Here is a 57,671-nt window from a genome sequence, read left to right on the forward strand (position 1 = left end):
CCACATCGCCTCATAGCCACTATCAATATCAATTTTCCGTTCCGCTTCGCGGAAAATCAGCGTCAGATTAAGGACCCCTTCATCTAGCACGACCGCCAAGCCGCCTGAGTTCCGCACAATATATTGATAGCCTTGCCCCTCCAGGTAGTCGAGCCCTTTCTGTAAAAAAGGTAGCTTCGTATCTTGAATTCCGAGCACAATCGTTTTCGGATGTACCCACGAACGCGCTGTGGACGGAGCGGTACCGCCGCCAACCGATTCGCATAACGCATCATCGGTGCCGAACGATTGCAGCGCGTGAAAATACGGCCCTAGGCTCGATTGGTCAATAATCCGCCACTCGGCTTGTTGTAATAGATCCATTTCGTTGGTTCCCTTCATTTCGTTTTTTTTTAGTATAACAAATTTTGCGTTTTCCTAGAGATGGGTGGGGCAAATTGTGGCGGAATGGTGAAAAAAGTAAATATGTGCTTAGGAAAGGTAAATATCCTGTCGGAGGAGGTAAATATACGTTTGGAAGAGGTAAATATCTTCCCCAAAAAGGTAAATATCTGTTCGAAGAGTCTGGCCAATTGTGACAGTTCTGTGAAAAAGTTTGATATCTAGCTGAAATCGTTTGATATCTCCTTAAAAGCGTTTGATATATAACTAAAAAAGTTTGATATCTAGTCCAATTAGTTTGATATCCTCCCAATTTAGTTCGATATCCACCCCATTCGGTTCGATAACCTTCTTTAATTTGCTCTTTTGGGTAAAAACCCGGCAAAAAAGGCCAGCCCGACATCAGTCGAGATGGCCTTTACCCTTTTTTAGCGAGCTTTTTCCTTTTTAAACGGCCTTCCTTCGAACGAGCTTTGCCCTTCTCAACGCAGCCATGCCCCTTCCAGATGAGTTCCTCACCCAAAAAAAGCAATTATAATGCTTGCCCAGCGGTGATTAAGGCTAGTTTGTAGACGTCTTCTTCGTTGCAGCCGCGCGATAGGTCGTTGACCGGTTTGTTCAGGCCCTGCAAAATGGGGCCAACTGCCTCGAAGCCGCCAAGGCGTTGGGCAATTTTATAACCGATATTACCTGCTTCTAAGCTCGGGAAAATAAATACATTGGCATCGCCTTGGATCACAGAGCCAGGTGCTTTTGACTTCGCCACCGATGGCACAAATGCCGCATCAAATTGGAATTCGCCGTCCAACACAAGCTGTGGATTGCGGCGTTTTGCCTCCTCCACTGCAGCCTCAACCCTTTCCGTTTCCGGTGATTTCGCCGAGCCTTTTGTTGAAAAGCTTAACATCGCCACACGCGGCTCGAGGTCAAACATTTCCGCCGTTTTCGCGCTTTCAATCGCAATCTCCGCTAAATCCTGGCTGTCTGGTGAAATATTGATCGCGCAATCGGCAAAGACATATTTCTCCTCACCGCGAACCATGATAAACACACCCGACGTCTTTTTAACGCCTTCTTTTGTTTTAATAATTTGCAGGGCCGGGCGCACCGTATCGGCGGTAGAGTGGGTCGCACCGCTCACCAAACCATGTGCATGCTCCGTATGTACAAGCATCGTGCCAAAATAATTTTCATCGACTAAAATTTTACGCGCTTCATCTTCTGTTGCCTTGCCCTTGCGTCTTTCAATGAACGAAGTGACGAGTTCATTAAAGGCCTCATAAGAATACGGGTCGTAAATTTCCACTCCGGCCAGACTAATGCCGAGCTCAGCAGCTTTATCTTTAATTTCGGTCTCATTTCCTATTAAAATCGGTATTAAAATATTTTCTGACGCCAAACGGCTTGTTGCCCGCAATATACGCTCATCGGTGCCTTCCGGAAAGACAATCTTCATCCCTTTTCCCGACACCTTTGTTTTTAACGCTGCAAATAAATCACTCATCTAAATAACCTCCTAAATACCTCTCACTATAAGGATAATCTTTCCACCCGTTTTTTCAAAGTTTCCACTATAAAATTCACTATTTTGTAAAAATTCCTCACCTAGCTTATTCTACCCCAAATGCGAATAAACTATTTTCGGGTGTTTATAAACGTGCCTTCTGGTGAAACTATGATATAGTTAGATAGTGGCTATTTTCGCATACAATGTTGCATGTACGTAAGGAACAAAGGTTACGAAAAGAGCCTGCTAGAAAAGATTTATAGGAGTGATACATATGTCTGAAGCAGCACAAACCCTTGACGGCTGGTATTGCCTGCATGATTTCCGCTCTGTTGATTGGACTTCTTGGAAGATGCTTTCCGACGATGAGCGCCAAAGTGCGATTCACGAGTTTTTAAATCTAGTGGAAAAATGGAATAGCACACAAACGAAGAAGGAAGGCAGCCATGCCCTCTATTCGATCGTTGGTCAAAAAGCGGATTTAATGATGATGATCTTGCGCCCAACGATGGAAGAATTAAATGAAATCGAAACTGAATTTAATAAATCGAAGCTAGCAGAATACCTCATTCCAGCGCATTCCTACGTGTCTGTTGTCGAGCTAAGCAATTACTTGCCAGCTGGCCAAGACCCGTATCAAAGCCCGGAAATTCTGGCACGCTTGTATCCCATTTTACCAAAAGCCAAGTACGTCTGCTTCTATCCAATGGATAAAAAGCGTCAAGGCGAAGATAACTGGTACATGCTACCGATGGATGAGCGCAAACGGATGATGCGCAGCCATGGCATGATCGGCCGCGGCTATGCTGGAAAAGTAAAGCAAATCATTACCGGCTCTGTTGGTTTTGACGATTACGAATGGGGCGTTACCCTTTTCGCAGACGATGTTCTTCAGTTTAAAAAGCTTGTTTATGAAATGCGCTTTGATGAAGTAAGCGCACGCTATGGCGAGTTTGGCGCCTTCTTTGTTGGTCATATTTTAGGCGAAGATGGAGTCGGAAAATTTTTAGAAATTTAATATTTAATTTTAAAAGAGTCCATCGTACATGGACTCTTTTTTGTCATAACTTTCTTCCTAGGCTCATACATATCAGTTAGTGGGTTTAAGCAGGCTATATCCATTTGGTTTAAGCCCAAATGGTTAAAATGAATACATTCCTAGGAGGGAAAGCTATGTACAATCCTAACCAATTTCCTGGTTATCAGCCCTATCAAGGCGGGCAATTTCCGCAGCAGCAACAGCAGCAGCAGCCGGGGCAATTTTATGGGCAGCAGCCTCAATTCAATTTTCCACCGACGCAAACTGGAGGAACTATGGGGTTTGGCCAAAAAACAACAACTGCCTCACCAGCCACAGGTGAATTTATGCCGGGAATGCTACCTATTGAGGAATCGTATATCGAGAACATACTCCGCCTCAACAAAGGTAAGCTTGTCACCGTGTATGCTACATTTGAAAACAACTCGCAGTGGAATGCCAAAATATTCAAAGGCCTCATCGAAGCAGCTGGGCGCGACCACCTCATCCTAAGCGATCCACAAACCGGCCAACGCATCCTTCTGCCGATGATTTACTTAGATTACGTTACCTTTGACGAAGAAATCGAATACGAATATCCATATGCCACAGGTGGACCTAGCTTGAGCAACTTTCCACCACGGTAATGAGAGATTGGCCCGGTCAGCCCCGATCGACAACAAAAAAGCGGAATCGCTCCGAAATGGAGTGCTTCCGCTTTTTTTTACAAATACTTCACCGCAACCACGATCAATAATAACCACGCTGCTAAAAATGCTAGCCCACCCAACGGGGTAATGGCTCCTAAAATACTAATTTTCGTCAAACTTAACACATACAAGCTACCGGAGAATAGTAGAATTCCAATAAACATCAACCAGCCTGACCAAGTAAGCAGTGCATTGGCCGGCAACTTTCCTAAAAGGACACCAACAATCAACAAGCCAGTCGCGTGAAACATCTGGTACGTAACACCCGTTTTCCACGTTTCCAAATACTTCGGCTCTAGCTTCCCTTCTAATCCATGCGCCCCAAACGCACCCAACGCAACCGAAAGAAACGCATTCAATGCTCCTAAAATAATAAACAGCTTCATATTCTCACAATCTCCCTTCTAAAAATCAAACAATGACTCCCCGTTGGCATCTTCTTCATTGAGCTTTTTCGTCGTCAGTGAAGAAACCGGTGCAACCTGAGGCATTGGTGCGGAAACCACAATCGTTTCGCCACCACTCTTTTCTTCTAAAATGAGTTCCGTCAATATTTTAATCGAGTGAACATGTTCGCGCAATTTCGCCGAACCCTGTGCCTGCTTGGCCTTATGTAATTCACTCTCCATCTTCTGTAAAAGCTGCTCTACCGAAATCGCCATCCATCTCATCCTTCATCATTTCTCATTTCCTATTTAACCATAATCACCTCAATTTAACCAACGTTACATCTGATGATAAAAAAGAAAAATGGGAGCGAATCCGTTCCCATTTGTTCAGCCTTTGTTGAGCAAAGGACGTTCTTGTAAATATAGAGCTAAATCCGGACAATTTCCTTCAACAATCTCCTGTACAATGATCTTTGATAACATTTGACTATAAACCGTTCCATTATCACCAAAGGCAAAAAGAAAATAGCAATTAGGATATTCTTCATATTTACCAATAATCGGAATGCCGTCCACTATTCCTCCATAAAACGCAGATAAGTAATATTCTGGTTGTACATTAATATTGGGAAACATGTTGTTAAATTCTTCCATTAGTTGATTCTTTTTGTGAATCAGTTTACTATCACGATCTTCAGGGTATGTCGTATTATCATCTAGTCCGCCTATGATGATCCGGTTATCTCTAGTTGTACGCATAAATAAATAGGGGCGAGCCGTTTCCCAAATAAGTGTCCTGTTATACCATTCGGAGAGGTCTTCGACTGGATTGGTCGTTACCGTATAGGTGCTTACATAGGAGGCCTTTTTCTCTTTTTTGATTTCAAGTCCTTCATAACCTGCTGCAAAAATAATATAGCGTGCTTGGATCGAGCACCCATTCTTGGTAGAAACCATCATCTTTCCTCGTTGTTTATCATAATAACGACCGTTCATCTCCGTATTTTCATAGACACGGACTCCTTTACTTACAGCGTAATCCAATAGGGCATGGGTGAATCGGAATGGGTTGATTTCAGCATCATTGTACGAATAAATAGCAGCGTCCCTGCTAAAAGGATATTTTGCTTCAATCTCTTCCTTTGTTAAAAAAGCAAGTTCACAATCATGCTGCTTTAAAAATTCATATTCCTTTTTTAGGCGTTCAACATCCTCTGCACAGCTAGCAGAATATAGAGTATCTCTCCTGTTAAATTCACATTCTATCGTGACAGTTTTTGAAGCTACTTCAATCTCATTAATGGCTTCCTTTAGTAATTGTAAATGCCTATTTATGTAATCTGTGCCAAATGTATGGATCATATCTGTAAACATTTTTTCGCCGGAGTATTGAAGGAGAGCTGTATTCGCACTAGTACTCCCACTGCCAATGGTTGATTTTTCAATGACAGCTACATCTAAATTAGCATTAGCAAGATAATAAGCACACTGTGCCCCAGAGCTCCCACCCCCAATGATTAAGACATCACAAGACAGGTCTTCTTCCAAAGTTGGGTATGATGGAGCATCAGGAAAAGTAGTGGGCCAATAATAGGTCCCTGATTGTAAATTCATTTCAATCCCCCAGTTATTAAAAAGTATATCGTTAATATAACCAACCACCTATTGGGACATACAAACTGTACTTCAGGGAGAAGTCCGGGATTAAATTTACCTAGCAAAACCCATTTTCCTAAATAAAATTAAAATGACCGGGAAAGTGATACCTGGTCATTTTTTAAATCGGCTATTAAATTGGTTAAACGGATTCATTTAAAAAACCTCAATCTCTATTCGTTTTTACTAATTCTAACTCTCCTAATTCTCCCTTACAGCCACTAAGCATATATTTCGTTTCTTTTTCATCTGTTACTAATCTTATATTTTTGCAGTCAAATTCCTCAATGAATTTACCATCAACACGGAAAGATACATTGATTTCTTTTCCATTAAACGTTAATGTCTTTACTCCTTTTTGACCCTCTATACCATACTGAACATAGTTTATTTTATCTGATTTATGATTTTTTACATTTTCCACAAAACTATTCAATGCCTCTATGTTTTGAATATCATTGTGTTTATTCACAACTTCTTTTATATTTGATTGGGATTGGCAACCTGCCATAATTAGAAGTAATATTACTGAGATAAATACTGGTCTCATATCTTCACCTCCTTATAATTAGACGAATAGTAAATGAACAAATTGCAAATCTTGGTCACTATAATTTTAATGTATAGCTGTTTGAAGGTTTGTTTGGTGTACGTGGAGAATCTATAAATTGAGGTGAAATCTGTATGAAAGACTTTCATTGTTGTGCGACCTGCCAGCATTTTAAGGTAGAGAAAAAGGCCAAAAAAATGAGTTATTTTTGCAGCCGATTGGGTTATGAAACAAAGACTAATTATAAATTTAATTGCTGGAGCCCAAAGGAGCATGTGATAAAGTTAATGAAATCGTAGGAAACAGGGGTTGGCTCCCTACTTACTCTGAGAACCAAGCGTCATATATCTCTGCGGTAAAAAAAATGAGGCAACTAAACAGTTACCTCATCTTTTACCCCAATATCCTCTGATAGATCGTCTTCGCCTGCGTCATATCCTTCGTCCCATGGATCAACGCGCGCCCATCTTTAAACACAACTAATCGCTGCTCATCCCATTCAACCGACAATAAATAAGGATTGCCCTTCACTTCATAGCCAAGCCGCTTTAGCTGTTCGGCAAGCTCACTTAACACTAGATCCTGTTCTTTCGGCGGGCGGATTTGCACGGTATCGCGGCCGCAGAGGACCGTTGTTTTTGTAAAACTTTCAACATCTAAATAGGGATAGCTAGGCGCTTCACCGCAGGATAAACAGTGAGCCTTCTTCGCCCGACCCATTTTGACCGAAGAGTACTGGTTGCGCCATAAATCAAAGCTAACAAAAGCAGGTCGGACCGCATCCCAATCCTCTACTAATATCTTTAACGCCTCGGCCGATTGATGGGCAATCACCATTTGCACCGTTGGACCAATGATGCCAACCGTATCACAGGTCATTCCTTGAATGGGAATCGTTGAAAGAAGGCAGTTTAAGCATGGCGTCACACCTGGAATAATCGTAAAACTCATCCCAAAGCTACCGACGCAGGCACCGTAAATCCACGGCACCTGATGCTTTTGCGAAATATCATTGATCAGCATCCGCGTCTCAAAGTTATCGGTCGCATCAATGATTAAATCGACATCACCGACCAACTCCTCAAGCATTTCAACTGTAGCATCGCCAATAATTGGACGCACCTCAACTGCCAGATCGATCGCTTGTAATCTTTTAAAAGCGGCTGCCGCTTTTGGTAGCTTTTCGTGGACATCTTCTTCGGTATAGAGCTGTTGACGTTGAAGATTACTAGCTTCGACATAATCGCGGTCAACAATTGTCAAGCGACCCACTCCGGCCCTCGTTAACACCTCAGCGTTCCCAGAGCCCAGTGCTCCGGCTCCGATTAACAGCACATGCTTGGCACGGATTTTTGCCTGCCCCTCTTTGCCAATTGGCGAGAATAGCTCCTGTCTTGAATGTCGATCTTGCATGCTAAAAAGCCTCCCTTACAATCAGCCGCCACTCACCGGTGGAATAAATGCAATGGTGTCGCCCTCTTGAATCACTTCTTCATCAGAAGCAAACTCTTCGTTGATCGCCGTCATAACGGAATCGAGCATACGAAGATTAAACTGTTCACTGATGAGTTGCTTTACATCGGCAACCGTTTTCCCAGCCGCTTCGATTTCGGCAGACTCCTGACCAGCCGCATCACGCAAATGGGCAAAAAATAACACTTTATTCATTTAAATCTGCCTCCTCCGGTTTGCCGCTTGGGTAAGCAACCTTTTCCTTCTGATCGCCAATCCATTCAGTGCCATCTTCCCAATGCTCTTTTTTCCAAATTGGCACGATTTCCTTGATTCGCTCAATCGCATAACGGTTCGCCTCATACGAATCAGCGCGATGAGGCGTGGAAACGGCAATGACGACCGCCACATCAGTAATATCAAGCTTGCCGACACGGTGGGTAATCGCCACCTTCGCCCCCGGCCAGCGCTCTTCAATTTCTGCACCGATTTGGGCCAGCTTTTTCACCGCCATCGATTCATACGCTTCATATATCAAATACAGCGTCTTCTTCCCATGGGTCAACTCACGAACCGTCCCAATAAATGTCGTAATCGCCCCAGCCTCGCGCTGCACAACCTTATCAATCACCGACTGAATTTCAATCGGATCCTTCGCTATTTCGAAAAAATTCATATTGCCACCTCACGTTTGGTTACCCTATCGGCACATATTGGTTATACGGGTTTATTTTCGATTATACGGGTTTAAACCCACTTATACGGGTTTATTTCCAATTATACGGGTTTAAATCCAGTTATACGGGTTTATTTCCGATTATTCGGGTTTAAACCCACTTATACGGGTTTATTTCCAGTTATACGGGTTTAAATCCAGTTATACGGGTTTATTTCCGATTATACGGGTTTAATTTCGATTATACGGGTTTAACTCCGATTATACGGGAGCAAATCCTACACCCCCGCAATCACATCCCCATCACCCAACAAATAGCGGCTCCGGCCGTTCCACCACTACATATCCGCCAATCTTAGCGACCTCAGCCTTAAACTCTGCCGATTGAATGACGGCAACTAACTCCTGACCTTGTTCACTTTCAAAAAACGCCCTCGTCATTACTAAATCATATTCCTCATCGGCAACTGGGATAAACTCCAAGTCCATCGCCTTCGCAGCCGGATAGATTCCCAAGCCGACGCCCCGCTCATTCGTCTTCACCTCAGCGGCGACACTCAAATGGGAGAACATCTCGCGCTGATAGCCCACGATGTCAGCTGGCATCAACCCAGCCTCACGCAACATTTTATCAAACAGCACGCGGGTCCCGGCGCCCTTCTGCCGGTTGACAAATTCAGCCTTACGCTCGGCAATATCAGCCACATCCGCAATCCCCAAAGGATTCCCCGCCGGTAAAAACCATCCCTGCATTCGCTTCAAAAACGGATAAACGACGACGGACTGCCCCGCCAACAATCGTTTCACATAAGTTATATTATATTCGCCCGTTTCCGGGTCCAATAAATGTGTCCCTGCGACATGGGCTTCGCCTTTTTTAATCGCCATCAAGCCGGCCATACTGCCGACATGCGAGGAGATAATTTTGCGGTTTGGGTCCAATTTTCGCAACTGAACCGACAACAAATCAATCGTCAAATCGTGACTGCCATTAAAAACAATCGCCGACGATATCTCTTTCAAAGGTTTCAATAACTCAATCTCTACCTCTTCACCCTGCTCCAAACCACTCACATCGGTTGGGATTACTAGCAAGCCGTCAGCGCGCACAAGCGACATCGTCACACCCGCAGCTCGAGTTAACGGGTTCGCTACATAAGCTCCATCGACAAAACCAATATTCATGCGGATAAAATCCTCCGCCCCCATCGTGGAAACGATTCGTCTACCGAGTTTCACCTTCAACCTCGGCCGCTCCGGAACAGCCACATGGTAATATTCGCAAATCAATGGCCGTACAAACCACTCCAGCGCCAAGTAGGCCGACACGGGGTATCCCGGGACACCGACGACGATGGTGCCATTAATTTTACCAAGAATCACTGGTTTCCCCGGACGTGTCGCCACCCCGTGGGTAAACACTTCGCCCAACTCTTCCATGATATGGACTGTATAATCTTTGGAGCCTGCCGAGGACCCTGCATTAATCACGACGATATCAGACGTAGACGTCGCTGCCAACAGCGCTTCACGAATCCGCGCCGGCTCATCGGCAACGATTTCCGTCAAATGAGGTTCGCCGCCCCAATCGACCACATAATTGGCAAACACGCTGCCATTGAACTCAATTAAGCGACCCGGTGCCAGCTGTTCATGAGGCTGGACCAACTCATTGCCAGTCGGAATAATCGTTACGACAGGCTTTTTGCAAACGGGTACTTGTAATACTTTCGCCGCCAACAGCGCCCCGATATCCACTGGGCGAACCGTGTGTCCAGGCGGAAACAGCATTTCCTCTTGAACAATGTCCTCGCCAATTGGGCGGATATGCTGCCAAGGTGAAGCCGGCTCAATAATTTCTAATGTATCGTCATCGATTTCCTCGACATTTTCAATCATTATCACAGCGTTAAATGGACTCGGCACAGCATGGCCGGTGTCCACATAAATAAAATCTTCATTTCGTTTTAGCTGAATCGGATTTTTTTCATGCGCGGCATAGGTTTTTTCCGCGACTACGGCAATGCCGTCCATGGCCGAAGCATGGTAATGCGGCATGGATACATGCGCGAAAATCGGCACAGCGGTAATTCGCCCTAATGCCTGCGTGGTATCGACCATTTCGACTTGGCGTTCAGGTTCAAAATGGGTCAGAATTTCTGCTAGTGCCTCCTGTCGAGGTACATCTTGTAAGTAAATTTTCCGTCGATAGGCTGGTCTTCCCATCCTTTTCACCCCTTATCGAAAAAGTAGTACCGAAACGGTTTCGCCTTTTAGCACACCTTCAGCCGGCGCCGTGACTTCAATCAAGCCCTCACTTTTCACAAAGGTGGAAATCAAGCTTGATTTTCCGAAAATCGGCTCGGCATACCATTCGCCTGCTTCTTCGAACAGACGAACGCGATGATAATCCGTTCTTCCAGGTGCCGATGGAATATTTTTCGTCACCTTGGCTTTGGTTATTTTTTTATTAACAGCTTGATAGCCTTGAAGTCTTTCTAAAATCGGTCGGCCAAACAGTTGAAAAATCACCATCGCCGAGGCCGGATGTCCTGGCAGTCCGATGACCGGTTTCCCGCCATCCGCCACCGATAAAATCGTCGGTTTCCCGGGCTTAATCGAAATTCCATGAACAAACACGCCAGGTTCCCCTAGTGATTCAATCACATCCACCGAATAATCCTTCGTCCCGACTGAACTGCCACCAGAAAGAATCAAACAGTCTACTTTCGCTAGCAGCTCCTTCGTTCGGCGGGCCAATTCTGCTTCATTATCATGGACAATCCCGCCGTAGATAAATTCGTAGCCCCATTCCGCGACCATCGCGCCAATCGTGACTCCGTTCATATCACGGATTTCCCCTAAAGCTGGCTCACGCGTTTCAATCGATACAATTTCGTCTCCCGTTGAGATATAACCGATTACTGGCTTCGCGTAAACGGCCACCTCAAGAATACCTTGCGATGCGAGAGCACCGAGCTCTTGCGGGCGCAATCTTGTGCCTTTTGTTAATAAAATCTCGCCCTTCAACAAGTCCTCGCCGATGGATATCACGTTTTCCCCTGGAGCAATTTGTTTAAACACATTCAGAAGTCCACTTAAATCCTCGCAATGCTCGATCATGACGATGGCATCAGCACCTTCCGGGACCATTCCCCCAGTCGGTACATACATCGCTTCTCCGTGGAAAAGTGCCCGTGGCGGCGTCTGGCCCATTTTTACCTCACCTGCTACCTGTAAAAACCCCGGCATACTTTCTGAGGCGCCAAACGTGTCGCTCGCCATAACCGCATAGCCGTCGACGGCCGAGCGACGGAAATTCGGGACATTTTCCAACACAACAATATCTTCAGCTAAAACGAAATGAAGCGCACTCAAAAGCGGCTTCGTCACAACTGGTAAATGAGGCTTAATCTGCTCATTGATTAACCTATACGTCTCTTCAACCGTTTTGACTTTAAAAAATTCCATCCAGCTTACTTCCTTTCAGTCCTACGAAGGAGAACAGCTTCCGTTTCAGCTTTCATCAAGCCGATTCCGTTTCTCCAGTACCCACTCCTTCGCCTTTTCGTATTCCTCCGGATGATTCATATTAAAGAAAATCTGTGCGAGACTTTCATCATTAAATTCTGCGAAGTCGTGTTCCGTAAGGTAACGAACGTTTATTTTTTCAAACAAATGAATCATCCGGAGGCTATCTGTTTTTAAGCAACTCTCAATTTCAGAAATGATTTTTTTACGATAAACCGCAAATAGCGGATGCATTTTTCCGGCAATCACAGGGACAACCGCGTCATGCTCCTTTATTCTTTCGACAAGCATGTTCGCTAATCCTGCCGAAACAAATGGCATATCACAGGCGACCACAAGATTTACCTCATGAGTTGCCGCCTTTAAGCCGGCATGAATTCCCGCGAGCGGACCCTTCCCTGGGTAAATGTCGCTCGTCATTTTCATATTAAGAAATTGATAGGCTTCTAGGTGATTGGTTACGAGAATCATTTCCGCAAATTGATCCTCTAACTCATCCTTAATCCGCTCCACAGTTGGTTTCTCCGGAATTGGCAGCAGCGCCTTATTCGTGCCCATCCGTCGCGATTGTCCGCCCGATAAAATAATCGCCCCAGCCTTCATTTGAATCCCTCAATTCTTTACGTTAGTCAAGACTATGACTCACTTTTTTTCGCACCCATCACATGATAGCCATTTTCCTGCGCGATGTAATCAAGGTGTATTGTTTTCAAGTCTAACAGGGCAGGTGATGGCTTGGTAATAAATTGTCTTGTGTCAATAATTTTAGTATACCCTTTACAGTCTTCGCAAACATGTATTTGTTCACTGCCGCTGCCTTCAATCGTGATATATTTCATTTTCTCGTAATCTTCATTGCCGCAATGCGAGCAGCTGAGTTTCTTTTCCGGCCAGTTTGTTTGGCAGCGCGGACAATAAAGAACCTTTTTCCCTTGCCCTTCCAGCTGACCTAAGCGAACAGGCTCACCGCAAACTGGGCAACCGCAGCCAGGTGCAGAATGGCTAATATTCTTTTGCGATAAATCAGAAAGCAAATGTAGATATGGGCGGAACACCATTTCGGAAAAATAAGGCGGCAGCCACTCGTCAAGGTTATGTTCTTCGGCAAATCTCTCGAAGTATGGCTGATTAAAGGCTAATGCAGATTCAAACCAAGCATTGGCAGTCGTTTCATCTAGAAGGTCGGATATCCGATCAAGCTGCCCCTGCAATTCTGGTTGATATTCAATTAATGCTGCTTTTGCCTCATCTACCCACTGTAAAAATAGTGAAAAATCAAGATGAAAAGTTGTCATCGCGACAATTGGTACCCCTGCTTCATTGGCCGCTTTATCAACGTTAATCGTTAGCTGGTTTGGGTTTAAACTATTTTTCCATTGCTCCTGCAGTTTCACAAACTGTTCATGTAAGGCAAGGTATTCTTTTGATACAACCGATGTTTTCCCCATTCATGACACCTCATTTCATTTTGAAGAGGAATGGCTGCCTTACATTCAGACAGCCATCCTCTTATTATTTATCTTTTGGCTGTGTTAAATTAGACTGTCGATTGTAGCTCCAGGCACTCGCTTTCCGCGGGGCGTCAGGTGAGCCTCCTCGTCGCTTTGCTCCTGCGGTGTCTCACCTTTGCCGCTAATCCCGCAGGAGTCGAGTGCCTTCCGCTACAATCAACAGGTGCGATATCAATTATTGTCTATTAACACAGCCGATCTTTTAAGCACCTTTATGTTTCTTCGGTTTTACGTTTTCGTCTTCGATTTCGCCTTTGGCGACTAGTTCATCGTACCAATCGCGGTAGTGGCCTTTGGCGAATTCGGCATCGACATCGCCTTTGATGACGCCGCGGAAGGCTGGTGTTGAACCTGGATGAAGAACGCTCAAGTAAATATGTCCAACGACAACGGCAATCGCTAAGCCAAATCCGATGTTATGCATTAAATAGCCCCACTGTACAAGTGTAGCTGGGAAGTACTGGGGTAACCAAATCGTAAAGCCGGAGAAGATGATCATCACTGCCGTAATAATTTGAATCCATGAGTTGATTTTTTCCCCTGCGTTAAAGAAGCCTTGGCGTGGCATCTTGGCTTTCATTCCGAAAAACTCCTTCGGAAACTCTTGGAAAAATTGGGCATCGCGCTTTTTCCAAGTCACAAGCTCTTTCATCCAGAATAAGAATCCTTTAGGATCAAAAATCAAGTAAATTAAGGTTGGCATGATGAAAATGACGGCAAAGATGCGGTGTAAAAGCCGTGCGCCTTCTGGGCCGCCGAATACCGGATATAACCAGTCAAAAAACTCGGTGTACATTGGTAAAGCCGTAATATATAGGGCAAAGAACGAGATGGCATTGATGGCATGTGCCCAAATGAACGCTTTAGAGAAACGTTTAACATAACGTTTTGGTTTCTGTTGCTTACTCATTGCTTTCGCCTCCCTCTTCTTCATGCCCGTGATCATGGCCACCCTTATTAAATAGTTTATTAGAAACAAAACCTGCTACGACCGCCATCGTTGTGGCTCCAAGCATTAATTTTCCGAGTGGCTGAGCATAGTCCTTCCAAATCACCGCTGAAGTTGGCACTTTTGGTTTTTCCGGCAAGCCGTAGACACTTGGCTTTTCCGCTAATACATAAATGGTATGTGTACCGCCAACTCCTTCTGGATTGTAAATGTTCGCATTTGGGAACTTTTCCTTTACTTCGCTTAAGCGCTTTTCCGCTTTTGCCAACATTTCTTCTTTCGTACCGAATTGCATGGCGCCTGGGTGACATGTCGTGACGCAAGCCGGTTGTAAACCTTCTTCAAGACGGTCGGTACACATTGTACATTTTGAAGCCTTACGGTACTCGTGGCCGTTTTTATCCTTGTAGGTTGCTAACGAAATCACATCAAATGGACAGTTTTGCACGCAATATCCGCAGCCAACGCATTTGTCATGATTCACGACCACCGTACCGAAGTCTGTATAGCTAATCGCATCCTCTGGGCAAACCTTTTCACAAGCTGCATCCGTACAATGGAAACAGGAAGAATGACGGAATAAGAATTCCAGATTTCCATCACCGTTTTCATGTTCGATAAAACTTAACACATTCCACGTGTGAGCGGTTGTTTTCGCATGAGATTGTAAGCTACCATGGAATTCCTCCGGCTCCGCTGGCAGGTCATTCCAGTTTTTACAAGCCACCATACAAGCACGGCAACCGTCACATTTCGTTACATCGACAAATTTAATATATTCCTGCGCCATCATTTAGCCCTCCTAACATCGCATAAGAATGCTTTATATTCAGGGATGTTCGTATTGGCGTCCCCAATATGCGGTGTTAAGTGGTTTGCCGTTGCACCTGTTGCAATCCCCTTATAACCGAAGTGCCAAGGCATACCGACTTGGTGAACAATTTGGCCTTTCACTTTGAACGGCTTAAAGCGTTTTGTGATCATCGCGTATGCTTCAATATCACCACGTGCCGATGCAATGATGACTTTATCTTTATTCTTAATACCCTTTTCTTTCGCAAGCTCTTCGCTGATTTCAACAAACATATGGGCGACTAACTCTGATAACCATGGAAGATTCCGCGTCATTGCTCCTGCCTGCCAATGTTCAGACACACGATAGGTCGTGGCGACAATCGGATACTTCTTCGCATTTCCTTGGGTCATAAATTCCTCGACACCAAATTTGGTCGCTGGATTTAACTGAACATTTGAGAACGGGTTCTTAGCTGGGCTTTCATAAGGCTCATAATGTTCCGGGAACGGCCCTTCATTCATCGCCGCAAAAAGTCCGCCAACACCCGTTGGTAACATGAAGAATGCACTTAGACCGCCTTCATCACTTGGTGCACGATCCTTTGTAAAGTCAGGTACGTCATTACCAACCCATAACTTTTGCGCCTCATCCCAATAAATTCCGACTCTGTCTTTTGACCATGGTTTTCCATCAGGTGTAGCTGATGCCCGGTTCCCAAGGATCCGACGGTTTGCCGGCCATGAAAAGGACCAATTCAAGTAGTTGTTCATGCCGGTATCCTTATTATCACGGCGTTTGGAGAGGTTTTTATCGTCCTCCGGATAAAATCCGCAATAAATCCAGTTACCACTTGTTGTAGAACCATCATCCGCCAAATCCGCAAATTTAGGTACCTGCTTTTTCGTCTTCCAGTCATAACCATTGATTTCGCGGCAAACTAGGTCGATATCAGGATGATCTCCATGTCCATATTCCCAGAACAATGCATTTACCTGTGCTGCAGCCGGATGACTACTATTTTTGTAAAGTTGCTTTTGACGTAGGGCTAATAGATGAATAATTTCTAAGTCAGCCTTCGATTTGCCCTTCGGTTTAATGGCCTGCCAACGATACTGCATCCAGCGACCACTATTCGAAACGGAACCTTCTTTTTCATAGGAAGAACAAGCCGGTAAGAAAAATACTTCTGTATCAATATCAGCTGGATTTGCGCCAGCCTCCTTTTGCCAGAATGCAGATGATTCTGTTTCCCAAAGGTCCACAGCCACAAGCCATTTTAACTTGCTCATCGCTTCTTTTTCCTTGCCTGCATTTGGTCCGCCGACAACCGGATTCGTACCGAACATGAATAATCCTTCGATTTCACCTTTGTACATCGCATCAAAAATTCTCATATGAGAGTAATCTTTTTTCGGCGTTAATTTCGGCATCCATTGGTACCCAAATTCGTTAGAGGCTGTTGCTTTATCACCGTAGTATGCCTTCAGCATGCTCGTATAGAATTTCGGTTTATTGGTCCAATACCCTGCCTTTGGCGTTACTTTTTCTAAAAAGCCTTTATAAGTTGCTTCTTCCGGTGTCGATGTTGGTGTTTCCATGTAGCCGGTTACGTTCGCAAATAATAATCCGAAATCTGTCGATCCTTGTACGTTGGACTCACCGCGCATCGCATTGATTCCGCCACCTGAGATACCAACATTTCCTAGTAAAAGCTGTACAATCGCGAAGGCACGTACGTTTTGTGAACCAACGGTATGCTGAGTTGTTCCCATTGCATACATAATCGTTCCCGCTTTGCCAGGTTTTCCTGTTTCGGCGAACATTTCAAGCACTTTTAAGTAAACATCCTTAGGTGTTCCCGTTACTTCACAAACTGTGTCGATATCATATCTTGAGTAATGCTTCTTCATTAGCTGGAATACACAGCGTGGGTCTTGAAGGGTTGGATCCTTTAGGAATTTGTCGTTTTCATCCTTTTTGAATCCCCATGTTTTTTTATCATAGTTTCTTGTTTTCTCGTCGTAGCTGTTGAAAATTCCATCTTCAAAGCTGTAATCATCGGTGACGATAAAGGCCGCATTCGTGTAATTCACCACATATTCTTTATGGTAAAGCTTGTTGTCGATAATATACTTAATCATACCGCCAAGGAAAGCGATGTCCGTTCCGGAACGAAGTGGTGCATAAAGGTCAGCTTGACTTGAAGTTCTGGTGAATCTTGGATCGACGCTGATGATTTTTCCGCCTTTTTCCTTTGCTTTCGTTAACCATCTAAAGCTGATCGGATGGTTTTCCGCTGGATTTGCTCCCATTATAAGAGCCACATCCGCATACTGGATATCAATCCAGTGGTTTGTCATTGCGCCACGACCAAGTGTAGGTGCCAGACCGGCAACCGTAGAACTGTGTCATATTCGGGCCTGGTGCTCGATGTAGGTTAACCCTAAACCAGCACGCATCAATTTACTTAAGAGGTATGTTTCCTCATTATCTAAAGCTGCTCCACCCATACAGGCAATCGATTCAATCTTGTTTACGGCCATTCCGTCTTGCTTGGCAATAAACGTGCGGTCACGGGTATCCTTTACACGTTCAGAAATCTTGTCGAGCGCCCAATCCCAGTCCACAACCTCCCATTTATCACTGCCTGGAGCACGGTACATTGGGTATTCCACCCGTCTATCTGAAGTGTAAACCTGGCGTACCGTTGTCCCTTTACTACATAAAGTTCCTTCGTTGATTGGATTATCCGGGTCCCCCTCCGTATAAACCACATCTTTCCCATTCGAATAAACGAGAATCCCACAGCCAACGCCACAATACGGACAAATCGTTGGTGTCGGTTTCAACTCAGAAATCTTAAAATCTTTCGAGCTAGCTTTCGCTTTTTTATCATCAAAGCCGAGCTCAATAACAGCTAAGGTCGCAGCTGTAGCCCCTGACAATTTCAAAAACTGTCGTCTTGTAAAATCCACCTTGCTTCCCCCTTCCAAAATGAATAGAACCTATATCAAATCCTATTTAGGGAATAGGATTAGTCCCCCACCATACTGTCTTGATGTACATCGTTAATAACGCGACCAAACGAGGTATACGGAATCACCATTTTTCCCCGTAAGTAACCAATCACTTCAATGTTTAAAAATTTGGCCAACTGGAGCGCTTGTTTCGTCGCGGCCGTTCTTGAACCAACAACAGCAAAGCCAAACTTCGCGGCCTTCGAAATCATTTCATACGAAATTCGCCCTGTTGTCAGCAATACTAGATTGCTAGGATGTAAACGCTTTCGAATGGCGTGGCCGATAATCTTATCAACTGCATTATGGCGCCCAACATCCTCACGAACGGTAATCTCTCCATTCTCGTCCACAAGGCACGCCCCATGCATCCCACCTGTTTCGAGGTACATCGGCGACTGATTGGCAAACTCGCTACGCTTTTTCAACAAATAGCTTAAGTGATACTGCCGTTCAGTTCCCTTCACCTTTTGGAATGTTTTTACATCTGTCATCGAAAAAAAAGTGACCCCCCGGCCACAGCCAGCAGTATAATGCTTTTTCTTCTCTTGGAGTTTGTCAAAATCAAACTCCTCTTGAAGTGAAACCCTAATCAAGCCTTGATCTTCATCTATTTGAACAGCCTTAATATCCTCGGCTGATTCAATCAAACCTTCGGAAAATAAATAGCCATACACCCAATCTGCTAAATCTTGTTTGGTCAGCTGAAAGACAGCGATTTCGTAGCCATTTAACTCCAATGTAATCGGATATTCTTCAGGGCAACTCTTCCTGTTCATCGCAACAAAGCCTCCCTTTTTTCTCTTTGAAACTAGTAAACCATTTTCGGAAAACATCATTTCCGTGATGTTTATGCTATACACTATAAATGTATAATATTTTTCTATAGAAAATGGAGGCGAATGTGACGGTTTGTTTTCAATCAAATGAACGTTTTGTGAACCACCAACATTAACACTGTGGTTATATTAGAAAAGTAATTTTCCTTTAAAACCAATGACAGATAATTAAAATAGTACTTTCCTGAAGATGTGTTAGCAGTTACTTTAGTCACACTCATAAGGCTGTTTGATAGAAGTTCACAAAGGATTAACAAATCGTTATAATTTAGATTGAAATGGAGGAATGTAAGGATGAGCTTAAAGAAAGTGTTAACGATAGCAGGATCTGACACAAGCGGCGGCGCAGGGATTCAAGCCGATTTAAAAACATTCCAGGAGCTTGGCGTTTATGGGATGACGGCCCTAACCACCATCGTCACGATGGATCCGAAAAACCACTGGCACCACAATGTTTTCCCGATTTCCCTGTCCACCTTGGAAACGCAATTAGAAACGATTCTTTCGGTCGGCGTCGATGCCATGAAAACAGGTATGCTCGGCTCCGTCGAAATCATTGAACTCGCTGCTAAGGTGATTGATGAGAATCGATTAACGAACGTGGTCATCGACCCGGTCATGATTTGTAAGGGCGAAGATGAGGTTCTCCATCCGGAAACAGCTGAAGCGCTGCGCGATGTCCTCGTCCCACGAGCAACTGTTGTCACACCGAACCTGTTTGAAGCAAGCCAACTAGCCGGCTGTGCCCCTATTTGTTCGCTGGATGACATGAAAGCTGCCGCTGAAAAAATTCACAGCCTTGGGGCAAAGTATGTTTTGATCAAAGGTGGCAGTAAACTTAGCGGAACCGACAAAGCAGTCGATTTGTTATATGACGGATCTGAGCATATGTGGTTTGAAACCGATAAAATCGACACAACCTATACACATGGCGCTGGCTGCACTTATTCCTCAGCCATTACCGCCGAACTTGCCAAAGGAAAGAGCGTCGTAGAAGCAGTTGGCGTTGCTAAAGAATTTATTACTGAAGCCATCCGCCACGGTTTCCGCCTAAACGAATACGTCGGACCGACAATGCATATGGCGTATCGGAATAAATAAATTCGGATTTTTAGAGTCGTCTCAGTAGGGTTGCGGCTCTTTTTTTCGCTTTTTTTTTCTTTTTTTTGTAAAATGAAGGAATCGATTATTTTGTTTTAAAGGAGGGGCTTCGCGCGATGGAAATCGTCAATAAGGAAATAGTCCAACAAGCAATTGACCAATTTGCCGGCGAAAAGGTTTATGTTCATTTAGAAACAACGAATGGCGCTTATGCCACTCATAATGATGAAAATTTCTTCTCCTCAGGCGCATTTATCCGAAATGCCTTGATTGATTTCGAGCACGGCAAGGTAACCGGCCCTGGCCCTTACCGCGTCGGCATCAAAATGCCAATCGGCTGGGTTTACGCCGAAGGAATCACTCATTACACAATCGACGAGCAAGGACGTCTCTTAATGGCCGGTCATGATTTTAAAGGCAAACTGGCCGTCGCCCTTGAAATTAGTCGGACGCCGTTTGAATAGGAGGAGAATGTTTTTTATGGAAAAAGAAAGACAGGTACTCGTAATATTTCCGCATCCAGATGACGAAGCGTTTGGCGTCTCAGGCACGATTGCCACTCATATCGAAATGGGTACGCCCGTCACATATGCTTGCTTGACGCTAGGCGAAATGGGCCGCAACATGGGTAATCCCATTTTCGCCAACCGCGAAACTCTGCCACAGGTTCGTAAAAAAGAATTGCAAGATGCCGCGGCAGCGCTCGGCATCACCGATTTACGAATGATGGGCTTGCGCGATAAAACGGTTGAATTCGAAGACGAAGAAAAGCTCGTCGGCATGATGAGCGACTTGTTGGAAGAGCTGAACCCATCGCTAGTGATTACCTTCTATCCAGGCTACTCGGTCCATCCAGACCACGAAGCATGCGGACGAGCCGTTGTCGAAGCCGTTGGGCGCTTGTCCGAAGAGGTGCGGCCAAAGTTGCATTGCGTGGCGTTTTCGAAAGGACATGAAGAGGTTATCGGCAAACCAGATGTCGTGAACAAGATTAATGCTGTTTTACCAAAGAAACTGGCTGCGTTGCGGGCCCACCGTTCACAAACCGGACAATTCGTCAAAGAAATCGACGAAAAAATCGAAGCCGGCGACGACGATCAAATCCTGCAATGGATCCAAAACGAGCGGTTCTGGACTTATAAGTTCTAGTGGCTACGAATGGGTGTGGGTTTACGAGCATGTTTTGACGGAGATTGGCTACTTTCGACTAGTTTTAGAGCAAAAATCTTTTAAATTTGTTGCCCCGGCGAAAACCACGCCGGGTTTTTCGTTTTTTTAGGAGTGCTGATGACTTGTTTTGGTGGGATTTTACCATAAAGAGGTAATTAAGGTTTGGTTTTTACGAAAAGGAGGTGACTTTGGGCTTGGTTTTTCGTCTCTGAAACCGATCGATAAAATATATTTACCTTTTGGAGAGTGATATTTACCTTTTCAGACGATATATTTACCGTTTTCTGCAATATATTTACCGGGATTGTCACTATATTTACTTTTTTCACAATTCAGCCACAACTTTTACATTTATTACCACTATAAAATCAAAAAAGAGCGAGCCTTTTAGGTCAGCCCGCTCCTCTTAAAAGTTCCTTTGATAGTATCTTCCTTTATTACTACCATAAACTTGCAAACTCAGCTTCCTCAACTTTTTCGATGCTATCACTCGATCCTCAAGACCCACAAACGCCCGAAACTCCGAATTGGTCATTTTCGGACTAATCACCAATAAATAATCATCCACCGCTTCAATAAGAACGTCATCATTAAACCGCTTGTTGCACCTCGCGCAATGCCATTTACCGCAACGATATTTTAAAGGTGCATGCTCACAATCCGGACAGAATACACCCGTCCGAAAATCATAGACAGCTAGATCATATTGTTGAAGAATATTGGAAGGAGGTAGTGGCGTATGGGCTTTTAACAAAGCCTTAGCGATTTTACGAATATCTTTGTCGGTCAAAATTTCTTTTTTATAATAATCTTCAAGATTATCCACTTTCCAAGTAAGTCCGGCTGAATTGCAGATTTTTTCCGCATATGGGTGTTCGGGCTGAAGGATGGTATATATAGAATGAGGATTTGTAGAAGCCACTAGGAAATCAATAAATATTGAAGGAAATTTGTGTTTTGATAGCCATTGCTGTAATTGTTGTTGGTGCAACCGTGCTTGGGAGACCGGGTCGGAAAGATTCTCTTGTTTGCCATCAAGTATTCTGTAAAATTGGTGATTTGCTAGGTCAAAATAGATGGCGCCAGCAATATTTTTTGCTTCAATAATGAGGATAAAGCGAGTGGAAATGACAAGGGTATCAATTTGAAAAAAGGTACCATCCCCATTGGGCAAGCGAAGTCCGCGAATAATAAGATATCTCTCTTGGTCAATTCGCAGCAACCGGCGGTCTACTTCTCGCTCGCCCCATAAACCTGCACTTAAACGGTTTAGCTCCTGCTCCATTAACGGTATTTTCTGATGCCCTTTCATCAACCTCCTGATTGCCTTCTGTAACTGAAGAATTTTAATCGGAGCCGGCCTTTCATTCAAAAACAAAATCATCACCTCTTTTTAGTTTTCAAGTAGGTATTCTCCTTAAACTTGGCGACTCCTATTAGAAAATATGGCGATATTATGGACAAAATCCTATTAAATTACCTTTTTTTAGGGTTAATACCCTTAAAAATATATTCCTCAAAAGGATATCAAACGAATTACCCACGATATCAAACGATTTAGCTAACATATCAAATCTTTTTCATCATATATCAAACGAATTCTCCAATATATCAAACCTTTTCACAAATTCGCCACAAACACCCCAACACTTTAACGCTTTAAAGGATGTGGGGACTGTCCCCACACGCTTTAAAGTGCTAAAGTGCCGTGCCGTGCAGTGCAGTGCTGCGCTTCCACATTCTTAGTAGCTCGGCTTTAGTAGGGTGCAGAACGTGCACCAGTCGAGGATGATGATTTTACGTTCGCGAAGGTCGATGCAGCCGTCTTTCTTTAGCTTGGAGAAGACGCGGCTGACACTTTCGCGGGAGACGCCGATAATGGTGGCGAATTCCTGGACATTTAAAGGGATTTCGATGTTGTAGCGTACAAAGCCCTCACCTTTAAATTTCATTGCCAACCGCTCTAAAGATTTAACCGTTTTCGTGTACACATCCAACAACGCGATGTCGCGCAAGGTTGAGGTCATTTCCTGTAACGATTCACTCATGTAGCGGATCATTTGGATAGCCAGCTCCGGCTGGGTCAAAAGCTCGCGTTCTAAATCTTTCTTATTTAGAAAAGCAATCTCGCCATCTTCAAGCATGACTGCGGTTGCAGGATAAAGCTTGCTCATTCTGTTAAACAAACATGCCTCAGCAAAAATTTCACCTTTTTTCTTAATGCAAACAATCATTTCATTGCCGTTTTCGTCCTGTTTGACAAGCTTCACAGAACCAGAAAAAACAAAATAAACACCGTGGGCTTCTGTTTCCTCTTGGATAATTCGCTGGCCTTTTTTATATTTGGATAATTGCACCCGTCTTGCCACACCGGTCAAAACGCTAGAAGGCAGTTGTTTAAAAATCTCCACCTTACGCATTAATGGCTCCATTTCCGAAAAGTTCACAACTGATAAATGAGGTTCAAGGACTTCCTGTTGGTACATGATCTCACCTCTCGCAGTTCATTTTCCTTCATTCTAACTAACAAAATCCTCCCATGTAGTGATATTGTTCACAAAAAAGACATATGCGTGCTATTTCCACAGTGAAAATAAGGTATTCACAATTTTTTCACAGAAGTACTGGGATTTTCGAACGAAAACCAAAACACCTTGCTAACGCAAATCATCCGCCTGCGTGCGATGGCTTTACTTGGTGAGGAAAAGGGCCATACTGTTTCGGATGAAGAGGTGAATGCTGCGGTGGAATCCGTTCGTGAACAATACGCTGCCCAACCAGTTGCCGAGGAGATAATCAAAGAATTCGGCGAGGGCCGTTTCTGGGATATTCAAAATAAGCAATATAAATTGATTGTTTTATCACAAAAGGTCCAACGAGATTTGATTGCTGACGTGAAAAAAGAGAATCCAAACGTTAACGACCAGGAAATCTCCTATTTAGCACAAAAAAAATACGAGGAACTCCTCGTATCACAAGTCAACTCGTTGGAAATTAAGATTCTTTAAGCAGAAACTCTGTCACTTGGACAGAGTTTCTTGTATTTCACAGGAAATCGATCTAATTGGCTGGATTCTTCGACTTCAAATGGAAGGATATTTACCTTTTTCTAAGATATATTTACCTTTTCGAAGTGGATATTTACCTTTTTGGCTAGTTTATTTACTTTTTTCAGAGATATATTTACTTTTTTCACAATCCCGTCACAACTTTTACATTTTCCACCAGAAACCCCAATCAAGCACAAACCCTTAATCCTCCACAGGCTCCGGTTTATTTTTCAAAAACCGATAAATGCGATCATAGTAATTGCGATATAAATTCTCGTAGCCGCGGATATTCGCTACGCCGAAGCGATTGATCATCACGGTGCCTTGATACATAATGGTACTACTTCCCTGTACTCGGTAACGCTTTCCGAATTCCATGTACTGGTCAAAGCTTTCCATAACGTTTTCCACCTCACTAAAATCTGTATCCTCAAGTTCCAGATTTACACCCATTCCATAGCTGAATGAATTCATATAACCCCAGTGCAAACGTTGAATACGGTCGACCTCACCGACACCATCTTGGGCATTGCTTTGAAAGTAAGCCCCGTCAAAGCCGTACTTTTTCCAGTTTCGAAAATTGGTCGCTTTTGCATGTGGCGAGAAGATGAACCGCTTCCCTTCCGCATGAATAAGCTTGCCGACCTCGGTCACGAGCTTTTCATCCTCTTTACTTATCACCGTTTCGTTCATCCAGTAGAAACCTTCAAATTGAAGGTTCGGAAACTTCCCACTGGCAAACTCTTTATGAACCGAATCCATATACCATTTCACAAGTGCCAACCGATTTACGTAATCCGCCTTTACTGCTTTCCCATCAAGCTTAACAAGATTTCCCTCGTCTTTTGGGTAAGGAATTGACACAAAAACCTTTACCTTTTTGACCTGCGGAATCGCAGAAACATCTTTATTTAACCTATCTATTGCGCCACCACTTCTAAACGTCCGATCCTTATACCATTTCCATTCGCGATAGTTTGCTTGATTCGTAGATGTCTCTTCAAATTGCCCTTTGTCCGAATAATACCTGCCCAAAATAATAAACGTATCAAAGAAGGTATCGAGAAATTTACCATCTTTCTCATAAGCAATATATGGCTTGAAAAATCGTTCAGGAAACACACCACCATTACTAAGTTCGTACCTTTGGTATTGTGCCTTCTTTTTATCAATCTCAAAACCGTTGTAAATAAGCACCCCATTTCCGATACCCGCAGACTTCTGCGACAAAAATGCATGCTTATATTTGTTGACATCATCGTCTAATGGATGGATATAGCTTTTCTGCCCTTCGGTTTCCACCGCATGGCGATTGGCCTCATCAATCGTCTTAAAAGGCACATTCACCCCGGATGGATTCCGAACAACAAAATGATTGTAGTTATCCCAGACCGAGTGATTAATCTTCCCATCAATGATTCTAGAAAAATGCTTGTCGAGTTTTTTCGCGTAAACTAAAGCATTCGCTTCCGTATCAAAACCGGCTGCCCGTTTCCCGTCCACATGCAGGTGGAAGAGAATTTTGCTATTTTGCTTCGGATACCACAAAACCATACCCGTCGCCGTGTCGACTACTTTTGTATAGGTGTAGCGCTTGGCGTGAGCGTAAGCCTCGGAATAGCTTGTATAAGTTTTGATTGGCTTAAAAAATGAATCGACGCGATATTGACCAATTTTACCATTAGGCGTTTTCATCAGCTTATTAAAGCCTTTTGCTGTCAACTCTTTTAATATTTGCTCCGCATCAGCTTTCGTTACATAGGCATCCGGCACAAAGGTATTAACCAATTTGTTGCTAGTCAGCCACTCGATTGCTTGTTTTTCTGTTAAAATCTTTCCAGTGAATCCTTGGGCAAGCAGTTGGGCAGCGCTTTTATTCGATAACCGGTCATCCCCAAATGTAGTATAACTCGTTCCGACAACCGGTAGCCCCAATCGTTTCGCCAAATGGTATTCCTTTGCAAATATATAGGTGCCATCCGGAGGCATTTTCGCCAATTCCACTGCCGCAAATTGCTTTAACACCATGCTTAAAAATTGCCCCTCCGTTATGCCATTGCTGTTTGCAGTTGCCGGTTTGATGGCAACTAGATTAATCATCAGGATGCAAACAAGAATGGTTGCCATCCCTTTTTTCAGCCAATTTTGATTCACTATTTTTCACCTTCCAAATTTTTCAATAATCCTATCATAATTTATTGGAAATGCCCTGTCAGTATAATCTTGTCGAAAACTTCCCTATTTACAAAAATAAACTCTAGTCATACGATAGGAGTGAGTAATCACTTACTTAACAAAATGAGGTGAATATATGGAATCAATTGTTTCCATTCGAAACGTGGCTAAGGTTTTCGGCAAGCAAACCGTTTTACAAAATATCAGTCTTGAAATTCAAAAGGGAGAAATTTTTGGCCTGCTCGGTCCATCTGGTGCGGGTAAAACAACGCTTGTCAAACAACTAATCGGCCTTGATCTGCCCACAAAAGGCGAAGTCGACTTGTTCGGCAAACCGATGCCATCGCTTGACTTAATTCAAAGGGTCGGCTATATGTCGCAATCAGACGCGCTTTATACCGAGCTTTCCGCAAAAGAAAATCTCGAATTTTTCGCAACGCTCTATGGTTTAGCAGGTAAACCACGCAAAAAACGGATAGATGAAGTGATGGAAATCGTGCAATTAACAGAACACCTCACCAAGCTTGTTTCGCAATATTCCGGTGGGATGAAACGGCGGCTTTCATTAGCTGCGGCGCTGCTACATGAACCAGACCTACTCATCCTTGATGAACCAACGGTAGGCATTGACCCTGTCCTAAGACAAAGTATTTGGGATCGTTTTTACCAGCTAAAAGAAAGAGGCAAAACCTTGATCGTGACAACCCACGTCATGGACGAGGCGGAAAAATGTGACCGACTGGGACTAATCCGCGATGGACACTTAATTGCGGTAGGCACGCCCATTCAATTAAAAGAGCAAACAGGCTCCGCCACCATTGAGGAAGCCTTCCTCAGCTACGGAGGTGCACGAGCATGAGAATTCGCGCATTAGTCATTCGTGTGCTGCGCCAATTTTTCCGTGACAAACGGACGATGGCGTTAATGATTGTCGCACCGATGTTAATTTTAACGATGTTAGATTTAGTCTTTAACGGACCAGATTACGTGCCGAAGGTCGGGCTTGTCGACATTCCAGAAGTGATCCAAGAGCAGTTAAACTTAGACGATGCCAACCTAACAAATTATGAATCTAGTAAACTAGCAGACGCAGATTTGAGTGAAAAAACGATTGATGGTTATATTGCATTTGCAAATGGCAAGCCTGCAATCACTCTAGAAGGCAGCGACCCATCAGTCAATCGCGCGGTGTTACTATGGGTACAAGAGGCAATGAAACCGTTAATGAAGGAGCAGGCTGCAACAACTCTAAGCGTCAACTATTTACATGGATCCGAAGATATGGGCCAGTTTGATTATTTTGGTCCGGTACTGCTCGGCTACTTTGCGTTCTTCTTTGTATTCCTGATTGCCGGGGTATCCTTTTTACGCGAAAGAACGAGTGGAACATTGGAACGACTGCTGTCAAGCCCGTTACGAAGATGGGAAATTGTCGTCGGCTATGTGATTGGTTTCGGGATATTCACGACGATTCAGGCGGGAATCATCACATGGTACGGCATTTATGTGCTAGACATGATGATGGTTGGTTCATTCTGGTTAGTGTTGCTGACGATCTTGCTGCTATCCTTCTCGGCGTTGACACTAGGAATATTCCTGTCCGCCTTTGCCAACAACGAAATGCAAGTGATACAATTTATTCCACTGGTGATTGTGCCGCAAATCTTTTTCTCCGGCTTGTTTAATTTGGAGACGATGTCGGAGTGGCTCCGCTGGATTGGACCGTTGACGCCGCTTTACTATGCCGCCGATGCGATTCGCGATGTGATGGTGCGCGGCTATGGATTGGGCGAGGTATATATTGATTTACTGGTGTTATTCGGACTTTCCTGCTTATTTATGTTATTAAACATTGTGGCCTTGAAAAAACACCGCAAAATATAAGGAGTTTACTTCATGTCAGATCAAGATAAGCTTATCGAAACACTGCTCGAAGGCGAAGACGAGCTAACGGAAAAGCAGAAAAAAATTATCATCGCCGCCATTGAATATTTTTCAGAAAAAGGCTATGCCAGCACGTCGACGAGCGAGATTGCCAAAAAGGCCGGGGTGGCCGAGGGGACGATTTTTCGCCATTATAAAACGAAAAAAGACTTGTTGCTTTCGATTGTCACACCGGTCATGCCGAAGCTATTGGCACCGTTTGTCATGCGGGATTTATATAAAGTGCTCGACCAGCGCTACGAGCGCTATGAGGATTTCTTGCGCGAGATGATTTTAAATCGTCGGGATTTCGTGCAGAATCATTTTCAGATTATCAAAATTCTTTTGCAAGAAATCCCATTTCAGCCGGAGTTGCGCGAGCAATTTTTTGAGCATGTCGCCGGAAAAATCTATCAGCGTTTTGATGCTTTGGCGAAGTATTATCAAGAAAAAGGGCAAATTATCGGGGTGCCGACGCATCAGGTGATTCGCTTTACAGCATCAACGATTATTGGTTACTTGTTGACGCGCTATTTGCTCATGCCGGAGTCCGACTGGGACGATGAAGCGGAAATTGAGCAGACCATCCAGTTTATTATGCATGGAATTGGTGCTGCGGCAAAATAGGTTGAGGTACGGCCGAGCTCGGGTTATTGGGCTCGGCTGGATTGGAAATTGGGTTTAAACCCGGATAACCTGATTTAAACCCGGATAACTCAATTTAAACCCGTATAACTCAATTTAAACCCGTATAATTCAATTTAAACCCATATAACCCAATTTAAACCCGTATAACTCAATTTAAACCCGTATAAGCCAATTTAAATCCGGATAACCAACCCTAAACGCCTCATGGATCAACTCTCCTTCAGCACGTCATAAATCGCCTTTCCAACACCACTTTCCTCATTTGTTGTTGTCACAAAATCGCACATCACTTTAATTTCTTCGGCAGCATTGCCCATCGCTACCGAACGGCCAACCCGCTTAAACATCGAAACATCGTTAAAATTGTCGCCAATAGCCATCGTCTCGGCGAGTGAGATGCCATGTTCCTTGACGTATTGCTCCAACGCGACGCCTTTTTGCGCCTGTTTATGGGTAATCTCAATATTCCCGCGCGCGGATGAAGTCACGACGACGTTATCAAAATGTTCCATCGCCCGGCGTGCTGTCGTTAATTTTTCCTCATCAAACGAGAAAACGAGAAACTTGAGGATTTTATGATTGTCACTATGAAAAAGCAAGTCATAGTCATCGACAACATGGATATTTCCTTCTGAAAAACGGATCCGCGCCTCTTCATGGATGAAATCACGGTCCGCATCGGGATTAATGCTAAAAAAGATATCGACAATTAGGGCTAACCCCTTTTCACGATCACTCGTATAGGTACCCTTCGTTGTATAAACCTCAAAATAGATTTCATTTTCAAGCAATAGTTTGGCGATATCGGCCGCCTCCGACTTTTCAATTGGATTTTCGCCAATCAACGTTCCATCCGCGGTGCGAATTTCTGCTCCATTTACTAAAATCATTGGGCACTGGAGACCGGCCTCTTCAAGAACATACTTGGCCTCCTCATAAGAACGACCAGTTGCAACGACCACTTTAATCCCCTGCGCTTGTGCCGCCAAAACTGCCTGTTTATTCTCCTCAGTAATCACATGGGAGGCGGAAACTAATGTTCCATCCATATCTGTTGCAATACACCTAATCATGCTAGTCACCTTCCCTTTCAAACTTACCGTTATTCTATCATGTCCGTTACCATTTTTCGCCCATTAGACACCGTCTATTCAATATGACACTTTTTTTACGAAAAGAACGTAAAGTGTGATATATGTTACCAAATTTTCCAGCTCATTACATTATAATGAAGTCAGAATCAAGGAACGTGGAGGGTTCACAATGCGATATCACCATTTCAGCGAAATAATCGAATTAGCGAAAAAAAATCCACCTCTACCCTTAAGCGTTGCGGCAGCTCATGATGAGGTGGTTCTCGGCGCGGTTGCAGAAGCCACCGAACTTGGCATTATTAAACCCATTCTGATTGGTAAAATTGCACAAATGGCCAAAGCCGCTGAAAAAATAAACTTTGATATCCTTTCGCACGAAATCCATGCGGCAGAAACCGAAGCGGAAGCCGCCTATTTTGCCGCGAAATTAGCCCATCAAGGCAGAGCCAAAATGATCATGAAGGGGGCCATCAACAGCACTCCGTTTCTCAAAGCGGTCTTGCAGAAAGAATTCCAGCTGAAAACTGGCCGAATCTTAAGCCACTTGTCCGCCTTTGACATTCCCACCAATAACAAGTTACTGTTCATGACCGATGGTGGGCTCAATATCGCGCCTGATGCGCTACAAAAAATCGAAATCATCTTAAATTCAGTCGACTTTCTTTTAAAAATTGGCCTAACTAACCCAAAAATTGCCTTATTGGCGGCCAATGAGCGAACGACGGAAAAAATGCCCGTCACCTTGGAAGTTCAGGAAATCGTCCAGCTGAGTAAGTCGAAGTTGCCTTCCGGCTGCATCATTGAAGGTCCGTTGCCACTTGATCTTGCGATAAGCCCACAATCACTCACGTCTAAAGGGCTCAATAGTGAAATCAATGGCGATGCTGATTTACTGGTCGTTCCAAACATCGAGTGCGGCAATATTTTTGGGAAATCGCTTACCTATTTTGCCGGCAGTACGATGGCTGGAATTGTCTTAGGCGCTAAAGTGCCGCTTGTACTAAATTCGCGCTCTGACTGCGCCCAAGCCAAACTTGCCTCCATTGCGTTAGGGGCATTAGCAGCAGCAAATCCGTCGATCAATTTATCCTCTGGAAAAGTTTCATAGAATGGGAGCTGAGTTTGCAATGAGTCAACTGATTCTGGCGATTAATCCTGGATCCACCTCAACGAAATGGGCCGTATACCGTGGCTCCGAAGTGATTTTTAAAGAAACGATTTATCACGAAGATGAAGCCTTGATGAAATACCGAAATATACAGGCACAAATGCCATTTCGCTTAAAATTGCTGCTCGACGCCTTCCATGAAAGGGATTTTGACTTAGCACAGCTAGATGCCATTGTTGGTCGCGGCGGGTTGTTAAAGCCGTTAACAAGCGGAACATACCGCATCTGTGAAAAAATCGTCAAGGACGCTTTAGCAGGCACATACGGTGACCACGCTTCCAATCTAGGACCGATTCTCGCCTACGAACTGGCAACCATGTATGAAATTCCGTCCTTCATCGTCGACCCGGTTGGAGTTGATGAACTCGCTCCGGAAGCGAGGGTTTCCGGGCTAAAGGACATTGAACGAAAAAGTCATGCCCATGCCCTTAACATCAAGGCTGTTTCACGAAAAGTGGCCGCGCAGCTTGACCGTCCGCTCGAGGAATTAAACTTCGTCGTCGCCCATCTCGGCGGTGGTATTTCTGTTGTTGCTCAGCAAAATGGCCAAATGATTGATGTGAATAACGCCGATAATGAAGGACCGTTTTCACCGGAACGCTGTGGAGGCTTACCTGCCAAACAGTTAATTCAGCTTTGCTTCTCCGGGAAATACAGCGAAAAAGAAATGCTCCACAAATTAACCAAATCTGGTGGGTTTTACTCTTATCTTGGAACAAAAAATTTAATCGAAGTCGAGGAACGGGCGTTATCCTTAGATCGCGAGGCAGCCTTACTTTTAAAAGCAATGGTCCATCAAATTGCCAAGGAAATCGGAGCCATGGCCGCTGTCCTTGAGGGGCGGATCGACGGAATTATTTTAACTGGTGGCATCAGCCATTCTAGCTATCTAGTTGGAAAGATCAAAAAGAAGATTGGCTTTTTGGGAGAGGTCTTCGTTGTACCCGGTGAGGAAGAGCTTGTGGCGCTCGCGGATGGGGCGCTACGAGTGTTGACGGGCCAAGAACTCGCTAAAAAATACTAAGGGATGAGTGGCTCATCCCTTAACTGTACTTTTTGTGGTAAATGTTTGATAGATGACCTCTTCGCCATCTTCGAGTTCCAGCGTTTCCTCATAAGCAATGTCGTAAAGATCGTACATTTTTTTCCAGAAACTAACCGCCCGTTTGTTTGCTTTAATTTGTGATACATAGAAACTGCCTTGCTTTTCTTGGAAAATTAATCTCACTGCCTGTTCCGCCAAGCCTTTGCCACGGAATTGATTGTAAATAAATAAGTCATTGATGCAATAGTCAACCTTTTTGGTAAAAGGTGGCTCGAGCAATAAGCAAAAACCGATGACCTTCGTGCCGTCCTTTAAAAAATATGGATTTAGTCCTTCCTTTTCCCAAATCATTTCAAACGAATCAAACTCAAACTCCCCATGCTCATTTGGTTTTAATGATTCCGAATAGGCGGAAAGATCGTGAAGATAAAGAGAATACATGTTTTTCAGAAGCTGCTTGTCCTGTAACGTTGCCCGTACGAATTCCATCCTGTTTCGCCTCTTTTATTCTAGGTTTTATCCATATTTTACACTATTATGGAAAAATTTGTCCAAATTAATTCGTGACCCAAATGGACTATTTTTTTCATTCGATTTCTTACATATACAAGGTACATTACTGACAAACTAGAGTTTGATACTTACAAAAAGGGGGTCAAACCGACAATGACAAAAAGTCCGAATAAAGGCAGCAAAAATCAAAATGCACCTGATTTACATGGCAGAGCCGCTGTCAGCGGAGATAACAGCAAAGGGAACAAACGGAACAAGGATCAAAGTAACAAACCAGACGATTTAAATCCTTAAGCAAAAGCGACCGTTTAGCTGAGTACTAGAAGCAAAAAGTCGGCCCTTTACCAGAGCCGACTTTTTCCTATTTCTTCCCGTTAAATTTCATTTTCTCCTCAGCTTCACTCATGTTCGGCCGTTGGCTCGGTTTGCTTTTTCGAAGCGCCTTTTTCAGTTCTAGGGTGGCATCGTCCCCTGTATTGTAGCGACCGTCCAGCATTTCAAAATTCCTCCTTTTCGGGTTCTTTTCATAAGTTACCCAAAATAGGTGGAAATCATCAGCTCTTTTACACCGTTACAGCCTGCTGCTCAAAGCCCTCTTGGTAAATCCGGCTAATAATTGACTCGATTGCCGGCTCCTCCACGGTTAAATCCTTAATATTATACGTTTGCGTAATACGCCCAATTAATTCTGATGCGGAAATTTCATCGCGGTTAAATTGCAGCCAAACTTTATTCATTTCCCGTTTGACCACTTCGGCACCCTGGATAACAATTTCACCGTTGCCGTTCTCGACATCGACGACCAGTGTACGAATTTTACCAAAACGCTCTTTCACCGCCGCAATATCCCCGTCATACACCTTCTGCCCGTGGTCGATGAGCACCATTCGCTTGCAAAGCTTCTCGATATCTTCCATGTCATGGGTCGTTAAAATGACCGTCACCTTGCGCTCCCGATTGATTTCCTGAATAAAGGTACGCATTTTTTCCTTGGCGACCACGTCAAGGCCAATGGTCGGCTCGTCTAAAAATAAAATCGGTGGGTCATGCAGCAAAGAGGCAGCAATATCAGCTCGCATCCTCTGCCCTAAAGAAAGCTGGCGCACCGGTGTATTCAAAAATTCATCTAGCCCAAGAATCTCTTGGAAAATATCCATGTTCTGTTTGTAACGAGCATCACTTACTCGATAAATTTCTTTCAACAATTCAAAGGATTCCACTGTTGGCAAATCCCACCAGAGCTGGGTCCGCTGACCGAAGACGACGCCGATATTTTCGGCATTCTTCTGGCGGTTCTCATACGGCACGATCCCGTTGACTTTTATTGTTCCGCTCGTAGGCACAAGGATTCCCGTCAGCATTTTAATCGTCGTCGATTTTCCAGCACCATTCGGCCCAATATAGCCGACCATTTCCCCTTGTTCAATCGAAAAACTGATATCTTTGACTGATTCTTTTTTAATAAACTGACGTTTAAACAAACTGCGCACGCTACCGAGCAGCCCAGTTTCACGTTTTGCAACCATAAAATCTTTGTTTATATTATTTACTTCGATAATTGACATAATGTTCTCCCCTAAAATTGTCTAGCTCCAGCGGCTAGCCCCTCGAATGGAAAATAAAAGTCCATTTTCCCCTGGTCTTAAGCCACTCTAGGAATGAAGGCAAAAAGCGCCTTCTTTCCTAGAGCAGCTTAAGCTTGTCGGGGCTGGGAAAAATCAAATGCTATTTTTCCTCGACCAAGCCGCTTCCGCTTTTCTATGACCCCGTACTCTTGTATCTATTTAATCCTGCCATCCAAAACCAATACGCTAGCAAAAAGAAAACCAAGCCGATGACCGGCGATAGGTAGCCGATGTAATCGGGGAAATATGGCGTTCCTTTTTCCAGGATAACCGTCGATGGGAAGTAGTTGACGAACCCAAACGGTACGATGAAGGCGGTAATCATTTGCACGACCTTCGGATAAATCACCAGCGGGTAGTTCGTGAGATTTCGAGCTGGATACATGGCGACCCAATAGAATTGCTCAGACTTGGTTGTCCAAAACGCCAGCGCTGAAATGATGACGAGCATGCCACCTTGAATGAGCACACCGCCAATGATCGACGAGATTAAAAATAAAACCTTTCCAATGCTCCAGTCAATGTCAATTGCGAGGCTCACCCAAAGAAACACGACGACAGAGAAAATAAATTGGCCCAAACCGCCGATATCAAACTTCATCGACATAAAGTGGAAAAATGGATGAATCGGCCTGACGAGAAACCTATCAAAGGTTCCATTCACGATAAATGTGTCCAAACTTTTAAAATGGAAAAATAAAATCACGCAGAAACCCCAAGAAACAACGGCTAATGCGAGCAAAAATAGCATATCGTAAAAGCTCCAGCCACCGAGAGCGTCAAAGCGATAAAGCATCACCCACATCGTCGCGGCCATCCCGACATAGGCGGTAATTAGACCGATGATTCGCATCACAAAGGCAAATCGATATTGCAGTTGGGCGCGGATGCCGGCACCAACGAGTTTAAAATATAATGGCAAATAACTTAGTGTTGACCTCACGATTATCCCCCCTGTACGACCACTTTTTGTGAGGCTTTATGCCAAACGAATCTGAGGATTCCGTAACATACGGCAAGCCAGAACAACTGGATGGCAATGGAATAAGCAATCTCGATCCCGGTAATTTTTCCGATAAAAATCGAGTTCGGAATAAAATAGATTCCTTGGAATGGCAGATAGATTGCTAGTTTTTCTAGCCAATCTGGGAAAAACCAAAGCGGGATCACGGATCCTGAAAGTAGCGACATCGCAAAATAGAAAATGTCGACAATTCCGCCCGTTTCGACTAAAAAGAACGACAGAAAACTGAATGACATTTCAATGCAATAGCGAATGAGAAAGCCGATAAACGCGGTGAAGAGGAACAGCACCCACGTCTCCCACGACATTGGTAGTGTTAAATCAATAAACAAGAATACAAGAACATAGACTGGCAGAAGCGCAAATAAGAAGTAGAACGCGACACTGCCGAAATCAGCAAATAAATAGCGGAGTGGCACATCAAATGGCCTCATCAGTTCAAGCGCGATATCGCCGGTGCGCACCTTCTCCTGCATGTCCCATAGCGGCGTGCCCGCGCCGTTAATTCCTGATAAAAACTGACTGACAACGATATAGGTTAGCATCGACGTGAACGTGACGCCATCAGCACTATCCTTACCGGCGTAAAGAGCTGTCCAAATCGAGCCCCACATTAATAGAAAAATAAGATTATAGCCCATTCGCGAAAAGACATCAAAACGGTAAACCGCCGACCTCAAGAATGCCTTTTTCGTAAATGTCCAATAAAGCTTTGCCCTAAACATACTTCACCTTCCAGCAAAATTGTGATTTTTTTGACTATTTCATATTTTAGCATATTTAGAGGTGAATTTTAACAAATGAAAGCTCTATGAAAAAAATAATACTGTTCCCTTTAATGCTTTAAAGGATGTGGCATACATTTCAAGGAACTTTGTCCTTTAATTATGTAGGACTGTCCCTAAATATTTAAAACACTAAAGCGCTAATGTGCTTTAGTGTTTTAAATATTTTAAGTTTAGAAGCATTGGAAGGATTCGATGCTTCTTAGGTCGATTCCGAAGTACGCCCAGCCGAAGCGGCGACTCCAGCGCCAGCCCGCGATGGAGGTGCGACCGACAAAGATTGGGTAATACCAAAAACTACTACCGCTGTGTAGCCAAACATAGGTATTGCGGAATAAACAGCGACGAATTCCACCTGGGTCTACGGCAAATGCGGCAGCCTGAGTTTTTTGCGGTGTGAACGCAGGTGGTGGACTCGATGGTGGTTGCTGTCCTCCTGGTGCACCTTGTTGACCGCCGGGAAAGCCTCCTGGTGTACCGCCTGGAAATCCGCCTGAACCGCCCGGGAATCCGCCTGGACTACCTGGGAATCCGCCTGAACCGCCCGGGAATCCTCCTGGACTGCCTGGAAATCCGCCTGAACCGCCCGGGAATCCGCCTGGACTGCCTGGGAATCCTCCTGAACCATCTGGGAATCCACTTGGCGGTCCCGGAAAGCCTCCTGGTCCACCTCCAGGGAAGCCAGGTGCCCCAGGGAAGCCAGGACCGCCACCAGGAAACAATGGATTGGTTCGGATGTCATAGTTCACTGAGTAGTCCATATATCCAGGCATGTATTCTTGAGTTTCAACCTGATATCCATATGGATCTCCTGGAAGATCTGGTCCTATCGGTTGATAATGTTGTCTATTTGGGTCTTGGGATTGGCCATAATAGGGAAACTGATAATGATTCAAGGCAAAATCCTCCTTAATATCTTTCTATTTCCCTGTAAAATATGTCAATTCGCCTATAATGGTGCGAAAATCAGGGCTTTTTTGTACACCCTTTTTCATCAGAGAGTTTTATTTACCTTTTTACAGGTTTATTTACCATTTTTGGAAGGATATTTACCTTTTCGAGGATCATATTTACCTATATAAAGAATATATTTACCTTTTTCACATATCCGCCACAATATTACCTCTTTTTTGGTAAAAACCAACAAAACTTCGCACCATTACCACCACACCCAAAAAAAAGAAAGGCAACTCTAAGTTACCTTTCTTTCCGATTCTTCGCTTCTAATAATCGTTTCATCCGTGCCTCGCGCTCTTCGGCGGTTAAAGGCTTTTCTATTACCTTTTTTGGTTTAGGGGCTGGTTTCGATTTCGAAATCGGTGCAGGATCTTCAGCTACAGTAGACTTCTCTTCCACCATCTGAACCTCACGCACAGGCTCCACCTTAGCAACCACTTTCTCCTTAGTCGGCAACCTATCCGCTGCCGTCCCACCTACCGCTTCATGACGAGTCATTTTAAACCGACCAAACAACCGCGCCATCCCGAAGCGTCGTATCGCAACCTCTACAAAAAATAGCAAGAATGCCAACAACAGAAGCCACTGGCTCACTGGTTGCTTCACATAACTAGCTGAAGTCGTCGGCAGGAATGAATCCTTTGCATTAGCCAACGCCTTACCACCCGTAAGCGCTGCTAACTCCGCAAGTAGCTCCTTATTCGTCCCCTTAAGAGAATACTCCTCCGAATAAGGGACCGTAAATCCAGTCTGATAAACATGGACTTGACCATCGGCATCTGTCCTTTTCACATTTAAGAAATACATGCCACTGCTATCGGGAATCGATAATTCATATTTGCCTGGAGCGACCAGTTTCGTATTGGAGGCAATTTGCTCCCCTGTCTCGGAAACGACAGCTGTTTCCAAAGGTAATGCTGAAGGAGTCCCAGATTCAAGCCTCACAACTGTCACGCCGTCCATTTTATTTAGCGAAACTCGATAAGGTTCGGAAGCGTACTGTGGAAGGGTCCGCGTCACCATATGATTGACGAACACCGGCCACTTCTCCCAACGCGCCCAATCGCCAGACCATTTCCCGGAAAAATCAGACGTAAACGCAATCGAAGTCCCAAGCCCATACTGCCATTCCGCCAAAACAGGATCCTCTTTTTCGCTCAAAAACGGTACGCCTGCCCGCGATTTTGGGGTTGTAGCGATATAGGCATTCATTTGCGGTACACCCGCTTCCACTAAAAACGTCCAATCCGGATTTGAGGCTACCACCGGATAAAACGGATTATCCTCGATATAGGTCCGCGTTGCCATAACCGTTTCTCGCGACAAGATACTCGGAATCGTTGTCGCATCAATGACATCATAAAATCTTCCCGTTCCCCAAGTTGCTAGTTCCTCTAGCAAGCCACGATCGGCGTCCGAACCAATGGCAACCGTTGATAGAGTAATATTTTTCTCCAAACCTTCCTCAATCAAAGCTTCATAGCTAGCACTAGTTGCTGACTGACCATCAGTAAGCAAAATAATATGCTTTCGCTGCAATTTTAAGTCGCGAAGTTCATCATAGGCTGCGGCCAGCGAGGAATAAATTTCCGTCCCGCCACCCGGTCCGATTGATAAAATTTTCTCAACAGCCTTCTTCTTATCCTTTAAAGGCTTTGTTTCTAAAATGACCCATGGTCGATCGTCAAAAGCGATAAATCCAAGTGTGTCTTCTTCTCGTAAAAGTTCAACCGAGCGAGCCGCTGCTTCCTTGGCCAACTCAATTTTGTTGCCGCTCATACTTCCCGAGCGGTCCATCACAATCACAAGGCCGAGCGACGGCATTTCTTTTTTCCCCTTAATATCCATATCAACTGGAAGTAGTCTTTCAATTGGCGTCTTAAAATAGCCGCCCAGTCCGAAGCTCTCGTCGCCCCCAGCCATCACAAAACCAACACCAAATTCCTTAACAGCTCGCTCTATCAAATTCATTTGATTTTCAGTCACGACCGTTGCCGGAACATTGTTGAAAATAATCGATTGATAGGGCAGGTAGCCGGACAGCAGTGTTGGTAGCTTTTCCGGGGTAATACTGTCTACTAAGAGACCGGCTCCTTCCAAAATGCCATCAATCTGACCGCTCTCCCTACCTTGAACGACAAGCACCTTTGGGGTCCCTTTCACATTGGAAACCGCAAACATCGCATTGTTCTCCATAAAACTATCCTGGTCGGCCGCCAGTTCGCCTTTAAACACCATCATTCCAGTATCTTCGACCTTGTAGGCAAAATGGTAAACGTTTTTGCCTTCCTTCACCTCGACGTTTTCAGTGAGTACATCCTGATGGTTCACGGAAATTCGCACCGCCGCCCGTTTACTGGCGTTGCTATCAATCGTGAGCGTAATCTGTGCTTCCTCACCTTTATATAAAGATGGTGGCACCGTAAGCTCGGTGATGCTCATATCCTCGCCGATTGACGGGTTAAGCGTTACATAATGGAGCTCAATGCCTCTATTTTTTAAAATCTTTGCCGTTTCCCTGCTATTGCCAGTCGTTTCATTTCCATCCGAAACGAGGACAATTTTCCCGCCGGATTCGGTTGGTAAAAGGGAAGCCGCAAACTGTAAGCCAGCTTCAATATTCGTCTCACCGCCGGCGACTTTGCCGTTAAACTCAGTGAACGGACGTTTTTCTTTACCTAGTTGCTGCTCTAAATAACCGTCTTTCCCGAGCGTGACAATTGCATAAGAATCATCGATTTTCTTGTTTTTTAAACTATTGTCTATCCAATCAAGCGCTACCGTGTCACCACCGCGAACACTATCGGAACGGTCGACAAGGAAAATGACCGACTCCCCACGCACCGGCAGAAGAATCTGCGGTACCGCGAGCGCTAAGATTAATAATAGAAAGATCGCCGTTCGAATTCCGGCAACCCAATAGGCTTCCTTTTTGCGATTCTTTTTTACATATAAAAAAATCATCCAGCCAACCGGAAGCAGAAGTAGTAACATGAACGGGAATTTAACCTCTAAACCCACGACGGTACACCTCCCATTCGACAACAATGAAAACGAATGCGGCCAACGCTAACCAAAACCAAAGCTGGTCATTTCGGCCCTTCTTCTCGTTATCCGCGCTAACGGTTTGTTGGTTCATCTTAAAAGCTGACTCAACCGTCGGCTGCTTTTCCGATTCATCCAGCAAAACGGAAAAATAGGTAATCCTATCGCCGGCTACCGCTTGATAGGTGCCAGGCCGATACGGTGCCTGAAAACTTTCTTTGGAGAGGTCAAGCGTATATAAATTTTCATCATCCCGGTCGTAAATCGACCATTTTGGCGATCCCTCACTGACACTCAACCACTTTTCTTCCCCCGGGGAAGAATAGCCTAAGAAATTCGTTTGCTGTGAGAGCCATTGATAGCTGTTATAAAGGAAAATCGGAAAACTTGGCTGCAGCGGCCAATCCGAATCGGTCAATGAAAAATTGACAACCATTACAGGCTGTCCATCACGTATGCCTTTTTGAATCAATGGGTGTGTACCGCTTCTTAAAATCGTTTCCCAATCGCCTTCGAGCGGCTGATCGGCAGCCGAAGCGATAAAAATTTTCTTCGTGTCGACGTATTTTAATAAGGGGTCATTTTCCGCTGCTAGCGGCTCCGTTAGCTTGATTTTGTCTTTCGTGTTGTTAAACAAAATCAGCGGCTGCTTCGGCCAATTTTCCAGTGAATTTGTCTCGGCAATGACAATCCCGTTGTCATTTTCCTCGAGCGTTTTGGTTTGTAAAACCTCTACGCCTAGAATTTGGAATCCCTTCACCGCAAACGGATTGACTTCGCCAACCGTATAAATAGTCGGATTGTTTTCCGTGAAGATGGAGGTCAAGCGATTATCAATCTCATAGCCATCATCCACTTTTATGGATGCTTCGTAGTACGGCTTTATCGGCAGTTCTGGAATTTGCACGAAGGCCTGCTCCTGGGCATCTAGGGTGATCGTTTTTTCATAGAGTTTTTCCTTTTCGCTATGAATCTGAAAGTTTAGTTCTTTTGCTTGGCTAGATTGATTTTCGAGAACGGCCACGCCGGTAATTTGCTCGTTGATTGGGGCTACCCCAAACGAAAGTAGTGCCAGATTGTCAATTTTTTCACCGATATTATGGACCTCGACATATTGCTCCACACCTTTGAGTGCCTCCCTTTTGACTCTGTCCGAAAAAATATGAATCGATGTGTCTTGACCAGAAGAAAGGGATACTGCCAATTGGACCGCTTTTTCCATTGCCTCATGATCATAGGTTAACTCTAGGCCCTCGATGCTTCGCTTAATGGTGCTCGAATCCGTTTCCTTACTAAGAAGAATCTCTGGTTTCGCACCAGCTCTAATCAAGGTGACCTCTTGCCCGCTTAGCCGGTCTGCGAGGTCTCTTAGCTCCTGTTTAGCATAGTCAAAACGAGTCGTTTCTTCATGCTTAGCCGCCATTGTGGCCGATGTATCAACAATCAACATCAGTTGCTCACCGCGTAGCTCGTTTTGCAGCCAAAATGGTCGTACCAATGCAAACATTAATAATAAAAGTGCAAGCAGTTGCAACCAGAATAGTAGATTTTGCTGGAGCTTTTTCAACCACGGCGATGCCTGCCACTCATTCAGCACTTGCTCCCACAATAGGTTTGAGGATATCCGCCGTTCCTCATACTGTTTCCGGAAAAAATAAAACAACACCACCGCTGCAATGAAAAGGCTAAGCAGGAAAAACCATGGAAATAAAAATTGCATCTATCAATCACCTCACTTAGAAAGGGGGACTATTTATGATCCTGTGCCCTATTCGGACTCGATTTGCCTTTTTTGGCTCGTTCCTGTCCGAATAGACAACCTATTCGGACTCTGTTTGCCTTTTTGTGCTCGCTCCTGTCCAAACTACCGCCCAATTTTAACCTAGCCCTACTATCTCATCAAACCCCGCCCCGGCAGTTCATGAAATAGAATCGAGGACAATGCCACATCATCTGGCACCAAAATATAATGTCCGCCATAACGGCGGCAGATTGTCTCCAGTGCCCCATTATGTGCACGAAGCCGCTTTTCATACTCCGAAAAAATCGCCCCATTCATGCTCACATTAACGGCAACCGATGTTTCACTATCGATTAACTTTAAATCGCCTTCATAAGCCCCCGGCGTTAACTCTTCGCGGGCCAGCACCTGAAACAACCAAACCTCTTGCTTCAACGAACTTAATTTCCGCAAAACCGCCTCCAACCCGTCAACCGGCTCCAAACCATCGGTAATCAGGATCGAAAGCTGCTGGTTCTTCGTGACTGTATTCAATAGGCTCGCAAGAAAATCGCCCGTTTGCTCCTTTTCATCCAAGCCTAAAATTTCTAAATACGTCCGCCGGCTTGCTACAGCCCCCTTGCGACGAATTGTTGAAAATGACTTTGATGCAACAGGCGAAAATAACAGCCGGTCTTCGCTAGACAGCACCACATAACTTAACGCTGCTGCCAAATCCTTAGCCTGCTGCCATTTCCCAGCAATCTCCCGCATCGAGGACGACGCATCTAAATAAATCGCTATCGAAATTTCCTGTTCGTCTAAAAAGCGCTTAATATAATGTTTTTGAGTGCGTCCATATACGTTCCAGTCAATTTGTCTGACATCGTCACCCGGCTGATACACACGAAAATCGGAAAACTCCAGCGACGAGCCAAAATGGCTCGACTGCCGGGAGCCCTTATGAAGTCCTCTTTTTCGCGTTTTCACCAGTAACCGCATTTTTTGCAGCCTGCCTAAAATCGCCTGCCCACCGCTCATCAGACTCGAGCCCCTTGATTGACCAAGTCCGCAATAATTTCATCAACGGAAATCCCGTTCGCTTCCCCTTCAAAATTCAGCAACATCCGGTGGCGCAGCACTGGTAAAGCAAGCTGCTTCAAATCACCGATTGAAACATGGTACCGTCCCTGACAAAGCGCGCGCGCTTTTGCCATTTGAATTAAACTCTGCAAACCACGCGGACCGCTACCGAATTGTACATACTGTTTCACCATTTCTGGCGCATCATCTGAATCCGGGTGGGTCGCCGAAATTAGACCAACCGCAAAGTTCAACATTTCATCTGATACTAAAATTTCTCGTGCCAACTGCTGTAGTTCCAACACTTGCTCAACTGTCGCCACCTTTTTTAACTCAATCGTGGCCACTCCTGTCGTGCGCAAAGCAATCTCCTTCAACTCTTCCTTCGACGGATAGCGGACTTGAATTTTACAAACAAAACGGTCCAACTGTGCCTCTGGAAGCGGATATGTCCCTTCCATATCGATCGGGTTCTGTGTCGCCAATACGAAAAACGGCTTTTCCATCTGTTTCGTTTCACCCATGATGGTCACCGTTTTTTCCCCCATCGCCTCAAGCAAGGCAGACTGTGTTTTCGGTGTCGCCCGGTTGATTTCATCGGCTAAGACGATATTGGCAAATAACGGACCTTTATGAAACGTAAAGCGTTGTCGGCCATTTTCATCCCCTTGCAAAAGCATTGTCCCGGTAATGTCAGATGGCATTAAATCCGGGGTGAACTGAATCCGCGAAAACTGTAAATCCATGCATTGGGCTATTGTTTTGATTAGCATGGTTTTCCCTAGCCCAGGTAAACCTTCTAACAGCACATGACCGCCAGAAAAAATGCTCCAGAGCACCTGATCAATCACGTCCGCTTGGCCGACAATAAATGAACCGATTTCCGCCCTTACGTTCGCAATTGTTTCCGCTGCGGTCGCGAATTGCTGCTCCTTATCTTTGATTGAAGACATCTATGTCACTCCTTATTCGGATCGATATTAGAAAAATAATCCTTAACAATACTCTCAAGGTCAGCTGGTAAATCCATCCGTTCCGTGCTTTGTCGGTACGCTTTTTCATACGAACTGAAAACCTCGCTGTACGGGCGAATGTTTCCTTTTAAAATGGGGCCTGTTCCTTCGGATTGCTGCCCAGTGCCTTCGCCGATATTTCCGTTATCATTTTCAACATTTCCGGCACCATCGATTCGGTCTGGAACGGTGACAAAATCGCGCGAGCCCTGGCCGAGCCCTGCACCACTGCCGGTACCAGAACCCTGACCTGTGCCAACACCAGACCCCGAACCTGAACCAGATCCGGAACCGCTACCCGATCCATTTCCTGAACCGTTTCCATTTCCGTTGCCGTTCCCATTATTCCCCTGACCACCTTGCGATTGCCCGTTGTTTCCGGAAGGGGTATTGCCCTGCTGACCACTATTCTGTCCAGGGGGTGCAAACGCGATTTGTGAAGGCGGCATGCCGTTCGCCGTCATTTGATTCTGCATATTCATCCCGGCATTTTGTAGCGCTGCCTGTGCCGCAGCCAACTGCTCCAACAGCTCCGGCGATTCTAAAGCCAACTCCAATTGCTCGAGCAACGCAGCCAGCTCTTCCTCCGACATCTGCCCTTCTTTTTGCGACAGCTTGCTTAATGCTTCCTGTTGCTCCTTGCTTAACTCATTCCACTTTTTATTTAATTCCTTTAACTCTTTTTCAAAAGCGGCCAAATCCTTTTGTGCCAGTAGATTGGCTAACTTTGACAACCCATTGCGGTCCAGTTCGGATTGCCAATTTTCCAGTGACTTTTGCTTTTCTTTTTCCTTCAAGGCCTGCAATTCTAACTTTTTCGACTGCTTTTCTAGTTCCTTTAAGGCTTCCTCGGCTGATTTCGTTTCTCCAAGTTTCGCCAATGCTTCCTTTAACGCCTTTTTCGTGGCTGGATCCTTTTCTTTTTCAACCTTCTCCTCCAGCTTTTCGACAGCCTCTTTTACTAGCTTGATCTCTGTCTCGCGCTTTTTTGCCAATTGAAACGAATCCGGGACTGTATAATAAAATACCCCAGCCGCCACAACAAATAGTAAGCCAAGCACCAGCCACTTCGGAAACCAGATTCTCTTTTTCCGTTTTAATACCTGCTCATGGGCCTTTTTCATCCATCCAACGGTGTCAGCTAATTGAAGACGCTCGAGAGCGCCATCTCGCCCTAAAAAGGATAAAGCCGTCAACACTCGGTCCTCCGCTACGAACGAATTATACACATCCGCTGCATCCCGAAGTCCTGGCCGTTTCAACCAAACCCTTACCACCAAAACGGCCAATGCAACAGTAGCCAGGCCTATCATGTAATAATACAAAAACGGTACAACCACAAAGCTGGCGACCGCTATTAACAGAAAGAAGACCGCTCCTGTCACAAGGAACAGGAGCTGCAATTCTTTTAAAATTAATTGAAATAATAATTGGCGTCGGATTGGAACTAATAAACGTTCAAATCTTTTATGATCTTCCACCTATCTCATCCCTTTTTCATATTTGGACGAAGCTTTTTAATGCTTAGCAAAACGGCACCAACAAAAATGACACTATAGGAAATTAAAAACGAAGCCCAAAGCGGAAACTTAATTCCCGTTGCGTTCAATATTTCCCGGGTTACCTCGGGCTGAAACAACCCAAGTAATACAATGGGTGGATTGAGCATGGCCGCAAAATACGGAAACGGGTTCGATGTCGGCTGTCCTGGGCTCCACATCCCGTGATTCAGCTGCATAAGGATGAGTGTCAAAAACGCCGTTCCCCCTGCTAAAAATAACGTCACACCATAAGTCGTGACCATCGCGACAATGGTTTTGCGGATCAGTGTCGAAAACAGTACACCCAAGCTGCCAAACGTAATAATCGAAAACGTATAAAAGCCCATGGTCATCAACAGCTGTGTTGGCGATATTCCACCGAATAAAAATACGATACTATATAGCGGTAAACTCGCGATGATTAACAGCAATAAAAACGAAATAGACGATACTAGTTTGCTTAAGATAATGCTGGTTGAACTTTGCGTCGTGGTCAGCATGATATTTAAAGTTTGCCGCTCGCGCTCCGAGCTAATCACCCCAGCCGTTAATCCAGGTGTGATAAACAAAACCAAGCCCAACTGCAGCACCGATAAAATCATAAACATATCGCGACTTTGATCTGGTTTAAAGAAGCCGCGGCTATTTGTCAATGATTCGATAAACACAAAGCCGACGATAATCAGGCCTAGTGCCAATAAATAAAACAAAATCCCTAAAAAGCTTTTAAATGTTCGGAAGCGGAGCTTAAATTCCTTATTTAACACCGGATTGATGACGAAATTTTTCATGACAGCTCCACCCCTCTCGTGATTTCCATAAAGACATCCTCTAAATTGGACTCCACTTCAGAGAAACTGACAATCGGCAATTCTGCCAGGATTGCTTTCTTCAGCAATTGAAGTTGCTCCTCTTCGGTTCCTTTATATAAAAATTGTAACAATCCATCCTCTTCCCCACGCGTCAATTTAACTACATATGGGTCATCTTCAAAAAAGGCAGCCGCTCGCTCGACCCCACCGGTGAGTTTCACAATAATCATCTTCTCACCTTGAAGCTTTGCTTGAATTTCGGAAACGGACCCTTCTGCCACCAGTTTCCCTTGATCGATAATCCCGATGACATCACACATTTCGGCCAACTCAGGCAAGATGTGTGAGGAAATCAAAATCGTCTTGCCCATTAATTTTAATTCCTTTAGGATTTCCCGCATTTCGACGCGAGCACGTGGGTCAAGACCTGAGGCCGGTTCGTCTAAAATCAACACTTCCGGATCATGAATCAAACTTCGCGCTAAGCACAATCGCTGTTTCATCCCTCGCGATAACAAGTCGACGTACGAATCACGTTTATGAGTGAGATTGACTAGATCCAATAGCTGGGGAATTAATTTTACCCGATCAGCCAAAGGAATGCCGTAGCTTGCCCCGTAAAAATGCAAGTATTCCTCCGCCTTCAACTGGTCATAAACCCCGAAAAAGTCAGGCATATAACCAATTTGTCGGCGAACCATTTTCGTATCCTTTTGAACATTATAACCGTTAATATAGGCCGTTCCCGCACTTGGTGCCAACAGGGTGGCTAGAATCGAAAAGGTAGTTGATTTTCCGGCGCCGTTTTGACCGACAAAGCCGAAAACACTGCCTTTTTCAATTTTCAGGCTCAGTGAGTCAAGGGCGGTAAATTTTCCATATCGTTTCGTTAATTCGATAATTTCAATCACGGTGTCACTTCCCCTTTTACAGTAATCGAAGGTAAATACACATACGGGTCGCCATTATTCGCGTTTTTATGAACTTTGATAAGCAGCTCGCCGTCCTTGGAGAAGTAATGCTCCACCTGTTGGTCGATGGTCAAATTCATTTTCGCCGAATCAAGTTCCAAATATTTACCCGTTACTCTGTTTAATACTGAAAACTGGGCGTTACTTGGTCCATTCAAGCGGATTTTCATATTCTCAAACTTGATCTTTTTCCCTTTTAACGGCTCTGGTAATTGCAAGATATAATCATACTCACCATTCTCCATTAACACTTCGTTAGCAGAACCGTTAAAGCGATCTTCGTGGATGATTCCGGATATGACCTCCATCCGCGGGTTCAGCATTTCATTTGTCAGCGAGAAGGATCCGGAAAAGTCTGTCTTCGCCGTAAATGGCGCTAGAACCAAGTTCAGGTTGTTTTGTCTTTCTTTTTTACCAACCATATCAACCTTCACGATTGACTCCTTGGTAAATCCGGCTATCATCGGCTGTCTTACCGTGCCTTGATAGCCAGTCAAGAGGAAATTAGACGCCGTATATTGCAAACGTTCCATTTTCATTTTTTCAAGATCGGTGTTTTGATTCGGGTACATATTGGCATTGGATAACATCGTTGGCCCGGTAAGCAGCGTTTGGCCGCTCTTTTGATCGACTTTAATGGTCTCACCCTTTTTAATGGAGCCAAGCGAGATTTTTTTATTGCCTGACCAGATAAAAATTTCTTTGAAGTCATACGGGAAACGATTTTCGATCGTTCCAACTAATTGACCATCTTTCACCTCTAAATGAGCAATAAACTGCCCATCTGATTGCGTTTGTGATTTTCCGTAAATGGTTTTTGATGACCAGTAGCCAACCTTCGGAAACACCATTTCTGTTTCCTTCCGATTCTCGATGACAATTGCCCCCATTAGTGGGTCAAGGGCGCCACCGCCACGATTATTGCCATGAGGAACAGCCTGATATTCGCCTCTCGGCACTCGAAGCGTATAATCACCGCTGCGGTTCGTTAACAGAGTCGACGCCTGGAGTCCCACTAATTGATTTCCGTTCAGCTTATAGACACCCATTTGATTTAGCTGCGGCTCGGAAATTCGGTCACGGGCACCAATTCCAAACACAATCGCTGACATTGTCACGGAGAGTGCCGGTATGATCCACCAGGCATGCTCGCGTTTGTCCCATTTTCGTAAGACAAAATACAGAATCGGCACAATCACGATTAAATACACCAGTATAATCACGATTAGCTGCGGAATCGAATAATTCGAGGATGGGAAAAACTCATTCGTCTCGGCAAATTCCCAATACAGTTGGTCAAGAAGGTCCTGACCATAACGATTGGACATTTGCGAACTTTGGTTACCATATTTGAGTAAATCAACGAACCAAGAATTGTATTCCTTCCAGGAGGCTAGCGGCTGATCGCCTAACGAAAAGCTCGTTTGCAGAATCATCCCATTGCCAAATTGCTTTTTAACCGTTGCGGGAAGGCTGCCGCTTTTTTGTAAAATTTCCGCCCCCGTTTCAACCGGTCCGGTAAATAACTTAATTTCGTTAAATGGCGGTTTCTCTTCCTTTGGACGTTGGAAAAACGCTGCTGACCCTGAACTTTCAACCTCTGATTTCATTGGTAACAGGGAGTATAGTAAACCGTACGAACTGCTCGCATCTGGTGCTGCACCTGCGATGAGCACCCCACCGGACTGAATCCATTCCTTAATGGCTTCCTGCTGCTGTTCATCAAGGTCGGAGATGGCATATTCATCAATGACCAAATAGTCGATCATCTCTAAACCCATCCCCTGTTTCGGCAGCTGCTCTTTGTTGAGCGGCAGCATTTGCGTTTGCGAACGCGGCAATGTGCGGAGCTCTTTTAGACGGTCATAATTCTCACTTAATACCCCGATAACGGTTTCCATCGGGTCTATGAATCTAGCTCTTATATTTTTATCCCCTTGAAAGGTAACTTGTTGGCCCTTTCCCCAACCGCCTTTATATAGGAATACGGTTGGTTGATTTTGGTACATCTGGCCCATATCCTCATTTAGCCCTTGGATTGCTACCTGATACGTTTTCGAGCTGCCTTGAGGCAAATCTACCGGCACCACTACGTATCCACCGGTATTATAAGAAGGGCTATACTGAATAAGGAGATCCCCACTAAAAGCCTCGCCATTATTATCCAGCTTTATTGTTAACGGAAAGCCCTTACCCCTCTTAACCTTTCCATCAAATCCTTCATCCAATGTGAGGTTGATTTTCACATCCTCCGCCTGGGCAGGGAGTCCGAAATTCACAAAAATCCCAAGCAACACAACAAACACAATCAGCACCCTAACAAACCTAAACATAACTCTCCCCCTAGAAATTACTACCTTCTATTATAGACGTAACCAAAAAGAAAAAGTTTTACTTTTCCAGATAATTAGATAATATACTACTTTTTCCCTAAAAAATAGGAGATTGGTGACAGGCACCAATCTCCTAATTTATTCCTAATTCTCCATTTTATCGATTTCACTTTGGATTTTTTCCTGGATTCCATTTACGATTTCGAAGTCCATGGCCCCAACGTAGATTTCTTCGAGTTGGTCGTGGAGGGATTTTGCGTTTGCGAGGTGTGAGATGGCTTCTTTCATTTTGGCCTTATAGCGGCCAGCAATGTCAGCGATATCCTCGGCAAATATTTCATCGGTGCTTGGGGCGATTAATTCCTCGTACATGTCAATAATCTCATCGGTGTCTTGGCTTGGAAAATACTCATGTGGCGCGGTGCTGTCAAAGATCGCAAAGCCAAGCTCGCGGACGATGACCATATCCAAACTATTGGGATCGAAGCCACAATGATAAACCTCGACATCAAAGCCACGTTCCTCGGCAACACCGGCAATCTTTTTCAACAAGGTCGATTTCCCTGAGCCAGCACGCCCTTTAATAAAATAGCGCTTGGATAAATCCTCGGTTAAGTTCGGAACGAAGTCGACCGCTCCTTGTGGTGTTGCTGCCCCCAGGAATCGATGTCTGACATCACTCTTTTTGTTTAATTTCATTTTCCCAAAAAATTTATTAATTAGATTGTTCGTCAGCCCATCGGCTTTCTCAAAATCCATGCTATTTATATAGATTTTTTCCCATTCGTCATGAATGCTTAATGCCTCAGCAAAGGTGGCGTATGCGGTTTGGAAGGCGTCGCTGATTTTATCCGATAGCGTGACAATGTTCCCTTTCTCCGCTGCCAGCTTCGCCGAATCCCAGGCCTCGCCTAAATTGACGTACTCTTCAACGGCTCCCGGTGCCTTCGGTTCAATGACATGTGGTGCGGTTCCATCCACAATCCCAACACCTAAGTCGCGATTAATGACGCCGTCAATCGAGTTATTGTCCGATGAACAATGCAATAGTTCAATGTCATACCCCCGATGAAGCCACTCTTCACCGATTTTTTTCATTAATGATGATTTCCCAGTCCCCGGTCCACCTTTTAAAATAAACAGTCGCTCGAGCCCCTGTAAATTGGAATCATATAAATTATGGAAGCCTCGTGCCGTATTTCCACCCGCATAATAATTTCGAATCTTGCCTGCCACTATCTACACTCCCCTTCGCCCTATATTTACTCACCAATTAGGTTATGCAGCTTGAGGAGAGTAGGTGAATGCCTAGTTTTTCCAAAAAAAACTAGCAGCAAGCCGCTGCTAGTTATGTCAACCGATAAACTCTTGTTTCATAAGGACGGAACTGAAGAACATCGCTCTCGTCCGCAACAGGATAATTATTCAAAAGAAGCGCATCAAGCCCTAACTCGCCAACCGCAAACTCCGCCACCGACTTTGATAAATTCGCCAATACCAGTACCTTATCGCCTTCGCCGGTTCGTGTGTACGCATAAATTTGCTGATGATCGGCATCGATTAGGTCATACACCCCATAGGTGAACACCACTGGGTTATTCTTCTTAAGAAGAATCATTTTCTTATAAAAAGACAGGACAGAATCCGCTTCCTCCGATTGTTTCGCCACATTAATCTTCATGTAGTTCGGGTTTACCTTCATCCACGGGGTACTCGTTGTAAAACCAGCCTGCTCCTCCGCCGACCACTGCATCGGCGTCCGGCTGTTATCACGTGCAGAGGCCCAAATGATTTCCATAATCTCCTCATGGGAGACACCCGCTTCCCGCTTCAAACGATACATATTTTTAATCGCGACATCGTCGTAATCGTCTATCGAAGGGAACTGCACATTGGTCATCCCGATTTCTTGGCCTTGGTAAATAAATGGTGTCCCTTGCATTAAGAAGTACATCGCTGCAAGCGAAGTCGCACTTTCATACCAAAACTCGTCATCATTGCCCCATGTCGAAACGACCCGTGGCTTGTCATGGTTTTCGATGAACAGCGCGTTCCAGCCGTCCTTCTCAAGCCCTTTTTGCCATTTCGTCAGCACCCGTTTCAAACCAAGAACGTCTAATTCCTTCTTTTTCTCAGCGTTCCAAAGATCAAGATGCTCGAATTGGAACACCATGTCCATTTTACCTTCCGCTTCGCCAACCCAGCGATGGGCCTCCTCAGTTTTCACGCCATTCGCTTCGCCGACGGTCATCACATCATAGTTGCCATACGTTTTGTCCTTCATTTCTTGTAAAAAGGGATGGATGCCCTCCTGATTCATATGCATATCGAAGGAGGAAACATACTGCACATTGTCCGGATTCGGCATATCCGGCAGACCAGGACGTTTTTTAATATGACTAATCGCATCGATTCGGAAGCCATCGATCCCTTTATCGAGCCACCAATTCATCATCGCATAAACCGCCTCGCGAACATCTGGGTTTTCCCAGTTTAAGTCAGGCTGCTTAACGGAGAACAAGTGCATATAATACTGGTCTGTCCCGGCATCATATTCCCAAGCGGAGCCGCCGAAAATGCTTTCCCAGTTATTTGGCTCGGCACCATTTTTACCATCACGCCAAATATACCAATCTCGTTTCGCTGAATCCTTAGAAGAACGTGATTCCACAAACCACTGATGTTCATCGCTCGTGTGGTTCGGCACAAGGTCAATAATCAGCTTCATGCCACGGCTATGGACTTCCTGTAAAAGCTGGTCAAAATCAGCCATTGTTCCGAATTCTTCCATAATATCCTGGTAATCCGAAATATCGTACCCGTTATCGTCATTCGGTGATTTATACATGGGACAAATCCAAATAACATCAATCCCTAAATCCTTTATATAATCGAGACGTTGGATGATTCCCTGAAGATCACCAATCCCATCGCCATTCGAATCCTGGAAACTGCGCGGATAAATCTGATACCCAACGGCTTCCTTCCACCAAATTTTTGTCATATTTTATTACCTCATTTTTTTGTTAGTAGTTTTCGTTGTGCAATCGATTGCACATACATGTCTATCTGTAGTTTACCGTCTATTATGCGGTTTTTCAATGATAGTTTACTTTTTGGTAGGTTGGAACGATTTATTTCTATCCTAATTACCATTCTCACTATGAAAATACGAATCCAGTATTACCCAAATCGACACAATTAACCGTATTTTTCTATGATACGATTATTTTATAAATATGGCTGTGTTAAAGCAGACTGTTGATTTCCGCTCCAATCAACAGGTGCTAAATCAGCAATGACCTTTAACACAGCCTAATATAGATATAATTGTGAATTTATTCACAAAAAGGGAAAGGTGATTAAGATGAAATACGATTTAGTGCTTCTCCATGCGCCAAGTGTTTATGATTTCCGGAAAAATTCCATTCTCGCCGGGCCGATTAGCGATGTTGTCCCATCTTCACCTGTATTTGAAATGTATCCAATTGGGTTAACAAGCATTGCCGATTATCTCGAACGCTATGGTTTAAGGGTGAAAATTATCAACATTGCTAACCGGATGCTTTTAGACGAAAACTTTAATGTCGAGAAAAAACTTAGCAAAATTAAGACGTGGGCATTTGGAATTGATTTGCATTGGCTGCCACACGCCCATGGCAGTATTGAACTTGCGAAGATCGTAAAAAAATGGCATCCTGACATACCGATGATTTTTGGCGGGTTGTCCGCGTCCTATTACCACAAGGATTTAATGGAATATCCATTTATTGATTTTGTCGTTCGCGGTGATTCAACCGAGAAATTGATGCTGATGCTAATGAACGAAATCGAGGCGAAAACGGGGCATTATGAGGGGATCCCAAACTTAACCTGGAGAAGCGGCAATATCATTAAAGTCAACCCGCTTTCCTACGTCCCGAGCCATCTTGATGAGTTTGATGTACCTGGCTATCGCTACACGATTCGCTCTGTGTTTAAATATAAAAACTTCCTTGACCCCCTTCCCTATAAGGACTGGCTGCAGTATCCGAATACGGCGATTTTAACGGCACGGGGTTGTACGCAAAAATGCTTAATTTGCGGCGGGTCAAAAGAGGCCTATTCGCAAAACTGCGGCCGCACCGGTCTTGCCTTACGTTCACCGGCCAAGCTCATTGAGGATATTGTGTTCATTTCCAGATTCAGTCGAGCACCGATTTTTATCCTCCACGACATTCGCCAGGGCGGCAAAGAATATGTGAATGAATTTTTTGATCGATTAAAAAAATTACCGCTGAAAAATGAGCTTGTCTTTGAACTTTTCCAATATGCCGATGAGGAATTTTTTCAGAAAATCAATGAATCTGTTCCAAAATATAGCTTAGAGCTGACACTGGAGACCCATGATGAGAACATTCGTCGTCACAACGGAAAATTCCATTGCACCAATTCAAAAGTGATTGAAACGCTTCAGTATGCCCTCAAGCATGGCTGTTCCAAAATCGATTTATTCTTTATGACTGGAATTCCTGATCAAACAAAACAAAGCGCCTTAGAAAATATTGACTTTATCGAGGACATTCATAATGCTTGCGGTCAGGATCGTCGATTAGCTTATTTTGTCGCACCGCTTGCGCCATTCCTCGACCCAGCAAGTGCTGCCTTTGAAAATCCTGAGAAATTTGGTTATAAAAAACTGTGCCACACGCTCGAGGATCATCGTAAGGCGATCACGCAGCCTTCTTGGAAGCATATGTTAAGCTATGAAACCACGTCGATGTCGCGGGACGATATCGTTGATGCTACCTATGAATCTGCTAAAAAATTGAATGATTTTAAGTTGAAATATCGGCTTATTGATGATAAGGCGCATCGGGATATTCAGTCCAAAATTGAACGCTCACAGGCTTATATTGCCCGAATCGATGAGCTATTGGCCGTTGCGCCAGTTCTTAGGATTGATGATTTAGCTAAGTTGAAGAGTGAGTTTGATGCCCTCAATGAATATAGTATTTGCGGCAAAAATGAGCTAAAGTGGGAAGTCCAGAAGCATTATGCGAACTTCTTCTCGTTGGCGACAGTTGGTTTGGAGCTGTTGTTTGAGGAATATGTTATGAAAGTGAAAAAGCAGCTCTACCCGCAAGCACGAAAACAAGTTAAGTTAGAGGATGCCTAACAAAATAAATATTCCATACCAAGCGGCGGGGGCTGTGCCCCCACCGCTTTAGCGCTTTAAAGGATGTGGGGACTGTCCCCACATCCTTTAAAGCGCTAAAGTGAGGTTGGAAAATTGATTAAAATTATGTTATATATACTGTTAGCGATAGAGTTTAACGAGAGAGGTTGAGGAAGTTGGAAAACACTCCTGCAAATTTTATTCGAAATATTGTTATTGATGATTTAAAGACAGGGAAACGCGAAAAAGTTATCACGCGCTTTCCACCGGAGCCGAACGGATATTTACATATTGGCCATGCCAAGTCGATCGTGATTAACTTTGATTTAGCTGATGAATTTGGCGGCAAAACGAACCTGCGTTTTGACGATACCAACCCATTAAAGGAAGACACCGAATTTGTCCAATCCATCAAAGAAGATGTGAAATGGCTTGGCTACGATTGGGACGGGCTCTTCTTCGCCTCTGATTACTTTGAAGAGATGTACAATCGTGCCGTTCTCCTTATTAAAAAAGGACTCGCTTATGTGGATGATCTTACAGTTGACGAAATCCGCGAGTACCGTGGGACGTTAACGGAACCAGGGAAAAACAGCCCGTACCGCGATCGTTCCATCGATGAGAACTTAAGTTTATTCGAGCAAATGCGCAATGGTGAATTCCAAAACGGCGAGAAGGTGCTACGCGCCAAAATCGACATGTCATCACCGAATATCAACATGCGTGACCCTGTCATCTACCGAATTGCCCATGCCACTCACCATAACACTGGCGATAAATGGTGTATCTACCCGATGTATGCCTTCGCTCATCCACTAGAGGATGCGATCGAAGATGTAACCCACTCCATTTGTACAATCGAGTTCGAGGACCAACGTCCATTTTACAATTGGGTCGTTGAAAATTGTGACATGACTAGCCAACCACAGCAAATTGAATTTGGTCGCCTAAATCTAACCAATACGGTTATGAGTAAGCGTAAACTAAAGCAACTTGTGGAAGAAGGCTTTGTTGACGGCTGGGATGACCCACGGATGCCGACGATTTCTGGCCTCCGACGCAAGGGCTACACGCCTGATGCTATCAAAGCATTCGTTCGTGAGCTTGGCGTTGCCAAAACATCTGGAACGGTCGACACACAAATGCTTGAGCATTTTATGCGTGAAGATCTCAAATTAAAAGCGCCGCGAACAATGGGTGTCATTGAGCCACTTAAAGTGGTCATCACGAACTATCCAGAAGGGCAAGTGGAAATGTTGGATGCGGAAATTAATCCGGAAAACCCAGACATGGGAATGCGCCAAATTCCATTCTCCCGCGAGATTTACATTGAACAAGACGATTTCATGGAAAACCCACCAGCGAAATATCACCGTCTTTTCCCTGGTAATGAGGTTCGATTAAAGCATGCTTACTTCATCAAATGTGAAGAAATCATCAAGGATGAAACTGGTAAAGTAGTTGAAATCCGCTGCACCTATGACCCGGAAACAAAGAGCGGCACAGGCTTTACTGGTCGTAAAGTGAAAGGGACGATTCATTGGGTGGAGGCGACTCAAGCGGTGCCAGCAGAATTCCGTTTATTTGAGCCGTTAATTTTAGACGAAGCAAATGAGGAAGAAGATGAAGGAAAGAGTTTCCTTGAAAAAGTTAACCCTCATTCATTAGTGATTCTTCAAGGCTTCGTTGAAAATAACATGAAAGACGTTCAGCCGCATGACAAGTTCCAATTCTTCCGTCATGGTTACTTTAATGTCGATCCAAAGCTGACTTCCGAAGAAAAAATCGTCTTCAACCGCGTCGTATCATTGAAAAGTTCGTTTAAATTATAAAAAAAAGGCTAACTTCTCCCAAAGAAGTTAGCCTTTTTCAATGCACTTAAACTAGTTCCTTATTCTTCGTTTCCTGCCCCATAAACAATACGGCAGCTGCCCCAACTAGCACAGCGGCACAGAAGATGGTAAAAATCAAAGACATTTCATACTTTTGCGCTGCCAAATAACCAACTAACAGCGGCCCTAAAATTCCGCCGACACGTCCAAAAGCAGCCGCCATTCCTGCACCAGTTCCGCGAATATTGGTCGGATACTGCTCAGGTGTATAAGCATACAAAGCACCCCAAGCCCCTAAATTAAAGAATGACAGGAAAACTCCCGAAACAATCAACAATGTTAAGCCCTCAGCCACACCAAAGAAATATGCGGAAACAGCCGTCCCTATTAAATAAGTCACTAACACAAACTTTCGACCCATTCGTTCAATCAACCATGCGGCAGTAAAATAACCTGGCAACTGTGCCAATGTCATGATTAAGACATATTGGAAACTTTTAATCAGACTAAAACCCTTCATCACCATCACACTTGGCAGCCATAAAAACATCCCATAATAGGAGAAAACCACACAGAACCACAAAATCCATAGCATTAATGTTGGCCGAGCATACTCCCTCGTCCAAAGTCGCCGCATACTCTCTACTGCCGAGAGCTTGTCCTTTTGATTTAAGGAAGTAAAGCGTGGTGAGTCAGGCAAATTCATGCGTAAATACAGGGCATAAAAAGCCGGTAACGTGCTAATCAATAGAGCCGCCTGCCAACCCCATTTAGGAATGATAAAATAAGAAATCAATGCCGCAACTAACCAACCACCTGCCCAAAAGCTTTCAAGCAAGACGACCACTTTGCCGCGCTGATCAGCCGGCACGCTTTCCGATACAAGCGTCGAAGCAACCGGAA

Annotated in this window: 52 protein-coding genes (2 of these 52 only partly in view); 14 read left to right on the plus strand and 38 right to left on the minus strand. The window is 44.4% G+C overall.

The features are described from left to right. Window positions 1-363, minus strand: partial view of an octanoyl-[GcvH]:protein N-octanoyltransferase gene (gene lipL / locus ACX9YW_RS06550; protein ID WP_460343637.1) — the 5' portion only. It extends 468 nt beyond the left edge of the window; only the first 363 of its 831 coding nucleotides appear in the window; the start codon lies at window positions 361-363; its stop codon lies beyond the left edge, outside the window. Window positions 364-913: 550 nt separating this feature from the next. Further along, window positions 914-1,885, minus strand: coding sequence for a phosphate acetyltransferase (pta, locus tag ACX9YW_RS06555; RefSeq protein ID WP_460343640.1), 972 nt, complete (start codon window positions 1,883-1,885; stop codon window positions 914-916). Window positions 1,886-2,162: 277 nt separating this feature from the next. Here pta and hemQ point away from each other — a divergent pair, with 277 nt between their 5' ends. Together hemQ and gerQ are read left to right on the plus strand one after the other, a co-directional pair. Beyond that, on the plus strand, window positions 2,163-2,906 hold the full coding sequence (hemQ, locus tag ACX9YW_RS06560) for a hydrogen peroxide-dependent heme synthase (RefSeq protein WP_460343643.1): 744 nt from the start codon (window positions 2,163-2,165) through the stop codon (window positions 2,904-2,906). A 155-nt stretch (window positions 2,907-3,061) separates the two neighbouring features. Then, window positions 3,062-3,553 carry a spore coat protein GerQ gene (gene gerQ / locus ACX9YW_RS06565; RefSeq protein WP_460343646.1) on the plus strand — a complete coding sequence of 164 codons (492 nt, stop codon included), beginning with the start codon at window positions 3,062-3,064 and terminating at the stop codon, window positions 3,551-3,553. Window positions 3,554-3,630: 77 nt separating this feature from the next. On the opposite strand, the gene ACX9YW_RS06570 is transcribed toward gerQ, so the two are convergent. The 15 genes from ACX9YW_RS06570 to fdhD form a co-directional block, all read right to left on the minus strand. Then, window positions 3,631-4,002: a DUF423 domain-containing protein gene (locus tag ACX9YW_RS06570; protein WP_460343649.1), complete on the minus strand. Its 372-nt coding sequence runs from the start codon at window positions 4,000-4,002 to the stop codon at window positions 3,631-3,633. 18 nt (window positions 4,003-4,020) lie between these two features. After that, window positions 4,021-4,287 carry a YwdI family protein gene (locus tag ACX9YW_RS06575; RefSeq protein WP_460343652.1) on the minus strand — a complete coding sequence of 89 codons (267 nt, stop codon included), beginning with the start codon at window positions 4,285-4,287 and terminating at the stop codon, window positions 4,021-4,023. A 105-nt stretch (window positions 4,288-4,392) separates the two neighbouring features. Continuing rightward, complete coding sequence (locus tag ACX9YW_RS06580) at window positions 4,393-5,619, minus strand: NAD(P)/FAD-dependent oxidoreductase (protein ID WP_460343655.1); 1,227 nt, start codon at window positions 5,617-5,619, stop codon at window positions 4,393-4,395. A gap of 208 nt (window positions 5,620-5,827) precedes the next feature. Further along, window positions 5,828-6,211, minus strand: coding sequence for a DUF4362 domain-containing protein (locus ACX9YW_RS06585; RefSeq protein ID WP_460343658.1), 384 nt, complete (start codon window positions 6,209-6,211; stop codon window positions 5,828-5,830). 393 nt (window positions 6,212-6,604) lie between these two features. Beyond that, window positions 6,605-7,624 carry a thiazole biosynthesis adenylyltransferase ThiF gene (locus ACX9YW_RS06590; RefSeq protein WP_460343661.1) on the minus strand — a complete coding sequence of 340 codons (1,020 nt, stop codon included), beginning with the start codon at window positions 7,622-7,624 and terminating at the stop codon, window positions 6,605-6,607. A gap of 21 nt (window positions 7,625-7,645) precedes the next feature. Next, window positions 7,646-7,879: a molybdopterin converting factor subunit 1 gene (moaD, locus tag ACX9YW_RS06595; protein ID WP_460343663.1), complete on the minus strand. Its 234-nt coding sequence runs from the start codon at window positions 7,877-7,879 to the stop codon at window positions 7,646-7,648. After that, on the minus strand, window positions 7,872-8,339 hold the full coding sequence (locus ACX9YW_RS06600) for a molybdenum cofactor biosynthesis protein MoaE (RefSeq protein WP_460343666.1): 468 nt from the start codon (window positions 8,337-8,339) through the stop codon (window positions 7,872-7,874). The genes moaD and ACX9YW_RS06600 overlap by 8 nt, the downstream gene beginning before the upstream one ends. A gap of 303 nt (window positions 8,340-8,642) precedes the next feature. After that, the gene (locus ACX9YW_RS06605; protein ID WP_460343669.1) at window positions 8,643-10,565 is read right to left on the minus strand and encodes a molybdopterin biosynthesis protein; all 1,923 of its coding nucleotides are present in this window, start codon (window positions 10,563-10,565) and stop codon (window positions 8,643-8,645) included. 12 nt (window positions 10,566-10,577) lie between these two features. Beyond that, the gene (locus ACX9YW_RS06610; protein WP_460343672.1) at window positions 10,578-11,810 is read right to left on the minus strand and encodes a molybdopterin molybdotransferase MoeA; all 1,233 of its coding nucleotides are present in this window, start codon (window positions 11,808-11,810) and stop codon (window positions 10,578-10,580) included. A gap of 45 nt (window positions 11,811-11,855) precedes the next feature. Next, window positions 11,856-12,473 (minus strand): molybdenum cofactor guanylyltransferase, encoded by a 618-nt coding sequence (mobA, locus tag ACX9YW_RS06615; protein ID WP_460343675.1) that lies wholly within the window; start codon window positions 12,471-12,473, stop codon window positions 11,856-11,858. Between the two features lie 32 nt (window positions 12,474-12,505). Then, window positions 12,506-13,318, minus strand: coding sequence for a formate dehydrogenase accessory protein FdhE (locus ACX9YW_RS06620; protein WP_460343678.1), 813 nt, complete (start codon window positions 13,316-13,318; stop codon window positions 12,506-12,508). Between the two features lie 265 nt (window positions 13,319-13,583). Further along, on the minus strand, window positions 13,584-14,291 hold the full coding sequence (locus tag ACX9YW_RS06625) for a formate dehydrogenase subunit gamma (protein ID WP_460343681.1): 708 nt from the start codon (window positions 14,289-14,291) through the stop codon (window positions 13,584-13,586). Continuing rightward, window positions 14,284-15,123 (minus strand): 4Fe-4S dicluster domain-containing protein, encoded by an 840-nt coding sequence (locus ACX9YW_RS06630; RefSeq protein WP_460343685.1) that lies wholly within the window; start codon window positions 15,121-15,123, stop codon window positions 14,284-14,286. Before ACX9YW_RS06630 ends, ACX9YW_RS06625 begins: the two co-directional genes overlap by 8 nt. Then, window positions 15,120-18,101 (minus strand): formate dehydrogenase-N subunit alpha, encoded by a 2,982-nt coding sequence (fdnG, locus tag ACX9YW_RS06635; protein WP_460343688.1) that lies wholly within the window; start codon window positions 18,099-18,101, stop codon window positions 15,120-15,122. The genes ACX9YW_RS06630 and fdnG overlap by 4 nt, the downstream gene beginning before the upstream one ends. A gap of 59 nt (window positions 18,102-18,160) precedes the next feature. Further along, window positions 18,161-18,922 carry a formate dehydrogenase accessory sulfurtransferase FdhD gene (fdhD, locus tag ACX9YW_RS06640; RefSeq protein WP_460343691.1) on the minus strand — a complete coding sequence of 254 codons (762 nt, stop codon included), beginning with the start codon at window positions 18,920-18,922 and terminating at the stop codon, window positions 18,161-18,163. A gap of 354 nt (window positions 18,923-19,276) precedes the next feature. Between fdhD and pdxK the strand changes: the two genes are divergently transcribed. From pdxK to bshB2, 3 genes are all read left to right on the plus strand, one after another. Further along, complete coding sequence (pdxK, locus tag ACX9YW_RS06645) at window positions 19,277-20,083, plus strand: pyridoxine/pyridoxal/pyridoxamine kinase (RefSeq protein WP_460343694.1); 807 nt, start codon at window positions 19,277-19,279, stop codon at window positions 20,081-20,083. 116 nt (window positions 20,084-20,199) lie between these two features. Beyond that, window positions 20,200-20,547: a YojF family protein gene (locus ACX9YW_RS06650; protein ID WP_460343697.1), complete on the plus strand. Its 348-nt coding sequence runs from the start codon at window positions 20,200-20,202 to the stop codon at window positions 20,545-20,547. Between the two features lie 16 nt (window positions 20,548-20,563). Next, window positions 20,564-21,232, plus strand: a complete 669-nt coding sequence (bshB2, locus tag ACX9YW_RS06655) for a bacillithiol biosynthesis deacetylase BshB2 (protein ID WP_460343700.1) — start codon at window positions 20,564-20,566, stop codon at window positions 21,230-21,232. 427 nt (window positions 21,233-21,659) lie between these two features. On the opposite strand, the gene ACX9YW_RS06660 is transcribed toward bshB2, so the two are convergent. Next, window positions 21,660-22,565, minus strand: coding sequence for a nuclease-related domain-containing protein (locus ACX9YW_RS06660; protein WP_460343703.1), 906 nt, complete (start codon window positions 22,563-22,565; stop codon window positions 21,660-21,662). A gap of 430 nt (window positions 22,566-22,995) precedes the next feature. After that, a complete protein-coding gene (locus ACX9YW_RS06665) occupies window positions 22,996-23,739 on the minus strand; it encodes a Crp/Fnr family transcriptional regulator (RefSeq protein WP_460343706.1) in 744 nt (247 codons plus the stop codon). 168 nt (window positions 23,740-23,907) lie between these two features. Here ACX9YW_RS06665 and ACX9YW_RS06670 point away from each other — a divergent pair, with 168 nt between their 5' ends. Next, a complete protein-coding gene (locus ACX9YW_RS06670) occupies window positions 23,908-24,261 on the plus strand; it encodes a hypothetical protein (protein WP_460343709.1) in 354 nt (117 codons plus the stop codon). Window positions 24,262-24,504: 243 nt separating this feature from the next. Here the strand turns inward: ACX9YW_RS06670 and ACX9YW_RS06675 are convergent, their stop codons facing one another. Then, entirely contained in the window at window positions 24,505-26,457 is a 1,953-nt protein-coding gene (locus ACX9YW_RS06675; RefSeq protein ID WP_460343712.1) for a DUF4855 domain-containing protein, read from the minus strand. Between the two features lie 157 nt (window positions 26,458-26,614). On the opposite strand from ACX9YW_RS06675, the gene ACX9YW_RS06680 reads away from it, so the two are divergent. From ACX9YW_RS06680 to ACX9YW_RS06690, 3 genes are read left to right on the plus strand one after another with little or no spacing between them, the layout of a single operon-like run. After that, entirely contained in the window at window positions 26,615-27,337 is a 723-nt protein-coding gene (locus ACX9YW_RS06680) for an ABC transporter ATP-binding protein (protein ID WP_460343715.1), read from the plus strand. Continuing rightward, window positions 27,334-28,362: an ABC transporter permease gene (locus ACX9YW_RS06685; protein WP_460343718.1), complete on the plus strand. Its 1,029-nt coding sequence runs from the start codon at window positions 27,334-27,336 to the stop codon at window positions 28,360-28,362. Before ACX9YW_RS06680 ends, ACX9YW_RS06685 begins: the two co-directional genes overlap by 4 nt. Window positions 28,363-28,374: 12 nt before the next feature. After that, complete coding sequence (locus ACX9YW_RS06690; protein ID WP_460343721.1) at window positions 28,375-29,028, plus strand: TetR/AcrR family transcriptional regulator; 654 nt, start codon at window positions 28,375-28,377, stop codon at window positions 29,026-29,028. Between the two features lie 230 nt (window positions 29,029-29,258). Here ACX9YW_RS06690 and ACX9YW_RS06695 read toward each other — a convergent pair whose 3' ends face one another. Further along, on the minus strand, window positions 29,259-30,122 hold the full coding sequence (locus ACX9YW_RS06695) for a Cof-type HAD-IIB family hydrolase (RefSeq protein ID WP_460343726.1): 864 nt from the start codon (window positions 30,120-30,122) through the stop codon (window positions 29,259-29,261). 190 nt (window positions 30,123-30,312) lie between these two features. Here ACX9YW_RS06695 and ACX9YW_RS06700 point away from each other — a divergent pair, with 190 nt between their 5' ends. After that, a complete protein-coding gene (locus ACX9YW_RS06700) occupies window positions 30,313-31,251 on the plus strand; it encodes a bifunctional enoyl-CoA hydratase/phosphate acetyltransferase (RefSeq protein ID WP_460343729.1) in 939 nt (312 codons plus the stop codon). A 19-nt stretch (window positions 31,252-31,270) separates the two neighbouring features. Further along, entirely contained in the window at window positions 31,271-32,335 is a 1,065-nt protein-coding gene (gene buk / locus ACX9YW_RS06705) for a butyrate kinase (protein ID WP_460343731.1), read from the plus strand. Window positions 32,336-32,347: 12 nt separating this feature from the next. Here buk and ACX9YW_RS06710 read toward each other — a convergent pair whose 3' ends face one another. Then, window positions 32,348-32,845, minus strand: coding sequence for a GNAT family N-acetyltransferase (locus ACX9YW_RS06710; protein ID WP_460343734.1), 498 nt, complete (start codon window positions 32,843-32,845; stop codon window positions 32,348-32,350). A gap of 177 nt (window positions 32,846-33,022) precedes the next feature. Between ACX9YW_RS06710 and ACX9YW_RS06715 the strand changes: the two genes are divergently transcribed. Continuing rightward, entirely contained in the window at window positions 33,023-33,163 is a 141-nt protein-coding gene (locus ACX9YW_RS06715; RefSeq protein ID WP_460343737.1) for a hypothetical protein, read from the plus strand. Between the two features lie 67 nt (window positions 33,164-33,230). Here ACX9YW_RS06715 and ACX9YW_RS06720 read toward each other — a convergent pair whose 3' ends face one another. The 15 genes from ACX9YW_RS06720 to ACX9YW_RS06790 form a co-directional block, all read right to left on the minus strand. Then, entirely contained in the window at window positions 33,231-33,365 is a 135-nt protein-coding gene (locus ACX9YW_RS06720; RefSeq protein ID WP_460343740.1) for a hypothetical protein, read from the minus strand. A 67-nt stretch (window positions 33,366-33,432) separates the two neighbouring features. Next, window positions 33,433-34,434, minus strand: a complete 1,002-nt coding sequence (locus ACX9YW_RS06725; RefSeq protein ID WP_460343743.1) for an ABC transporter ATP-binding protein — start codon at window positions 34,432-34,434, stop codon at window positions 33,433-33,435. A gap of 193 nt (window positions 34,435-34,627) precedes the next feature. After that, window positions 34,628-35,437: an ABC transporter permease gene (locus tag ACX9YW_RS06730; protein ID WP_460343746.1), complete on the minus strand. Its 810-nt coding sequence runs from the start codon at window positions 35,435-35,437 to the stop codon at window positions 34,628-34,630. A gap of 2 nt (window positions 35,438-35,439) precedes the next feature. Continuing rightward, the gene (locus ACX9YW_RS06735; protein ID WP_460343748.1) at window positions 35,440-36,243 is read right to left on the minus strand and encodes an ABC transporter permease; all 804 of its coding nucleotides are present in this window, start codon (window positions 36,241-36,243) and stop codon (window positions 35,440-35,442) included. Window positions 36,244-36,476: 233 nt separating this feature from the next. Next, a complete protein-coding gene (locus ACX9YW_RS06740; RefSeq protein ID WP_460343926.1) occupies window positions 36,477-37,064 on the minus strand; it encodes a hypothetical protein in 588 nt (195 codons plus the stop codon). A 436-nt stretch (window positions 37,065-37,500) separates the two neighbouring features. Further along, a complete protein-coding gene (locus ACX9YW_RS06745) occupies window positions 37,501-40,281 on the minus strand; it encodes a VWA domain-containing protein (protein ID WP_460343751.1) in 2,781 nt (926 codons plus the stop codon). Beyond that, window positions 40,265-42,025 (minus strand): VWA domain-containing protein, encoded by a 1,761-nt coding sequence (locus ACX9YW_RS06750; protein WP_460343753.1) that lies wholly within the window; start codon window positions 42,023-42,025, stop codon window positions 40,265-40,267. Before ACX9YW_RS06750 ends, ACX9YW_RS06745 begins: the two co-directional genes overlap by 17 nt. Before the next feature lie 171 nt (window positions 42,026-42,196). Continuing rightward, window positions 42,197-43,027 carry a DUF58 domain-containing protein gene (locus tag ACX9YW_RS06755; RefSeq protein WP_460343755.1) on the minus strand — a complete coding sequence of 277 codons (831 nt, stop codon included), beginning with the start codon at window positions 43,025-43,027 and terminating at the stop codon, window positions 42,197-42,199. A 38-nt stretch (window positions 43,028-43,065) separates the two neighbouring features. Continuing rightward, the gene (locus ACX9YW_RS06760; protein WP_460343758.1) at window positions 43,066-44,061 is read right to left on the minus strand and encodes an AAA family ATPase; all 996 of its coding nucleotides are present in this window, start codon (window positions 44,059-44,061) and stop codon (window positions 43,066-43,068) included. Between the two features lie 5 nt (window positions 44,062-44,066). Further along, window positions 44,067-45,602, minus strand: coding sequence for a DUF8809 domain-containing protein (locus tag ACX9YW_RS06765; RefSeq protein WP_460343762.1), 1,536 nt, complete (start codon window positions 45,600-45,602; stop codon window positions 44,067-44,069). Between the two features lie 5 nt (window positions 45,603-45,607). Further along, window positions 45,608-46,453 carry an ABC transporter permease gene (locus tag ACX9YW_RS06770; RefSeq protein ID WP_460343765.1) on the minus strand — a complete coding sequence of 282 codons (846 nt, stop codon included), beginning with the start codon at window positions 46,451-46,453 and terminating at the stop codon, window positions 45,608-45,610. Beyond that, on the minus strand, window positions 46,450-47,385 hold the full coding sequence (locus ACX9YW_RS06775; RefSeq protein WP_460343768.1) for an ABC transporter ATP-binding protein: 936 nt from the start codon (window positions 47,383-47,385) through the stop codon (window positions 46,450-46,452). The genes ACX9YW_RS06770 and ACX9YW_RS06775 overlap by 4 nt, the downstream gene beginning before the upstream one ends. Next, window positions 47,382-49,778, minus strand: coding sequence for a DUF8725 domain-containing protein (locus ACX9YW_RS06780; RefSeq protein ID WP_460343771.1), 2,397 nt, complete (start codon window positions 49,776-49,778; stop codon window positions 47,382-47,384). Before ACX9YW_RS06780 ends, ACX9YW_RS06775 begins: the two co-directional genes overlap by 4 nt. A 144-nt stretch (window positions 49,779-49,922) precedes the next feature. Continuing rightward, window positions 49,923-51,014, minus strand: a complete 1,092-nt coding sequence (locus tag ACX9YW_RS06785; RefSeq protein ID WP_460343774.1) for a PRK06851 family protein — start codon at window positions 51,012-51,014, stop codon at window positions 49,923-49,925. Between the two features lie 112 nt (window positions 51,015-51,126). Further along, on the minus strand, window positions 51,127-52,782 hold the full coding sequence (locus ACX9YW_RS06790; protein ID WP_460343777.1) for a glycoside hydrolase family 13 protein: 1,656 nt from the start codon (window positions 52,780-52,782) through the stop codon (window positions 51,127-51,129). A 363-nt stretch (window positions 52,783-53,145) separates the two neighbouring features. Here ACX9YW_RS06790 and ACX9YW_RS06795 point away from each other — a divergent pair, with 363 nt between their 5' ends. Beyond that, window positions 53,146-54,936: a TIGR04190 family B12-binding domain/radical SAM domain protein gene (locus tag ACX9YW_RS06795; protein ID WP_460343780.1), complete on the plus strand. Its 1,791-nt coding sequence runs from the start codon at window positions 53,146-53,148 to the stop codon at window positions 54,934-54,936. A gap of 176 nt (window positions 54,937-55,112) precedes the next feature. After that, window positions 55,113-56,768 carry a glutamine--tRNA ligase/YqeY domain fusion protein gene (locus ACX9YW_RS06800; RefSeq protein ID WP_460343783.1) on the plus strand — a complete coding sequence of 552 codons (1,656 nt, stop codon included), beginning with the start codon at window positions 55,113-55,115 and terminating at the stop codon, window positions 56,766-56,768. 46 nt (window positions 56,769-56,814) lie between these two features. On the opposite strand, the gene ACX9YW_RS06805 is transcribed toward ACX9YW_RS06800, so the two are convergent. Then, a protein-coding gene (locus tag ACX9YW_RS06805; protein WP_460343786.1) for an MFS transporter crosses the window boundary here: on the minus strand, window positions 56,815-57,671 show its 3' portion. The gene runs 349 nt beyond the window's last position; the window shows 857 of its 1,206 coding nt (coding positions 350-1,206); the start codon falls outside the window, past its right edge — the gene reads right to left on this strand; the stop codon is at window positions 56,815-56,817.

This window comes from Pseudoneobacillus rhizolycopersici (assembly GCF_054786815.1).

Bases quoted from the DNA above. Each gene is read 5' to 3' on its own strand.
- pta (WP_460343640.1), bottom strand. From the start codon at position 1,885: ATGAGTGATTTATTTGCAGCGTTAAAAACAAAGGTGTCGGGAAAAGGG.
- hemQ (WP_460343643.1), top strand. From the start codon at position 2,163: ATGTCTGAAGCAGCACAAACCCTTGACGGCTGGTATTGCCTGCATGAT.
- gerQ (WP_460343646.1), top strand. From the start codon at position 3,062: ATGTACAATCCTAACCAATTTCCTGGTTATCAGCCCTATCAAGGCGGG.
- ACX9YW_RS06570 (WP_460343649.1), bottom strand. From the start codon at position 4,002: ATGAAGCTGTTTATTATTTTAGGAGCATTGAATGCGTTTCTTTCGGTT.
- ACX9YW_RS06575 (WP_460343652.1), bottom strand. From the start codon at position 4,287: ATGAGATGGATGGCGATTTCGGTAGAGCAGCTTTTACAGAAGATGGAG.
- ACX9YW_RS06580 (WP_460343655.1), bottom strand. From the start codon at position 5,619: ATGAATTTACAATCAGGGACCTATTATTGGCCCACTACTTTTCCTGAT.
- ACX9YW_RS06585 (WP_460343658.1), bottom strand. From the start codon at position 6,211: ATGAGACCAGTATTTATCTCAGTAATATTACTTCTAATTATGGCAGGT.
- ACX9YW_RS06590 (WP_460343661.1), bottom strand. From the start codon at position 7,624: ATGCAAGATCGACATTCAAGACAGGAGCTATTCTCGCCAATTGGCAAA.
- moaD (WP_460343663.1), bottom strand. From the start codon at position 7,879: ATGAATAAAGTGTTATTTTTTGCCCATTTGCGTGATGCGGCTGGTCAG.
- ACX9YW_RS06600 (WP_460343666.1), bottom strand. From the start codon at position 8,339: ATGAATTTTTTCGAAATAGCGAAGGATCCGATTGAAATTCAGTCGGTG.
- ACX9YW_RS06605 (WP_460343669.1), bottom strand. From the start codon at position 10,565: ATGGGAAGACCAGCCTATCGACGGAAAATTTACTTACAAGATGTACCT.
- ACX9YW_RS06610 (WP_460343672.1), bottom strand. From the start codon at position 11,810: ATGGAATTTTTTAAAGTCAAAACGGTTGAAGAGACGTATAGGTTAATC.
- mobA (WP_460343675.1), bottom strand. From the start codon at position 12,473: ATGAAGGCTGGGGCGATTATTTTATCGGGCGGACAATCGCGACGGATG.
- ACX9YW_RS06620 (WP_460343678.1), bottom strand. From the start codon at position 13,318: ATGGGGAAAACATCGGTTGTATCAAAAGAATACCTTGCCTTACATGAA.
- ACX9YW_RS06625 (WP_460343681.1), bottom strand. From the start codon at position 14,291: ATGAGTAAGCAACAGAAACCAAAACGTTATGTTAAACGTTTCTCTAAA.
- ACX9YW_RS06630 (WP_460343685.1), bottom strand. From the start codon at position 15,123: ATGATGGCGCAGGAATATATTAAATTTGTCGATGTAACGAAATGTGAC.
- fdhD (WP_460343691.1), bottom strand. From the start codon at position 18,922: ATGAACAGGAAGAGTTGCCCTGAAGAATATCCGATTACATTGGAGTTA.
- pdxK (WP_460343694.1), top strand. From the start codon at position 19,277: ATGAGCTTAAAGAAAGTGTTAACGATAGCAGGATCTGACACAAGCGGC.
- ACX9YW_RS06650 (WP_460343697.1), top strand. From the start codon at position 20,200: ATGGAAATCGTCAATAAGGAAATAGTCCAACAAGCAATTGACCAATTT.
- bshB2 (WP_460343700.1), top strand. From the start codon at position 20,564: ATGGAAAAAGAAAGACAGGTACTCGTAATATTTCCGCATCCAGATGAC.
- ACX9YW_RS06660 (WP_460343703.1), bottom strand. From the start codon at position 22,565: ATGAAAGGGCATCAGAAAATACCGTTAATGGAGCAGGAGCTAAACCGT.
- ACX9YW_RS06665 (WP_460343706.1), bottom strand. From the start codon at position 23,739: ATGTACCAACAGGAAGTCCTTGAACCTCATTTATCAGTTGTGAACTTT.
- ACX9YW_RS06680 (WP_460343715.1), top strand. From the start codon at position 26,615: ATGGAATCAATTGTTTCCATTCGAAACGTGGCTAAGGTTTTCGGCAAG.
- ACX9YW_RS06685 (WP_460343718.1), top strand. From the start codon at position 27,334: ATGAGAATTCGCGCATTAGTCATTCGTGTGCTGCGCCAATTTTTCCGT.
- ACX9YW_RS06690 (WP_460343721.1), top strand. From the start codon at position 28,375: ATGTCAGATCAAGATAAGCTTATCGAAACACTGCTCGAAGGCGAAGAC.
- ACX9YW_RS06695 (WP_460343726.1), bottom strand. From the start codon at position 30,122: ATGATTAGGTGTATTGCAACAGATATGGATGGAACATTAGTTTCCGCC.
- ACX9YW_RS06700 (WP_460343729.1), top strand. From the start codon at position 30,313: ATGCGATATCACCATTTCAGCGAAATAATCGAATTAGCGAAAAAAAAT.
- buk (WP_460343731.1), top strand. From the start codon at position 31,271: ATGAGTCAACTGATTCTGGCGATTAATCCTGGATCCACCTCAACGAAA.
- ACX9YW_RS06710 (WP_460343734.1), bottom strand. From the start codon at position 32,845: ATGGAATTCGTACGGGCAACGTTACAGGACAAGCAGCTTCTGAAAAAC.
- ACX9YW_RS06715 (WP_460343737.1), top strand. From the start codon at position 33,023: ATGACAAAAAGTCCGAATAAAGGCAGCAAAAATCAAAATGCACCTGAT.
- ACX9YW_RS06720 (WP_460343740.1), bottom strand. From the start codon at position 33,365: ATGCTGGACGGTCGCTACAATACAGGGGACGATGCCACCCTAGAACTG.
- ACX9YW_RS06725 (WP_460343743.1), bottom strand. From the start codon at position 34,434: ATGTCAATTATCGAAGTAAATAATATAAACAAAGATTTTATGGTTGCA.
- ACX9YW_RS06735 (WP_460343748.1), bottom strand. From the start codon at position 36,243: ATGTTTAGGGCAAAGCTTTATTGGACATTTACGAAAAAGGCATTCTTG.
- ACX9YW_RS06740 (WP_460343926.1), bottom strand. From the start codon at position 37,064: ATGGACTACTCAGTGAACTATGACATCCGAACCAATCCATTGTTTCCT.
- ACX9YW_RS06750 (WP_460343753.1), bottom strand. From the start codon at position 42,025: ATGCAATTTTTATTTCCATGGTTTTTCCTGCTTAGCCTTTTCATTGCA.
- ACX9YW_RS06755 (WP_460343755.1), bottom strand. From the start codon at position 43,027: ATGCGGTTACTGGTGAAAACGCGAAAAAGAGGACTTCATAAGGGCTCC.
- ACX9YW_RS06760 (WP_460343758.1), bottom strand. From the start codon at position 44,061: ATGTCTTCAATCAAAGATAAGGAGCAGCAATTCGCGACCGCAGCGGAA.
- ACX9YW_RS06770 (WP_460343765.1), bottom strand. From the start codon at position 46,453: ATGAAAAATTTCGTCATCAATCCGGTGTTAAATAAGGAATTTAAGCTC.
- ACX9YW_RS06780 (WP_460343771.1), bottom strand. From the start codon at position 49,778: ATGTTTAGGTTTGTTAGGGTGCTGATTGTGTTTGTTGTGTTGCTTGGG.
- ACX9YW_RS06790 (WP_460343777.1), bottom strand. From the start codon at position 52,782: ATGACAAAAATTTGGTGGAAGGAAGCCGTTGGGTATCAGATTTATCCG.
- ACX9YW_RS06795 (WP_460343780.1), top strand. From the start codon at position 53,146: ATGAAATACGATTTAGTGCTTCTCCATGCGCCAAGTGTTTATGATTTC.